Origin of the sequence: Mesorhizobium sp. WSM4884, assembly GCF_029625675.1 — a bacterium.
Lineage (GTDB): Bacteria > Pseudomonadota > Alphaproteobacteria > Rhizobiales > Rhizobiaceae > Mesorhizobium.
The window spans coordinates 1-55892 of sequence record NZ_JARTVO010000016.1 but is presented as its reverse complement, the minus strand read 5'-3'; the positions used below and the strand labels follow the sequence as shown (position 1 = coordinate 55892).

The following is a 55892-nucleotide window of genomic DNA, read 5'->3' as shown; positions in this document are numbered from 1 at the left end:
CGGACCTTCTCGCGCGTCCAGGCCTTGTTGGCGTAGTCGCCGAAGCGGCGCGGGTCGAGATCGGACGTGTCGAGGCTGTTGCCGCCCTCGACGATCCGCTCCGACAGATAATAGCCGATCGTGCCGCCCCACAGGATGCCGCCCGGCACGCCTTCGGCCAGCCAGACATTGGGCAGGCCCCAGGCCGGTCCCATCAGCGGCAGCTCGTCCGCCGTCATCTGGAAGGGGCCACGCACATTGGCTTTGATGCCGACGCGTCCCAGCGCCGGCACCAACTGCAGCGCCTGCTCCCAGTTCCACGATACCGCCTCGAAATCTTCTTCGACGAGATCGGCGCCGAACCAGGCCGGAACGCCGTCCTCGGCGAAGAGTTTGAGGTTCGCGGTGCGCTCATAGGGCCCGAACATCAGGCCGTCGCCTTCTTCGCGCAGATAGCCCTCGAAACCTTCGTCGCGCAGGATAGGCATTTCGGGACGTCCCTGCCGTTTCCGCTCCACGATCTCCGGCACGGCCTCGGTGACCCAGTACTGGTGCAGGATCGGGATCGCCGGGATGTCGAGGCCGAGCAGGGCGCCGGTCTGGCGCGCGTAATTGCCGGTGGCGCAGATCACATGCTCGCAGGTAATGTCGCCCTGGCTCGTCTGGACGAGCCATTCGCCGCCGGGCGTTCGGCTGAAGCCGGTCACCTCGGTATTCAAGTAGACCTTGGCACCCAGATCCCGCGCGCCTTTGGCCATGGCATGCGTCACGTCGGCCGGGGCGATGTGGCCGTCATCGGGGTGATAGAGCGCGCCGAGCATATGGTCGTTGTGGAGCAGCTGGCAGAGCTCCCTGGCCTCGGCCGGCGTCAGCAAGTGCGCCCGCATGCCCTGGACGTCGGCGACGCTCATATAGCTCTTGAACTCGTCGAGCCGGTCCCTGGAATTGGCGATGCGCAACTGGCCGCATTTGTGCCAGCCGACCGACTGCCCGGTTTCGGCCTCCAGCCCTTCATAGATCTCGATGGTCTTCTTGATCATCCGCCCGACATTGATGTTGCGGGCATAGGAGGGGATCAGGCCTGCGGCGTGCCAGGTCGAGCCGGCCGTCAGCTGGGTGCGCTCGAGCAGCGCCACGTCGGTCCAGCCGCGCTTTGCCAGGCCATAGAGGATGCCGGCGCCGACGCAGCCGCCGCCGACAATCACCACTCTCGCATGTGCTTGCATCGAACCACCGATTCCAGACCGTTTTCAAAAGCGCGCTGCCGAAGCTACAGGCGGCGCAGGGCCGTGTAACGTTCTGAAAAACTAGGGATTGTGATAAATTTGGCTTATGCAGCGGTCCGCCTGGGCAGGCTGGCAATTGGTCCGCATTCTCACTGCGCTTGCCCGTCCTGCGCGGTCTCCTCCTTGAACTCGACCTTCGTGCCTGGCTTAACCATGGCGGCGAGGTCTTCGGCGTCCCAGTTGGTCAGCCGGATGCAGCCATGCGAGTAGGTCGTGCCGATCTTGCCGGGATCGGGCGAGCCGTGGATGCCGTAGCTTTCGATCGAGAGGTCGATCCAGACCGATCCAACCGGGTTGTTCGGCCCCTTGGCGATGGTGAAGGGCCGCTTGGTTCTGACGCCCTTGAAGGCGAATTTCGGATCGTAGCGATAGGTCGGATTGTGCACCACGCGCTTGACTTCCGCGGCGCCGGTCGGCGCCGGCTTCTCCTCGCTGCCGATCGAGGCGGGGTAGACGGCGAGCGGCCTGCCTGATGGATCGAGCACGCGCACCAGCCGGGTGCCCTTGTCGACCTCGACGCTTGCAATGGCCGCGGGAGGACCGCCGCGGCCGACATCGGGCACCACCAGGGTCGTGTCGGCCTTCCTGAAGCCGGTTTTGGGATTGAGTATCCGCAGCAATTGTTCGCTGACGTGGAAACGCTCCGCTAGCCTCTCCCGCGCGTTGCGATAGCCGAGGCGTCTGAGGTGCGCCATTCGCTCCATGCGCGCCGGGATACGCCTGGTGAAGGGGCCGCGCACATCCTTGGCCGTGACCTCGTAACTTGTCAGCACCGGGCCGGCGAAAGTGGCCGTCAGTCTGTCCCATGTCGCCCGCGTGAGCTTGCCGTCGGAGGGCAATCCGTTCGCCGCCTGGAAGGCCGCGACGGCCTTGGCAAAATTGTCGGAAAGCCGGCCGTCGATCAAACCGGGGGAGAAGCGGGCGCGATCGAGAAGGATCTGCGCCTTGACCAGCATAGGGTCGACGTCTTTCGGCTCGCTGTCACTGAATTGCGCTTGATTGACCGCGTCGAGGTTCAGCCTGGCCGCCTGCGTCCCGCCGCATGCAAGGGCAAGCGCTACCGCGACGACTGGAAGGAACCTGACCATCAACGTCACTCCGGGACCGCGCCAAATACCTGTCTCTATGACGCGGGACGGCTGATCCGGTTCCTGTCGGCTCGCGCGAAGATCATCGCGAACGTGCATTCTTGGCCATAGGCGGTTGAATTTTAACTGGAAGCAGTTCCCAAGAACGCAAATTGCTGTCATGCTTATATAAGGGCCTATGCATTTTCTGATTCCATGGCCCCCTGTCCTGGTGACCGACGGCTCCCCAACGCCCCCCGCCCATGCCGTCGGTTGCCCATTCGTAACCCAGGACCTGCAGAGTCAGTCGGCCAACCCGCCAGTTGGACGAGGCGGCGCCGGTCGCCGCCTCAGTCACATCAAGGATGCTTCGACCGGGCTTTTCCTGTTGCGGGAGGAATTGCTCCATCCTCGATAAGGATGTCCTTCCTGCGGGCAAAGGCAGCGAAGACACCTCTGGCCGTTTCTGCATCGATGTCTCCGGCCAGCGCGGCCTTGCAGGCGCGGATCGCCGCCTTCTGCTCGGGGCTGTTGCCACACCAGTCGATGACAAATTGATAGGCGTCCGCGACGGTGTTCAATTGACGCGGGAACCCCAGTCCGACCAAGATGCGGATGGGCTTTTCGAATGGTTCGGCGAACATTGCGAAACCGCCTCGTTCCGCGACGAACCTACGCAACCACTCCGCCGCCGCGACTGCCCCTGCCGGCGGCCATCCAAGGCAAGGTGACGCTCACATCCTCGTGGATTTTGACCGACTTTGCGAAGCCGCAAAACGCGTCTCTGGCGGCTGTCAGCGGATAGCTGCCGTCGAATGCCCGCTGGCAGGCACGCAAGGCCGTCTCATAGATGGTGCCGCGTCTGTTCCTGGGCCATTCGTAGAGAAATTCCAGGGCGTCCTCGAGGCACGCGATTTCCTGGATGAGGCCGTTCCCGCTCTTCACGAAGACAGGGCCGTCAAACATCCGATCGTTCATAGGATCCTCCAAGTCGAACGAACAATTTGAGTTTGGGATGGGCCTGAACCGACAGCGGTCCGCGCCCGTCTGCGATATGGGATTGTGGTTTTGGACGGTCAAGATCGGGGTGCGTGGCAGACCGAGATCAACAGCGAAGTTGGACCGAGAAGCTCCACTTAAAGCGCGTCGCGCTGAAGCGGATTCGGGCGACGCGTTTTAAATTTTTGTTTTATGCATGTCGTTCCGCAAAACCGCTGCACACTTTTGCCCGACATGCATTAGGACCGCGACTTGCTTGAAAGCGCCTTTGCTTCGCGAACGAGCGAACCCCAGTTCAAGCCCAGGAAAGAAATGAGCTCCAAAGCCTGCGCTTCGGTAATGCCGATCTCCCGGACGAGCCGTTGAACAATGGTTTCCTGTGACGGGTTTTCAGATTTGAGCGCCATGGGCAGTCCCCTGTTGGCGCGCAACGTTCAACCAGCGGATTTGTTCCGACAATCCAGCGGCCCGGACCGCAGCCTCGCCAACGGAGGCCTCATCGACTGGAATTGAGCTTCCGGATACGTCCCTTATCCAGACGGAACACCCCATCCGAGCCGCCCTGGCTCTCGAAATCGGTCTGAAGCTCGTCCCATGTGCCGAGATATTTGCCGCACTCGGCGCAATGGATCAGGGTTGTGGGTTGGGCATCGGCCGGAATCTGCAAGCGGATGACCCCGCAAAACGGGCATTCCAATTTGTGGTTCAGGTACTCGCCAGCCATGTGGCGCAGCATCGCGCAATCGGCATATCCCCGCAAGCCTAGGAAACCTTGCCGAGGAAAGCTTTTGATAATGGCGCTCCTGCGATCACCGCTGACAAGGCCTGGCAAGCTTGCGGGGGTCGCGGCTATCGTTGCCTGATCTAAGCCGGGAAGCCGGGCAACCTACCGCCCGCGGTCCTTATCCGAAACCTGTTTGGAAATGATGGGCAGTCCCGGGCGCACCAAACGCTCAGTGCGGCGCAGCAGTTCGTAGGAGCGGTTTATCGCGTCCCTGCTGCCTTGGATGAGTTGATGTTGGAAAATCTCGCGCGCGGGGCGTGGGGGAATCTTGACTTTGAGCACGGCATCCTCCCGTTCACAGACGGGAGCGCGTACGTCGTCTCTCAGCCGCCAATGGTGTCCAGTGGATGGTTACCGGCGATGAACCTAAGCTAGTGCCCTCCAGCTTTCCGTCAAGTTATCGAAGGCCCGTCTATTTGACGGCGCCAGACCTGGCTGACTGCGAATGGCTGCGAGCTGCTGCGAAAGTGCCCTGGATTGGTCGACATAAGCACTCGCTGGCCCCTGATGCGGCTGTTTTCGAACCGCAGGGCTATCGCCTGTTCGATGAAGAGCCTCAGCCAGACCCGATCTCCGAAAACAGCCAGTCGCGAAAGGCCTTGACCTTACGCTGGCGGATCGCCTCCGGCGGGTAGACGAGATAGAAGCTGGAGACGGCCTTCAGCGCATGGTCGAAAGGCCGGACCAGCCTGCCGGTGGCGAGGTCGGCCGAAACGAGCATGGTGCGGCCGAGCACCACGCCTTCGCCCTGCACGGCGGATTCCACCGCGAAGGTGGCTGAATCGAAGGTGAGCCCGCTGTTCGGGTCGATGCCCTCGACGCCGGCGCTGGCCAGCCACGCCGCCCAGTCGATCCGGTAGCCGTCGCGGATCAGCGTGTGGTGCTTGAGGTCCTGCGGAGTCCTCAAGGGATGCGGCCCCTGCAAGAGCTTCGGGCTGCAGACCGGGAACACCTCCTCGCCGGTGAGGAATTCCGACGTCAACCCATGATAGTTCCCAGCGCCGTAGCGGATGGCGACATCGATGCCGTCGCCGCGGAAATTGGTGAGCCTGCCGGTGGTTGAAACCCGCACGTCGATGTCGCCATGCGCGCGGTGGAAACGGTAGAGCCTGGGCACCAGCCATTTTCCGGCAAAGCCGTCGGAGGTGCTGACGTTCAGGGTCGAGTTCGAAAGGCGCGAGGTCGCCGTCTCCGTGGCGACCGAGAGCTGGTCGAGCGCCTCGCGCACCGCCCGCGCATAGGGCTCGCCGACGGCGGTCAGCCGCACCGAGCGCGTCGCGCGCTCGAAGAGCTGCACGCCGAGCTGGTCCTCCAGATGTTTCACCGCGCGGCTGATGGCGCCATGCGTGAGGTTGAGCTCGTCCGCCGCCCTGGAGAAATTCAGGTGGCGGGCGGCGGCCTCGAAGGCCGGCAATGCATTCAGCGGCGGCAGTCCGCGAGCCATGGCGCGAAAATCGATCTGTGAGCGTTGGTAACAAATACTTGCCAAATTTTGGTTTGTCCATCGCACATTTTCCAGCCAGAAATCCTCACATAATTTGTGAATAAAGCTCACCCAACCAGCAAACGTCATGAGGACACCATGGCTACCGTTCACCCCTTCCTCTGGTTCCACCTCAATGCCAAAGAGGCACGCGACTTCTACCTGTCGGTCTTCCGGAACGGCCGGGCGCTGGATGCGATCGAGTTCACCGACTTCGTCGGCGGCACCAACGGGACGGTGCCGCACGCAATCTTCGACTTCGAACTCGAAGGGCAGCGCCTCACCGCGCTCAATGCCGGCGGGGTGCCGCCCTTCAATGAGAGGATCTCGCTCTACATCGAAACCAGCGACCAGGCCGAGACCGACTATTACTGGAACGCGCTGACGGCGGGGGGCGGGTCGGAAAAGCCCTGCGGCTGGCTGCAGGACAAGTTCGGCGTCTACTGGCAGGTCATCCCGGAGCCGGCGCTGCGGCTGATGAGCGACCCGGACCGCGAGAAGGCCGACCGGGCGCGGCAAGCGATGTACAAGATGGGCAGGATCATCCTCGCCGATATCGAAGCGGCCCACGCCGGCCGCGCCTAGTTCAAACCTCATAGCTTAAACACGGAGGCCTCCATGGCTGCGCTCCCCATGACTTCACTCGATGGAAAGAAAATCATTGTCGTCGGAGGCAGCTCCGGCATCGGCTTCGGCGTGGCGGCGGCCGCGCTGGAAAGCGGCGCGGAGGTGGCGATAGTCGGCCGCTCGGCGGAGAAGCTGAAGCCCGCGGAAGAGAGGCTCGCCGGGGCAGGGCGCGTGACGGGCATTGCCGCCGACATGGCCAACGAGGCGGATGTCGCCCGCCTGTTCGACGAAGTTGGCGCCTTCGATCATCTGGTGGCGACCGCCGGCACGCCGCCGCCCAATTATCCGATCGGCGAAGCCGACATGGCGTTCGTGCGCCAGTTCGTCGACGGCAAGCTGATCGGCGCGGTCATGCTCGCCAAGCACGCGGTGCGTACGCTGAGGAAGGGTGGCTCCATGACTTTCACCTCCGGCATCAACAAGGACCGGCCGCCCGTCCCTGGCGGCTCGGTCGTCTCGGCGATCGCCGGCTCCTTCAGCTATTTCGCCCGCGCGCTGGCGCTGGAACTCGCCCCGACGCGCGTCAACATCGTCTCGCCCGGCTGGGTGGATACCGAGATGTGGGACGAGATCGTCGGCGCGGCCAAGGCCGGCTATTTCGACCAGATGGGCGCCCGCATTCCGGCGGGAAGGATCGCGACGCCCGCCGACGTGGCGCCCGCCTATCTCTATCTGATGCAGAACGCGTTCATGACCGGCGAGACGATCCACATCGACGGCGGGCAGCGGCTGGTCTGAGCGGGCGTGCTTGGACCTTGCCGGGCTTTCGGACCAATGGCATTTTCAGCGGAACGCCAATATACATGACGTTCGATAAGCAGCGCCTCCGCATACGAGGAATGCCATGCGAAGGTTCGTCTTCACGGCCATGTGCATTGCCGCCGCCACAGGCGCCAATGCCCATGACTGGTACGAAAACAAGGTTGACCCGGTGACGAAGTTCAAGTGCTGCGGCGGTCATGACTGCCGCGCCATACCACAGTCTTCGGTTCAGTCCAGGGTCGACGGAGGCTACGTCTATCTGCCCGATGGTTTCAACATCCCGCGAGATCGGGTGCAGGAATCGCCGGACGGCCAATACCATATCTGCGAGAATAACTACGTCATAACCAACCAGCCCTATTTACGCTGCTTTTTCGCGCCCCGCGTCGAGATTTCTCGACTGCTCCCGCGTTGAGAGGATACCGCGGCGTCTCAGCAAGATCCGGGATCGGCAAGGCGCGCGCGACCGCGGCGAACCCGCACGCGTGGCTTGCTGCCACGGGTCGCCGAGCAAGACGGCAGCTTGCGCGCAAAGTCCATTTGACCAGTCTTCCCGGCTGACGATCAAGCCACGCGGACCTGGCAGGTGTCCAGCACGGCCCTCATTGCAGATATGGCCCTGTTTCGCCATTATGCCCCGGGGGCGGGCGGTCATGATATCCTTAAATCCATTTGCAAGAGGAGGCTAGCTGCGTTCCGTGTCGCGGCCGATCCGGCGCGAGTTGCCAAACGCCATTCGGCGAAAATTCGAGGCATCGAGAGCGCGCTCCAATCGACGTGGCCACCCGGCGACGTTCATCGGCATCACGGGAAGTTCGGGCAAGACAACCACCGCCAGCCTGCTGGGACACGTGCTCGAGGCATATGCGCCAACCACCACCCAAGCGATCTACAACACCGCGGTTGACATCGCGCCGGCGGTGGCATCCGCATCCCGAAACAGCGAGTTCGTCGTTCTGGAAATCGGCGCTTCGAAAAAGGGATCGGTGGCTCGATCCGCTCGTTTGATAGAACCCGATGTCGCGATCGTCACCATCGTCGATCGGGAACACTATAGTGTGTTTCGCAGCCTCGAAGCGGTGGCCGACGAAAAGGGCTGGCTGGTGAATGCGGTCCGACCCGGAGGCTTTGCGCTTCTCAACGCGGATGACGAACACGTGCTCGCCATGCGTCGCCGCACGCGCGAGCGCATCGTTACCTATGGCCGGGACGAGGGCGCCGACTTCCGCGTCCTGTCAGCCGAGTTCTCCTTCCCAGGTCCGTTGCGCGTTCGCATCGCCTGGAAGGGCAATGAGGAGACCATCGTTTCTCCCCTTCCGGGGAAGCACTTTTGGCTCGCGGTCACGGCTGCTTTTGCGGCGGCCGTCGAACTCGGTGTTTCGCCCGAACGGATCAAGGAACGGATAGCCGGCTTTGGTGGGGTTCCCAATCGCTGCGAGATCATGGAGGTGCCTCACGGCCCCACCTTCATCGTCGATGCAGCCAAGGCGCCCTTTGGGACGATAGACCTCGCCTTCGATGTTATGAGCGACGCCACCGACAGACGCCGCAAAGTCGTCATCGGGCAGATCTCCGACTATGCGGGAAATCCTTATTCCAAATACACGAAGGCCTATCAACGGGCGCGGGCGGTTGCCGACGAGGTCATCGCGGTGGGAGACAATGCACATAAGGTTCGCGCCACGGAAGACGACATCGCGTCGGGACGGTTCCACCGATTCCGCGACGTCCACGAGGTCTACGCCTACTTCAAGAAAACGGCTGTCGAAGGCGACCTCATCCTTTTGAAAAGTTCGAGCAGCCTGCATCTGGAGAGAGTTGCGCTTGCCTGGACCAGCGATGTCAAATGCTGGGAAAAGCGATGTGGTTTCACCATCGGCTGTGTAAGTTGCGGACTCTATACACACCCTTTTCACGAACATGGCCGAATTCGGCGTCGTGAGAAACGCCGTCGGCGCAGGGAAAAGATCAGGCGCCTGGTCGCGGCGCCTTTCAGGCTGTTCCGGGGTATGAACCCGCCATAATCAGGCGTCTTTAAAGGTTGGCCGGGTCGTCCGCGGCCATCTGCGTTTTTACAGTCTCCGGCGCGTTGGCCGCACGCGCTCGGCGATACCAAAGCGACCGCAGGAATTTCCTCGCCTGCAGGAAATTCCCCCATACGGACCGAACCACAATCCTCTTGCTTCTCAGGTCGCTCCGTTCACTTTCCAGAATAGACCCACCGAGCTGGAGGCTTACTTCGTCGACCAGATTGGGAGAAGTCGACCACACGCGGATGGAAAACTCCCACGGATGGGAAAAGTCCTCATCGATAGGCCTGAACAAATGACGGCGACGAAGAAGCGATTGAGCCGCCTGCCTGTTGATCAGATAGGCTACCGCGCCCGAGGCCGGGTACTTGTATCCGACCAGATGCGTGGCCCCGATTTTAATCGACTCGACAACTTTCTTATGATTGAAATCGAAGAACTTTACGATGCTCCAAATGCCTCGGTGAGAAATGGCATCGTTTATCGCCTGGATGAATTGATCGTCATTGCGGATTTTGAAATCGTCCTCAAAAATCAACGCAAAATCCATCTCTTTGCGCATCACTTCTTGCCAGATCTTCCGGTGCCCGAGATAGACGGAAATCTCGCCCCTCGTAAGCGAGCGCTTGTGGAGGGTCCAATTCAGCAGGCGTGAGTATGCGCGATCGATCTCGGCACTGTTTTGATCGACGCCCTGGACGAAATCGAAGGAAAGGCCGACGCGGCCTAGTTCGTTGGCGGCGTGCATCCTGCGGGCTCCGCCCGCCGGCTCCACAGTCAGGACGAACATGCCCAGCTTCGGAAATTCGATTGCTCGAGAGGAAGAGCTATCCATGGTCTTTGGCCGCCGACGCCTTCAGTGCCCTTAGCCTTTTCCTCGCGGAAGAGGCATAGAGCGAGCGGGGAATTTCGCGAATTTTGTCAAGCAGCGATCCGAATTTGTATGCGCCTGTCGTCTCTCCGAATTTCTGATGGGCATAGATTTTTCCCGGCCCGGTATATTTCCGGCCGAGGAAGTGTTCCGGGATAAGGGTGTGAGAAGGCCAGATGACAATCTCGGGGCGGAGTTCTTCTATGAGCTCGGCAACAAAAAGATTGCCTGTTTGACGCCAAGGATGATCAAGCTGCTGCGGCGGTATTTTCGACAGGCGGTCGATGATTTCCTTCAGGAAAGGATGGTTTGGCGCTGACGCCACGATGGGGGCAACCAGTTGCCCCCTTAGAAACTCGTTCTCATAGACGGTGTAGAGTTCGCCTTCATCGTCGAACAGATCATCGATGGGGTTGACGCAAATACTGTCTGCGCCGGCGATATAGCCGCCATGCTTGTACAGTATTTCGTAGCGCAGCAAATCGGCGGCACCGGCATACCATCCCCGCTTCATGTACTCGTTGATCTGAGGCGCGGTCCTGAACTCTCCGCCATTCAGGAAATCATTGTCGTAAAGCGTGTAGTTCCAGCCGGGATGCCTGTCGATCCACGTCCGCATCCACTCTGTCGGAGCGACCTTGGGCCCAATCCAGATGTGACCGAGATTCCTGGGTATATTCATGGGACAATGCTCGCCGTCTGACCTGCGCTTTTGCAGGTGTGAGATGCCCCTATTTTGCCAAGCACGATCCTTTCATTCGCGGCGGTGCGGCTGCGATCGGCAGGTTTGTGCCAAAGGGGCAGCGCCTCCGCCGCTCTGGCGCCGGGTCGCCGGATGATACCCCTGTCATGCAGGCGGAAGACGGAAGTTCGCATCCTGCGTGCCCCACTCGACAAATGTTTCGTCAAAGCCCCAAGCCACACGTGCATCGGCTTTCCAGCTCGCGCGACTGCAACCGTTTATGCGCTGCCAAATGAATGAGCGATAGTCCGACAGTCGATGCGAGGGAAGGCGCACGAAAAACGCCACAACCTTCGCCAAATCGAAAAATTGTATTGCATCGCGCCAAAAAACGGCACGATCCGCCACCACAAGCATTTGCTTTGACACTGCCCGCATTAAATCCCCGGTAGATCAATATTGCCGACAGCGGCTGCAGTCAACCGAGGAGCCGGAACCGGCGCCAAGGCCAGCCTGTTTTGGCTCTCGGCAGCGATGGGGTGTGTGAAACAGTGAACCGCGATAGCCGTCAATCGAGCGATTGCCCGTAAGCTGCTGAAATCCTTAACGCGATTTTCATGCCACTCATTTAGCCACTTGGCATTATGAGCCATCTCGATCAGCCTGTTTCAGGTTCCGCCCTTCAAGGGCAAGGCGATTCCGTGGAAGCAGGGATCCTGCGGGATCAGTTCGCCGATCTCAGGACGGGGCTCTTCATTTCGATGCCCATCGGCACGGTGCTGTCGGCCCTGATCCTGGCCGTGCTGATGCTCTCGGGCGTCGGCCTTGCGGCACTGCTGTGGTTCGCGGCCGTCAGCGTCATAAATGGCGCCCGCATTGGGCTTGCCCTCGCCCAGGCGGACGTTCCCGATGGTAGGCCCGTTGGCGGGTTGAAGCCGGTCGCCGCCCGGCTTTCGCTTTACGGGCTGTTGGCTCTGGCATCCGGCATCGCGTGGTCTTTTCTGGCCGTGCTGTCGGACGGGTACACCACGTCCCAGTCGCCGCTCTATCTGATCGTTCTTGCGGGTCTGTCGGCCGGTTCGGTCACCTATGGAGCATCATACGCGCCGGCTTCGATCAACTTCATGACGCTGCCGCTGCTGGTCAGCGCTGCGTGCGTGCTGGCGAAAGGCAATATCGAGAATTACGTCCTCGGTTTCACCATCCTGCTTTTTCTCGCGGGCATGATCAGAAGCTCGCTACTCGGGCAGGCCCGCTTCCGGGAGACGAGCCGCCTCAAATACGAGGCGAGGGCGTTCGCCGCCCGGATGGAACAAAACTCCAGGCGGGATCCGCTGACAAATTTGCTCAACAGGTATGGGCTGGAGCAGGCTATCTCCCAACTGGGGCGTTCCGACGGTCCGTTCGTGGCCATGCTGATCGACCTCGACGGCTTCAAATCGGTCAACGACACCTATGGTCACAATATCGGGGACGACCTTTTGGTCAGGGTCGCTCGCAGGATCGAGAACCATGCCCCGCCGGAGGCAACGATTGCGCGCATCGGCGGCGACGAGTTCGTGCTGCTCTTTCCCGCCTCGATGTCACGGCATTCGGCCGACGGACTTGCATCAGCGATCATCGCTGCCATCGCGGATCCGGATCCGGTGTTGAATTCGGTGCGCGTCGGCGCATCGATCGGCATCTATGTGTCGGAGAAACCGCAATTGACGGAGATGCTGCTGCGAGCGGATTTCGCGCTTTATGCGGCCAAGCGCGCCGGCAGGAACGAATACTGCCTCTTCGATGTCGAGCTCGACCACGGGCTCGAACGCAAGCAGTGCATCGAGCGCGACCTGCGCGGAGCCATCGAAGCGGGCACGCTTTGCTCATGGTTCCAGCCCATCGTGCGGCTGGATACCCACGCAGTGGTCGGCTTCGAAGCGCTGCTGCGGTGGCAGCACCCGCTTCATGGGGCCATTGCCCCGCCCGAGATCGTCACCGCGGCGCGCGAAACCGGCCTGCTATCCCTGTTGACGGAGACGGTGTTTCTCAATTGCTGCGCCATGATCGAGGAGCTGGCGAGCAAGGGGCGCCGGGATGTGCGCGTCGCGATGAATCTTTCGCCGCGCGAACTCGAGGCAGGCAACGTCGACGATATGATACTCGACGGCCTCCAGGCAAGGAATGTTCCCGCGGCGATGCTCGAGCTGGAGATCACGGAAGAGGCGCCCATGGATCGCGACAGGGTCGACGAAAAGCTGGAGCGCCTGGCGGACGCGGGCATATCGATCGTGCTCGACGATTTCGGCACCGGCTTCTCGACCCTGGTTTCGTTGAAGGACAGCCGGATCCGCAAGATCAAGATCGACAAGGACTTCGTTCGCGATCTGGCCAGGTCCGTGGAAGATCAGGCTCTGGTCAAGGCCGTCATCGATCTCGGGCGAACGCTGGGCATAGAGGTGATGGCGGAGGGGGTCGAAACGGACGCCGATCGCCTGATCCTGCGCTCGCTCGATTGCACAATCGTGCAGGGCTTCCTCTTCTCGGCAGCACTGCCCATGCATGACGCACTTGCCTTCGAACCAAGGCATTTCGACGACTCGGCCAAAGCCTCCTTCGATCCCGCGGGACTCCCGTCGCGCCGAACCGGCAGCGCTGCCTGAGCGGCGAGCGTCGCGATGGCCAACGGCCTTCGATCCGACTGCAACTGCTCAACCACGACGCCGAGGCGGGTCGATGACGGTCCTCATCGCCCGGAAGAGCTGCCGCCGGCTCGGATATCAGGCCGGCAGCCCGAGCTGCTTTCGCAGGCTCTTGTCGAATGCGGACGCGGGCACGAAACGGCGCAGGAGACTGACCTGGCGCGCCGTTTTTCCCGCCGCATAGCGCCGCCTCGGAATGGGATCGGTCGCGGCCGCCAAGACGGTGTTGGCGACCACTTCGGGCGCATCGCCTTTTTCGATCGCTTTCCGCACGGCTGTGGTCATGCCGGCGCGCGCGGCGTCATAGATATCGAGCAACCGGTCCGGCTTGGCGAGATTGTCTTCGAAGGAGGTGCGGGTATAGGCCGGCTCGACCAAAACGACGCGAATTCCGAATGGCCGCAGTTCGTGGTCAAGCGATTCGGAATAGCCTTCAACGGCGTGCTTGGTCGACGAATAGAGGGCGAAATAGGGAGCCGGGATGAACCCCTGCACCGAGCTCAAGTTCACGATTCTGCCCTTTCCTTGCCGTCGCATGGTCGGCAGCACCGCGTTGGTCATCCGGATGACGCCGAAGACATTCACGTCGAACAAAGCCCGAGCCTGCGCGGTCGAGGATTCCTCCGCGCCGCCAAGCAGGCCCATGCCGGCATTGTTGACGAGCAAGTCGATGCGCCCCGCCTCGGCCAGCACCTCGTCGACCAGCTTCGCCACGGACGCGTCGTCGGTCACATCGCAGGTCAGCATGGTGACGCCGTCGGATTTCTTGGAGACTGCGCGACGGCTGGTTCCGAATACACGAAAACCCGCGTTCTGCAGGGCCTTGGCCGTCACGTGCCCGATGCCGGAGGATGCCCCAGTGACGATGGCGACGCCAGGACTGGTCTTGTTCATGGAGGTCACTTTCTTTGGTTTGGTTCGATTGGAGAAGCAGGAAGTCCGGACCGAAAGCGTCAGCCGGAAGCAGCTCGGCCGCTCACGCCGTGTCCGTTCCAGCGGCGAAACAGGGCGCTGGCGTTCACGCCCCCGAAGCCGAAACCGTTGGCGATCGCGTAGTCCATGTCCATCGGTCGGGCGCGGTTGGCCACGAAGTCTATCCCGTCGCCTGCCGGATCGGGGGCGCTCAGATTGAGGGTCGGCGGCGCCACCTGATCCCTGAGCGCCAGGATCGTGAAGATCGCGCCAAGCCCGCCGGCGGCCCCGAGCAGGTGTCCGGTCGCCGACTTCGTTCCGCTGACGGCTATCGAGAAATCCGCGCCGAAGACGCTTTTGATCGCTTCGATTTCGCCCAGGTCGCCCACCGGCGTGGAGGTCGCGTGCGCGTTGAGGTGGCTGATCTCACGTGGTGAGATGCCGGCTTGGGCGATCGCGATTTCCATGGCACGGCGCGCGCCGTCCCCGTCCTCGGGGCCGGACGTGACATGATGCGCATCCGCCGTGGTGCCGTAGCCGACGACCTCGGCGAGCGGTTTGGCGCCGCGCGCCAGCGCATGGTTCAATTCCTCGATGACCAGGATGCCGGCGCCTTCGCCCATGACGAAGCCGTCCCGCGAGACGTCGAACGGACGGGAGGCCTGATCGGGACGGTGATTGTAAGAGGTTGAAAGCGAGCGTGCCGCGGCAAAGCCGCCCAGACTGACGACGTTCATGCATGCTTCGGTGCCGCCGCACACGGCGATATCGGCTTCATCGGCGCGGATGATGCGGGCCGCATCGCCGATCGCCTGGATGCCGGCGGCGCACGCCGTCACCGGTGCGCCGATGTGGCCTTTGAAGCCGTGGCGGATCGAGATGTGGCCCGCCGCGAGGTTCACCAGGAAAGACGGCACCGTGAAGGGCGAAAGACGCCGAACGCCGCGCTGGTCGACTGTCCGCACCGCCTCGGTTATGGCAGGGAACCCGCCGACGCCTGATGCAATGATCGTCGCGGTACGGATCCGTTCATCTTCCGAGGCCGGCTTCCATCTCGCCTGGGCAAGCGCCTCTTCCGCCGCCGCCAGCGCGAAGAGAATGAAGCGGTCGATCTTGCGCTGATCCTTCGGAGCCAGGAAGGCAGTCGCATCGAGGCCCGCTTCGGGGTCTTCCTCCAGGGAGGGAACCACGCCGCCGATCTTGGCGGGCAAATCTGCCACCACATCGTCCGCAAGCCTGCGGATGCCGGAGCGGCCGGCCAGGAGGCGCGACCACGAAGTCTCGACGTCCGCGGCCAGGGGCGTGACCGCGCCCATGCCTGTTACGACTATCCGTCGCATCTATGCTCCTATCAATCTGAAGCGCCGGCCCGGCGCCGTTCAAGCGGCGACGGTGTCGCGCACCTGTTCGGTCGCCGCATCCAGAAAGCCCTGAGCGAGAACGGGTTCGTTGACGACGCGCGACAACATCAGCGCACCGACCATCGTCGAGAGAACGGCCATGGCCTTGCCATTGGACGCCTCGCCGCCGGACGCAGCAATCAAACGGCCGATGATTTCGAGATACCCCTTGATGCCGGCTTCGAACGACGCTTTCACCTCGTTACCTTGCCTCGCGGCATCCGAGCCGAGCGCCACGACCGGGCAACCGTCCATCCTTTCTTCGCGATGCTCCATGCTGAGGTAGAACGCGATCACCGCTCCAAGCGGATCATTTGGATTCGCCGCGCTCGCCGCCGCCCATCGGTCGGCGGCGCTCTCCATCGCCCGTCTGGACGCCTGTGCGGCCAAATCCTCCTTCGACGCGAACTGCTTGTAGAAGGCGCCCTGGGTCAGCCCGGCACCCTTCATCAGATCCTTGAGGCCGATTCCGTCGAAGCCGTGCTCCCGAAAAAGCCGGCTGGCCACGTCGATCACGGTTTGCCGGTTCTGCTCAGCCTGAATGCGGCTCACGCGCATCATCGATCTCCATATTTAGATTGCGTACTAAATCTATATCTCAATTAGAGACCGAACGCAATCTATCAAGAGGGGTGCGAAATGGGCGGCTCGCCATGTGATCGGTGCGGCGGCTCGCCGCGGACTGAAAGCCTCTCCTTTTTTAGATTTCATTCGACATCTATGTGGTATAGAGTTCGTTCGAAATCTAACAAGAGGAGACACGAAAGATGATCCGCAGAACCCTGGGCGCATCGCTTCTGGCCTCGCTGTTGGTGGCAACGCCGGCCCTTGCCGAGGAAACCCACGTCGGACGCCCCATCGAAGCAGGCAGCCTCGACGAGGGACGCCTCGACATGGTGGTCTATTACGCTCCGGTCGAAGGCGACCTCCTGGAGGTCACCGCCACCTTCGCGCCGAAGGGCGGCGGCGATCCGCAGCGCGTCGTCATGGGCCTCGCCGACCGCGACTCCGTGGCCTTCTCCATGCCGGGCTACCGGGGCTCGCTCTACACGTTCTCGAGGTCCGGCGAGAAGGTGACCGTCTCGACCGCGGCCGACACGCATCCGCGCGCCGACGTGCTACCGGACTGACCCTGATCCGTGTCCGGCATCAGCCCCGATGCCGCAGCGCCTGGACGATCGCCGATGGGCGCCGGGCGCATCATCCCCATGAGCCGGCACGACAGCCGGCAGAAACTCGCCCGCGAGTTCGGCGCGACCGACAGCGCGCCGGGAACAAAGCGCGCCGCCGCTGGTTGAGAACGGTCAGCAATCGAGCGGCGGCCGCGCTTTGCGAGTCGACCCGAAGGCGCCGGCTGCCGTGGGCGGGGAAAGCGGCGGAAAGATCACGCCATGCCAGGAGCAGCGAAACTTGCGGAACTTGTCGAGCGGCGCGAACCGCTCACCCTCCGCTTCGAGGACGACGGCCTCGTGCCCAATCATCCGCGCTGGCCGATGATCGTCTACCCTGGGGCCGTGACGCTGCCGGACGATGTCAATCCGGCGGCCGTCTTCGAGGGTCTCTTCAGCACGAATGGCTGGGGCGACGGCTGGCGGAACGGCATCTATGACTACGTCCATTACCATTCTCGCATCCACGAAGTGCTGGGCATCGCGCGCGGCAACGCCAAGGTGCGCTTCGGCGGCGAGAGGGGTGAGGTGCTGACGGTCAAGGCCGGCGACGTGGCGATCCTGCCGGCCGGCACCGGCCACCACCGCCTGTCTTCATCGGCCGATTTGCTCGTCGTCGGCGCCTATCCGCCCTTCGGCACCTATGATCTGTGCACGCGCGCCGAGCAGCATGCCGAGGCGCTGCGCACGATTCCCAATGTCGGCCGTCCGGAGAAGGACCCGGTCTATGGCAGCGAAGGCCCGCTGCTTGCGGCATGGAGCGAAGGCTGACGGGATTGGCACGGATCGTCGCCATCGAGCACCCTGAAATGCACAAGACTCTGAAAATGACCGGCAATGGCCGCTGGCGTATCGCAAGCTCTCTGGTCGATGGAAGATCTTTGCGGGAAGATGGACGCCGTAGCGCCGAAGCCGGGCAAGCGCGGACCATTTAAGAAGCGCGTCACCAAGAGTGGGAACGATAGCTGTCCCTGGGTGTTGGGATAGTGATCCCGACGGTTGTTCGTCGTAAACCCATCGGGAAAGGTCGAGAGCCGAGGGATGCCGCGAGAGGCGCTTCTTCGGCTTTCCCTGTATTGGGGAGAGCGACCGTGAAACGCAAGCCGCCTGTTGTCATCGGCAATCGAAGAGTCCGCCAGCAAGTGGCGAAATATTTCCGTTCGCATCCGTTTTTCCGCGTGCCCACCGATTGGCCGAAGAAGATAACGGTACTCCTGAAGCGCTTGCGCTGACACTACCCAGCCGCGCGCTGACTAAAGCGCGTCGCGAGGTTTCAGATTCGCTCCAAGCGCTTTAGGTTTTTGGATTTTGAGCATGTCCTTGCCCCGAAACCGGTTCCCACTTTCGGGAGACATGCTTTAGAAAACAGTATCGGGCCGTTCCTTCTACGGATACCGCGCCTTCTTCGGTGCGTAGATCGCCGGGTCGAAATCCAGCTCTTTCGGCAGCGGCTGGCTGGAGCATTGCAGGTGCACCTGGCGGGCGAGAAGCCTTCGCTGCTGCTGCTCATGCTCTTTCACCGCCGCCACCATCCCCATGCTGTAGGGCCCGAGCAGCACGCCAAACCCCCAGCCTGGGTGGTCCTTCTCGCGCCGGGCATAGTCCGCGGCCGCCATGCGGGCCTGCTGGCATTCCGGCGACGCCCATTTCGGGTCCTGCCGCGAAAGCTTCGCTTCGTAGTCGACCGGCGAGGTCACGCATCCAGCCACCGCCGCGCTCAACGCGACGACCATTGCAAATCTCATGCTTGAGCCTTTCCTAAAGCAAGGCGGGGAGTACACAGGAACCTTGCCTCCCACAAGTCGATGAGGCGAAATGCGCATTTCAGCAGAATTTCAGAACTCCGTCGGTACGGCGCCGGCGATCTCGGGCATGCTGCGCCAATAGACGGAGGCAGCCATGTTCGACGATCAAGCCCGCACCCTTGCACGCCAGGAACTCTTCGAGATCGTCGCCAGCGGAATGGTCAATCCCGGCTATGCGCCGCCCGGCGCCCTGATCGAAATGCTCGAGATCGCCGCCATGGAACTGAATCGGGACCTGACTCTGCCGCGCTCCCGGCACGCCGACGCAACGGATGTCTTGACCCCGGCGCAGAATGGTAGCCGAATAGGTCATTGGATGTTGCGCAAGGGCAGGGCGCTGTTCCATGGCGGAATCCGTATCGCAGGGAGTTTTGCAACTCGGCACCTGCCAGCTTGACCTGGAGCGCGGCCTGCTGCTGCGGGACGGGGCGGCGGTGCCGTTGCGCTCGAAGGCCTTCAGCCTGCTTTCACATCTCGCCCGAAACGATGGCAAGGTCGTCACCAAGTCCGACCTGATTTCCGCGGTCTGGGGAAACATCACCGTCACCGAGGATTCCCTCACCCAGGCGGTGCGGGACATAAGGAAGGCGCTCGACGACGGCGACCAGACTATCCTGAAGGCCGTGCCCAAGCGCGGCTATGTGCTTTCGGCTCCCTGCCACAAGCCTTCGCCGGCATCGCAACCGGTCGTCGCGGTCGTGCCGTTCGAGGATGGCCAGGCGCACGGCGGGACGTCGGATCCCGTAAGCAGCGCCTTCGCGGAGGATGTGGCGGACAGGCTCGCTCGCTTCCGTACATTGACGATCCTGAACCGGGAAACGGCGCTCGCCGCATTCCGGCAGGCGCAGGGCAACGGACCGCCGGTCATGGTGCGGCCGGACTACTTCGTGCGAGGGTCCGTCGTTCGCGGCGGCGACCAGTTGAAGATCAGCGCCAAGCTGGTCGACGCGCAAGCCGGAACGCTGCTCTGGGGCGAGAGCTACACGGCGGCCGGGCCGGACCTGTTCGCGGTTCAGGATGAGATTGCCTACCGTGTCGTGAACCGGCTGGTTTCAAACCTCGAGGCGGCCGCGTTGCGGCGAGCCGCCGGCAAGCCGACGCAGGACCTCGCGGCGTATGAGCTGGTGACGCGGGCTATCGTGCGCTTCCGCGGCTATCGTCCCGACGACAACAGCGAAGCCTTGAACCTGCTCAAGGCAGCGATTTCACGTGACCCCGATTATGGGCTCGCCCATGCCTACATGGCGCTGGTGGAGCTGGCGATTGCCGACTACGGAAGCGCGCCGGAGGATGTCATCGCAAGCTGTACCGAGCGCGCCTCGCTCGCCGTGGCGCTGGCACCGGACGAGCCCCGCTGCCATCGCATCCTGGCACTGGCGCGGCTTGCGGCGCGCGACCATGAGGCGGCCGAGCACCACATGCGGCGTGCGCTCGACATCAACCCCTACGATGCCGACACGATGATGCAGATGGGGCACCTGCTGTCCTTGCGCGGGCGGCCGCGCGACGGGCTGGAGCTGATGGACAGGGCGGTCGCCGCAAATCCTCTTCATGCCGAATGGTATCATTGCGATCGCGCCCTGACGCTCTACGCCGCCTGCGACTATGCCGGCGCCGCGACGGCGATACGGCGCCTGCCTTACGGGCCTCGGCGTTGGTCGCTGCTCGCCGCCGCGCTGGCGCGCTCCGGCGACACAGCCGGCGCGCGGGAATGCGCCAAGCAGATCAGCAAATCGGACCCTGACTTCTCGCCGGTAAGCCACCTGCGCTCGAGTTACGAATTCGAAAAGCCGGAAGACGCCGAACATCTCGTCGAGGGTTTCGAAATCGCCGCCGCGATTGGCGAATGAGACGTGTCGCGAAACCGGCTCAGAACCTGCGGCTGAGATAGGGTGACCCGCCGAGGCCGAACCGCCACTCCATCTCCACGCCCTTCGTGATGCCGATCCTGCGCCCTGTGACGATCGCGGCCGGATCGGTCTCGGGCCGGGCAAATTCGAAGGGCGGCGCGGTCATGGAGCGCCCGTTATGCGAGGCGCCGATACCGAGCGCCTGGCAGAGCTTGCCCGGACCGGAGCACAGCAGCCGGTCGTCGTCGGTTCCGCGCCTGGCGCGCATGGCGGTGATGCCGGATTGCGGCTGGATCGCGCGGATGAGCACCGCGCTGCCGGGCAGGCACACCGCGTTCAGGCACCAGTGCAGGCCGTAGGAGCGGTAGACATAGGCGCTGCCGGGAGCGCCATACATCGGCGCGTTGCGCGGCGTGCGGCCGCGATAGCTGTGCGAGGCCGGATCGTCGGGCCGATAGGCCTCGGTCTCGACGATGATGCCGCCGACGCCGGCGAGCCCGAGCCGCGCCCCGATCAATGCACGCGCCACCAAAGTTGCATCGCGGGCAAAGAAGTCGCGCAGCGCATCGGAACCGGCTCTAGGCGGCATGGCGATCAACGCTGGGCGGACAGGCCACGATCATCCCGCGGCACCGGTCGATCGCCCGCTCGCCGGAAACACTGAACACGGCCGACAATTATCTCGATCAAGTGGGGTGTCCCGATCGAGTGGGGCTTAGAGGGCGATCGCGGTTGCCTGGATTGCGGCGCGCGGCGGCCCTCTTCGCGGCTGCAAGGATGAGCCTTCCCAGCCCTATCCCAATGAGACCGGCCGCTGCTTTCAGGAGGCCATCTTGCAGTCGGGCATGCCGGCCGGGATCGATCACCTGAAGCAGCTCCAGCACGCCTGCCACGGCGCAGACGAACAGCATCGTCTGCACAAGGCGGGCGGGGAAGCCGAAGGTCAGGGCAAGGCCGAACAGGATATAGGCCAGGGCGCGTTCAACGTTCGCGTCGCCCAGGTGCGGCCGCATCTCGATAGGCGAAAGCGTGGCGAACGTAATCGCCGCGAGCAGGACGAGCGCGGCAAGGCGGGAGATCGAAATCATCCCCGCTCATACAGGCGGTAAGCCGACATAACAATATATGTGCGCGACGGGGCGGCGCGTGACGCGCTGAATCGCAATGCGGAGCCTGCGAATCCCCCGTGCTGTTGCCGCGGGGTTACAGCACTTTTCCCCCGACAGGCGTAGTCTTCATGGCGTAGGAATGCTGGATCATCCATTGGGCGGACCATCCGGCGGAAGCCTGGTACAGGGCGACCTATTCTTGGGGTAGGGGGCAATGCCCGCCGGCTCCGGCCGGCGGGCATTTTCATTGCGCAATTTCTCCCGCGGGGTGAAGCGCAAGCGTGGCTCACACCTCGTTCGGTTATATCCGACCGCCGATTGGCTGACTTGAAGAGTAGATTTGACGTGAGGCATTTTCTGAGGGCCAGCAATGGTCCTCGGCCCGACTGCTCGGCTTTATTTTCTGGCCTCCAGGCAGTCGGGCCTCCCGGTGACTATGCATGTCGCCCAAAAGTGCGCAGCGGTTTTGGGAGAACGACATGCACCAAATAAAACTTGAGCGCAGCGCGTAAATCCGTTTCCGCGCGACGCGCTTTGGCTTGCCAAGACAAGTCTCGCGTCCACGACGGCAGGGTTAGCGATGAAGGTCGGATCCTTTTCCCATCCAATTCACGTGTTTGTCGGGCTTGGCTTCCCATACGAGATATCGTCCGTGATGGAAGCCTGTCAGGTTCTGGACGAGTGGTCGGGCAGCCGCACGTCGATCCATGCAGCCACATCCGACGCCTGCCGGTCCGCCCTGGCTGGCAAGGCCGATGTGGAATCGGCGCGGCTTGCCTTCGAAGCCTTCGCCCAGGCTCAAGGCATCCTTGCGCCGGACGCGCTGGAAACCGCCGACGAACAGCCGGATCGGTTCAGCGCGTCCGTGAACTGACCTCCTTCAAGCCGCTCAGCCCAGCAGATTGCGCGCCGTGCGCATGAAGATCCGCGAGCCGATCGGGATCAGGTCGTCCGGAAAATCGTAGTCGGGATTGTGGAGCGAAGGGTGACGCTCGCCGGCGCCGAGGAAGAACATCGCCGACTTGGCGTTGTGGCCGAAGATGCCGAAATCCTCCGAGGCGCGCATCGGCAGGGCTTCCTCGCCGCGTGAAACACCTTCCTCGTCCAGCGCCCGGTTCAGATGCTCCACCGCCTCCGGCGCGTTGACGCTGGCGACGAAAATCTCGTGGTAGTCATGACGGGCGGAAAGGCCGTGTCGGGCGGCGATCTTCGCCGCCAGCGCCTCCGCGGCGGCGACCAGCTCCGCCATGCGCTCGTCGCGGCGGGTGCGCAGCGTCGCCCACACCTCGGCATGGCCGGGCGCAATGCCGAACACCGCCTCGCCCATAGTGCAATGGGTGACGGTGATCATGCCGAAATCGTCGTCGGCGAAAGTGCCGCGCCCGAGCGCCGGAAGCTGCGGCATCAGCTCGCTCACCGCCAGCATAGGCGACACGCCGGTTTCCGGCATGGAGGAATGCGCGGTCTTGCCCTCGAGCACGATCCGCATGCCGCGCGAGGCGCAGTTCACCACGCCGGGCTTGATGCGCACTTCGCCGAAGGGCACGCCCGGAAGATTGTGCAGCGAGAAGGCGAAGTCAGGCTGGATCTCGGAAAAGCGTGGGTCGGCGACGACGCCGGCCGCACCATTGCCGGTCTCCTCCGCCGGCTGGAACATCAGCACCACGCGGCCCCGCGCCGGCCTCTGGCGCCCAAGCTGGCGGCCGAGCGCGGCAAGGATCGCGGTGTGTCCGTCATGGCCGCACATATGCGACTTGCCCGGCACCTGCGATGAATGCGCCACGCCCGAAAGCTCGTGGATCGGCAACGCGTCGAGCTCCGAGCGGAACAGCACCGTCGGTCCGGCTTCACCGCTGTCATAGACCGCTGCCACGCCGTGGCCGCCCAGCCCGGTCAGCACCTTGTCCGGCCCGGTATCGGCGAGGAAATCGACGACCTCGCGTGCCGTCTTCTCTTCCTCGTTGGAAATCTCCGGCTGCCGGTGCAGCTTGCGCCGCCATTCCGTCAGCTCGACGAGATCTCGATTGGTCAGGGTCATGGGTTTGGCGCTCCGTTTGAATTGCAGCTCACCCCAACACAATAGGGTTTTGCTCGTGCCGTGCCACGCCAATCAATTCAAATAGTCCATCGGCGATTTCCCTGACGTCGCAGCTCGATGATGCGACGCCCCGCTCGCACCGCTTCAGGTTGTGTGTGAGTTCGCCGAGCTTGGTTCCTCGACGCGATGACGTTGTCAGCCGCTAACCCTTGAAGCTGAACAACCGGAACAGGTTCGAAGGACTTCTGTAGTGCTCCCGCACCTCGCGGAAGCCGGCCCGCTGGCCAACATTCCGCCAGGAAGACGCCGTCTCAGGGTGGTCCATGCTATGCACGTGGGTGGCGAGCAGCAGCCATTCGAGGCTGCTGAGCGCTGAAAAATCTCTGCGCTGCCGTTCCCATCGTCTCATCCAGCCGGCCCGGCTCTCCCACATTTTGCATGTATTCTCGTAGATCAGGAGCGCCCCTGATGGGCCGACAAGGCGCCGCAACTGATGCATCACCTCGATTTTCTTGTCGAAAGGTAAATGGTGCAAGGACAGGCCGACCCAGGCGACATCGACAGCCTCCTCAGAGGCGGTCAGCCACTCTACGAAATCACCGCGCCGCAGTTCGGCCGCACATGACAGACCGGCGATATTGACAGTCGCCTCGTTGAGCGCTGTCGGCGACAGGTCGATGCCGACATAGCGACCGACGGGCAAGCCCTCCAAGGCAGCCGCGCTGAACGAGGCGTCTCCGCACGCAATGTCCAGGAAAGTGAAGCCGGGGCGTTGGCTTTGCAGCAACTGGCGAAGCACCGCATAGGCTTCACGGTGAAACAGGTAGTTGTTGTCCAAAACCTTGCGATAGATGCCCCACATCTCTTGGAACAGGGCGGAGGGGGTCACGGCAACTTCGATTTTTGTGGCGGCGGTCATGGGATCGCTCCTCTCGGTCTGGAGCAATCAAGGTGAAATGCGGGCCGCTAAATGTAGCGGACCGAGGTGCTAAAACTTCCGAAAACTTCCAAAAAAAGCCTTGTTGCATTAGCGTGAGCTCATGGAGGCGCGACGCTACAGTTTTGGTCCCTTCTTGCTCGATGCGGGAGCGGGAATGCTTTACCGACGCGGAGTGCCGATTTCGGTAGGCTATCGGGCCATGCTGCTTCTGGAGCGCCTGTTGCGCTCGGCCGGAGCCGTGGTCGGCAAGGATGAACTGCTCGATGCAGCCTGGAACGGGCTGGCGGTCGAGGAAGGCAACCTGTCGGTGCAGATTGCCGCCTTGCGCAAGGTCCTGGGCGAGGGGCCCGACGCCTCGCATTCGATCCTGTCGGTCGCGCGCGTGGGCTACCGGCTGAGCGGCGAGGTGCGGCTTGAGGCAAGCGATACGCGAAACGATGCGACCGAAGCGGACGAGGGGCCGTCGATCGCGGTGACCCGCTTTCGCCTGATCGGCGACGATCCCGAAAAGTCCTACTTCGCCGACGGTCTGTCGGAGGACATCATCACCGGCCTGTCGCGGTTGCGGGGTCTGCATGTGCGTGACCGGAGCTCTTCCTTCGCCTATGACCCGCAACACATCGAGCTCGATCGCCTGCGCCGCGAACTGAAAGTCCGCTACGTCCTGCAGGGCAGCGTGCGCCAGTCCGGTCAGGCTCTGAGGATCACGGCGACGCTGAGCGATGCCAGCGCGGGTACGCAGGTGTGGGCGGAACGCTTCGATGTCGAGAGCGGCGATTTCCTGGCGTTGCAGGACCAGATCACGCACAAGGTGATGGCTTCGATCGAGCCCCAGCTTTACGAAGCCGAGCGTCTGCGCCTGCATAGCCGTCCCGCCGAGAGGCTCGACGCCTGGGGCTTTGTAATGAAGGCCATGCCCCATGTCTGGACGTGGGGATCCGAGAAAGACCTCGACATGGCCGAGGGTCTGCTCGTCAAGGCGCTTGAAATCGATCCCGATTACGCCCGCGCCAACAGCCTTCTTGCCTGGACGACCGGCGCGCGGGCAGCACTTGGCTTGACGCCGAAACCCCGTGAGCTGTTGGCCGCCGCGTTGGCGAGGGCACAAGCGGCGGTCGTGAGGGATCAGGACGATCCCTGGGCGCATCTTTCGGCCGGCTATGTTCACATGGTGTCGCGAAATTTTCGCTCGGCGGTAGACGAATTGCTGGAGGCGATCGAACGCAATCCGGGTCTCTCGCTCGCGCACTGCATTCTGGGTTCCACCTATGGCTATGGCGACATGGCGGAGGATGGCTTGCATCACTTGGCGATTGCCGCGCGGCTCAGCCCGCGGGATTTCATTCAGGCGGCGATCTTTTCCACCATGGGCATCTGCCACTTTACCGCGGGACGGTTCGATGTGGCGGCCGATCTGGAGCGCCGGGCTGTGCAGCTTCGGCCGGCTTTCGGCACCGCTTGGCGAACTTATGCGGCGACTGCTGCCCTTGCCGGCGATGTCGCCACCGCCGCCACCGCTTTGAAGGAGGCCCTGCGGCTACAGCCGAACCTCTCGGTGGGCTGGGTCGAAGAGCACCACCCTATCGTCAAACCCGAGAAGCGCGCGCTCTATATCAGCGGCCTTCGCATGGCGGGGTTATCGTAGCCTTGGCATCAATTGGGTACTCCGCACCAGCGCCGCTGTGGTCGCGTTGCATGCTCCGCCTGGCCGATTGCACACAACGCCAACGAAGCCATACGATCGAGCCATGCCGCACTATCCAGACGACATGCCTATATCGAAGAGCCTGTTCGAGCGCGCCAAAAAGGTGATGCCGGGCGGCAATACGCGCACCACTGTCTTCGTCGATCCTTTTCCGATCTATGCCGCGAGAGGCGAGGGCTGCAGGGTCTGGGACGTGGACGGCAACGTCTACTACGACTGCATCAACAATTTCACGGCCATGATCCATGGCTACACGCAGCCGGATGTCGCGGCGGCGGTGGTTGATCAGCTGCCGTTCGGCACGGCCTTCGGCGCGCCGACGGTCAGCGAGATCGAGCTTGCCGAACTCTTGGTCGGGCGGCTGCCCTCGGTCGACCAGATCCGCTTTGCCAACTCGGGAACCGAGGGCGTGATGATGGCCATCAAGGCCGCGCGCGCCTTCACCGGGCGACCCAGGATCGTCAAGATCGAGGGCGCCTATCACGGCTCCTACGACTTCGCCGAAGTCAGCCTGGACAGTTCTCCCACCAACTGGGGCGACCTGCCGAATTCGACGCCCTATGCGAGGGGCACGCCGCGCGGGGTGCTGGACGACGTGATCGCCGTGCCCTTCAACGACGTCGAGGCCTTGCGCGCGGTCTTCGCCGCTCAGGGCGAAACGATCGCCGGCGTGCTGATCGATCCCATGCCGAACCGCGCCGGGCTGATCCCGGCGCGTCAGGACTACCTGCGCGCCATGGTCGAGATCGCCCACGCGGCGGGCGCCCTTGTCATCTTCGACGAGGTGATCTCGTTCCGCCTCGGCTGGTCGGGCGCGCAAGGCTTGTGGGACATCACGCCCGACCTGACCGCGCTCGGCAAGATCATCGGCGGGGGATTCCCGGTAGGCGCCGTCGGCGGCCGGGCCGACATCATGGCGGTGTTCGACCCGACCCGGGGCAAGCCCGCTCTTCCGCATGGCGGCACATTTACCGCCAACCCCGTGACGATGCGCGCCGGGCTTGCCGCGATGCGGGCGCTGACCACGGAAAGCTTTGCCCAGCTCGATCGTCTCGGGACGCTGCTGCGCGACGGGGTCGCCGCCTCATTCGACAAGCATGGTCTTGCCGGCCAATGCGTCGGCCTGGGGTCGCTGTTCAAGGTCCATTTCACGGGCCATCCCGTCACGGATTACAGGTCCGTCTATCCCGGCCAGTCCGAGCGCCGGAAGCTCGATGCCTTTCACAAGGGCCTGCTCGGCCGCGGCGTCCTGTCCGCCAGCTATGGCCTGTTCGCGCTGTCGACGCCCATGACCGAGGAGGACGCTCGAGCCATTCTGCAGGCGATCGACGAGACGCTGGGCGACATCGCCCGGCAGTTCTGAGACGAACCGCCAGGAGGACCGTGGATGACAGCTTCTCCTCATGTCGTGGTGATCGGCGCGGGCACGTTGGGTTTGTGCTCGGCGCTCCACCTGGTCGAACAGGGCGCGCGCGTGACGGTGCTTGAAGGCCAGTCGATCGCTTCCGGGTCGAGCGGCAGGGCGGTCGGCGTGGTCGGATCGCAATTCACCGATCCGTTCGAGATCATGCTTCGCGTTCATTCGCTGCGCCGTTTCCGCCAATGGGAGAGCCAGGGGCTCGGCTTTAACCATATCGGCTATCTGCGGTTGGCAAGGACGCAGAAGCAGATGGAGCTGTTTGCGAAGTCGGCGGAAATCCAGGCAGAGGCCGGCCTGCGGTCGCGCCTCTATCGTGCGAACGAACTCAAGCAACTGGTTCCTCATATCAGCCCGGATGGGCTGGAGGGCGGGCTGTTCGGACCCGACAATGGCTTCCTCGATCCTCACGAGATGTGCGATTTCCTGGCGCGGATGGTCCGCGACCAGGGCGGCGAAATCCGCCAGTATCGCAAGCTGATCGGAGTAAAGCGGCGGCCGGGCGGCTACACGCTGGAGACCGGCGGCGATCCGGTCGAGTGCGATGTCGTGGTCAATGCGGGCGGAGCCTGGGCGCCCCAGGTTGCCGAGCTCTTCGGCCAGCGCCTGCACATTTGGCCCGAGCGTCATGAAGCGGTCGTCGTCCATCTCGACGAGCCGCTCGATTACACGATGCCGATGGTCATGGATCTCGTGAACGGCGAGGGAAGCGGGCTCAATTTCCGCCACGAGAAGCGCACCGAACTGATTGCCGAGATCCACAAGGTGGACTCGTCCGCGCCGGAGGACCCCGACGATTACAACGACCAATGCGAGGAACAGTCGAAGGTCAGGCTGGCGGAACTCCTGCTCGAGCGGCTGCCCGAATTGCCCAGCGCGCGGCTTGGCCGCGGCTGGGCGGGGCTTTACCCGGTGACCGCCGACCATCGCCCTTTCGTCGGCCCGATCGATGCGTCCGAGCCAAGCCTGGTGACCGCCGCGGGCGCCGGCGGCTATGGCATCCAACTGGCCCCGGTGATCGGGCAGATCGCGGCCGACTGGGTTCTTCACGGCGGGCCGGTTTCCGCGCCCGGCACGGAGAGCCTGCTGCCGTCGGCAGGACGCAACATCGCTGTCAATTGAGGGATGTGTCAGGCGCGTCGGGGCGCCGGCATCCCGTGCCGACGCTTAAGATGCGAGCCTTCGTGTTAACCATCAGTTAACTATCCGGTGGCCTTCAATAGGGTTCTGGAGGATAGTGAGCGTGGCCGCGAGTCGTCAGCGCGACTCACGTTAAAAAGAAGCGACGGACCACCGTCGTCTCCCCGGGGAGGTGCCGTCATCGGCTTTGATGAGGAGCGCCAAATGCAGATCGAAGAAGCAGTCACTCAAGCCACGTCCGAGGCCGGCAAGCTTGTGTCTTGCCTCGGCCAGCCCGTCGTTGCCTACCACGTCACCGCGATCATGAGAGAAACCGACGCGGCGCACGCCAGGGCGATGCAGCTCGCCTTGATGGAACGAAGCATCGAGGCTCTCGTCGATGATGGCCTGGAGAACGTCGAGGCCAAACAATTCGCATCGCGGTTCCGCGGTCGCGTCAACTTGACCTGGGAGCTTCTGCACCTGTCCGACGGCACGCCGCACTGATCCGGACCAGACCCGCTCAATCAAATCGCGGCATCGCGCAACGCGGACAATTGTCGTTGTTGCTTCCGGCCACAAGCTCATGTCGGCTGATCCACAATTGAACAACGTGTGCGGGAAAGCATCCGGAGATCGGAGACGTATTAAGCCGTCACGCCTGATGTTATACTTCGGCCGCGTCCTTGGCTGACATTCATCGACGGGGGGTGACATGCAGGCAGTGCCGATAGCTCATCCGGCGGAGCAGCCCGCGATCGCGTCGATACCTTCGCTCTCCGGCTATCCGGCCGCCGTGCTGTGCTGGCTTCTGTCGGCCGGCGTCTATATCGCGGCCAAATGGGTGGCGCCGGAAATGCCGCCCTGGGGGCTCTGCTTCTGGCGGCTTGCGCTCGCCTGCGCCATTCTGCTGCCGATCGTGCACCGCCACCACGGCGAGATGCTGGCGCTGCTAAAATCGCGGCCGCTGGAGATCGTCGTCGTCGGCGCGATCGGGCTCACGCTCTGCCAGGGCATGATCTACCGCGGCCTGGCCGACACCGGCGCGACCACGGCAGGCATCATCATGGCGCTGTCTCCGGTCATGACGATGGTGCTCGCGCGTTTCGTGCTCGGCGAGCCGCTGGGGTTGTGGCAGGCGTTCGGCGCGCTGGCGGCGCTGGCCGGCATGCTGGTCATCGTCGCGCGTGGCGACCTGACGGCGCTGGTGCAGCTCAAGTTCAACCTCGGCGAATTGTGGATCGTCGGCAGCGCCTTCTGCTGGGCGCTCTACACCGTGCTCGTGCGCCGGTCCAAATTCGGCATCGAATTGTTACCGCTGGTCGTGCTCCTGCTCGGCGCCGGCGCGCTGGTCGCCCTGCCTCTCCATCTGTGGGAACTGTTCAACGACGAACGCTCCGCCTTGAACCTTCATGGCTGGTTTGCGCTCGCCTATCTGGCCGGCCCCGGCGGCGCCCTGATGTACTATCTCTACAACCGCAGCGTGGAAACGCTCGGCGCCAGCCGGGCGAGCATGCTGCTCTATCTGCAGACGCTGTTCGTCGCCATCCTCGCCTATCTGCTGCTCGGCGAGAGCTTGCACGACTACGATCTGCTCGGCGCCGCCTTCATTGTCGTGGGCATCGTGCTTGCCACGGTAATCAAGCCCAAGCCGAGCCCGGATCACGTCGCATAGGCCGCGGTTCTCCGATAGCGGCGCGGTGGGCTCATGCCGAGGATCGTTCAATCCCCGATGCTTCCGTCCGATGTCCATCTTGGCTTGAACGCCACCGCCCGCAGCCCAGCGTTCCGAACCCGATCGACGAACGCATCATTGACGAACACCGGCGACGCCCGCATCGGCAGCTTGAACACCTCGGCGGTACCGATCTTGTCCGCGGCGAACGCGTAGCGCTCGATCGCGAGGATGTCGCCGTCGTCGAAATAGATGATCTTTGACCGCTCTCGGTCCAGCGCATCGATCACGTTGGTGACGTTGAAGAGCCAGACCTTCTCGCCGCGCAACGGGATCAACTCGCCGTAGGGACGCAGCGACGCCGCCAGTACATCGACGGCCGGCTCGCGCAGAAGCGGCGCGTGCTCGCCGAGCCAGGGGAAGTCGGAATAGACGGGGTCGCCGCCCGACACGCGCCGCATGAGGGGCGGCTCCCAGTCGCCCAACGATCTGCCATCCAGACCGAAGAAAAAGTCGAAATAGCCTTCATCGACCGGGAGCACCCATTCCTGACCCTCCATGACAGCGAACTCATAGATGGTCGTCATTGTTCGTTGTTCTCCCATTTTGGCGCCCGGGCGCTGCCGCCCGACCTTGATTCTGCGGCAGGTCGGGGTCAAGGGCCGAAAGTCGCCCGAATACATGTTGCGGGCCCTCGGCATGCGCCGGCAAGATTTCATCCAGTCGTCACGTGGATGCCGCACATTAGGCGCGCCGAGCGAACGATCCTCCGGTGTCGCCATGACGGATTGGCACTTGGTGGGTGCGCGCTTCCGAAATTCCAGGAGAAAAAGGCCGTCCCAGGTAGTACAGTTGGACGGCCTTTCATTACACAGCACACAGCGGAGCTTAATAGGCTTTCTTGGGCGCAGCAGTCTTCGCGGCGTGCTTCTTGTGCTTCACCGGGCACTTGTGCGTCTTGGTCGGCTTGCAGGCCTTCTTGGTGGAGACCTTCTTCGGAGCGGTCTTCGCCGGAGCGGCGGTCGTGGTCGAAGCGGCCGGAGCGGTCGTCGTGGCGGCGGCGTTGCCGATTGCCGGCACGGAGAAGGCGAGCGCAACGGCGAGGCCGAGGGCGGAGAGGAGGGACTTTCTCATGGCTTTTTCTCCTTGGCATGCAGGTCGGTTTTAGCGGGCACCGCATCGGGATCGACCGGTGTCACGCCAAGCAGCTTCAGAGCGTTTGCGAACATCCGGATTCCCTGTGCCTGCTTCTTGTTGGCGCAGAACCGGTTTCCCTTTCTTTGAAGTGCTTTCGCCGCGGCGACCTGCGTTGACGCGGCATGGGTTTCGAGGGCCTCGTCAACTTGGCGGCTGAGATTGGTGCAGCGCTCGGTCCGGGTCGTGGCGACCTTTGCCGCGCCGGCTTCCACCGGGCCGGTAACGAGCGAAATGCCGAGCAACGCGCCCATCAAGCGGATCGAGAACCATTGCATCGCTTGCCGCCAATCCGAACAAGTGCTGCAGTGCTGCAGCCGACGAACGACCCTCTCCAGTCAATTCTACGCCTGAACGATTTCTGGAGTTTTTCTGGTGTGTTTCTGAATTGTGTCTGGGGCCTCCGCCGGAGTGCCCTTAGCGGCGCCATTTGGCCGCTGGCCGATGGGCCATTCACCTAAATTTGCCAAGGAATTGGCTAACGTACATGTCCACCAAGCTGCTGACGCGCCAGCGGTATAATCGCGCGGCCACTCTTTGCCGCCCCACAATCGTCTCTGCATGTTCCGTTGCAAGCTTGAGCAGCGTTTCCGCGACTTCCTGCGTCGACCAACCTTTAAGAACGCAGGCCTTCACCAACGCCTGAAACGCGGGCTCGAGGGCGACCTCGCAGTTGACGGCGCGATCGGGGCTATCTTCTGAAAGCAAGGGAGGTTCGATCGGCGGTATCGCAGCCATGCACCCAGAAAGCGCAAACGTCGGAAATCGTTCCGCCAGTCATTGGCTTTGGTGGCGGTAACCAACAGGTATTCCGTCGTCCGAACCCGCCTCGGCATTGAAGGCATAACCATGCGCGGCAACGATTGTTTGCGCCTGTAGATCCGCCGATTGCACCGTCAGCAGCAGGTCGACGCCGGCCGCGACGTCGTCGTACCAGTGCGCCAGGCCTTGCATCAGCCTGAGTTCGGTAGGACCAAGAGTTTCCATGCGCGCACCCTGGCAGGAGCGAACTGTCCTGTCGAGGGAGTGCCTTGGAATCGCGAGGCAGGCAACGACGATCAAAATATTCGGAGAAATCCAGTGCCGCTTTTGATAAACGCGTCAACCAGCGCTCCAGGATAGTGTCCTCGCGGAATGAGCGCCGGATAACACGTGTGACGGTCACGGAAACCAATGGCCAAGAAGTTTGCGTTTCTCCTGGTGCGCGACTTCACCTTGTCGCCGCTGTCGCTTTTCATCGACACGCTGCGCCTGGCTGGCGACGAAGGCGATCGCAGCCGCAGGGTGGAGTTCGACTGGCAGATCGTCGGTGAGCGCGGCCTGCCGATCAGGGCGAGCTGCGGCGTCGAATTGCTGCCGACCAAGGCGGTCGGCAATCCGGAGGATTTCGACAACGTCGTCGTGGTCGGCGGCCTGCTCGACACCAACCGCAATCTGAGCGCCGAAAAGGAGGCCTTCCTTTTGCGGGCCGCCGAAAAGGGCGTACCCATAACCGCGCTGTGCACGGGAAGCTTCGTGCTGGCCCGCTACGGCTTGCTGGACGGCTACAGCGCCGCCGTCAGCTGGTTCCACATCAAGGATTTTCGCGCCCAGTTCCCCGACGTGAACGCGCATGCGGACAGTTTGTTTTCCGTCGACCGCGGTCGCGCGACATGCGCCGGCGGCACCGGCGCGGCGGACCTCGCCGGTTATTTCGTGTCGCAGTTCATCGGCCAGAAGGCGGCGGAGAAGGCCGCCAAGATCCTGGTGCTGGATCGCATCCGCAACATCACGGACGTGCAGCCCGTGGGCGACCTGTTTCCTGAAGCCGCGAGCCGTTCGGTCAAGCGGGCCTTGCTCTTGATGGAAAGCAACCTTCAGGAGAAGGTGTCGGTCACCGAGATCGCCAGCCGTCTGAATTGCTCGCGGCGCCAGCTCGAGCGTCTTTTCGCGACCGAGCTGGGCACCAGCCCGATGGCCGCCTATCTGGCGCTGCGGGTGCATTACGCCAAGTCGCTGCTGGAAGGCAGCGACTTGGCGGTCGGGGACATCGCCTACAGATGCGGCTTCGAAAACGCCGGGCATTTCAGCCGGGTGTTCCGCCAGCACACGGGCATCACGCCGACCCATCTCAGGCATCCCAGCCGCTTGGCTGCTCAAGCGGCGAAATGATGCTTCTGCAAGCGGCGCGACGCGCGGCGTCCCAGGGTGTGTTGAGGGTCAGGTCAGGCCGGCGTCACCTGAACATCATCATACTCTACGAAATCCGCCGCCCGCTCTCGTCGAGCAGAACGCAGCCGCCCGGATCGAAGCCGATCTCGATCGGCTCGCCTTCCCGGACAATGCGGCCATTGATCGACGTGTTCGCACGGACGTTCGTACCGCCGATATCGATCTCGTAGATGGCGCTGCCGCCGAGATAGGAGGTCGAGACGACGCGGCCGGACAGCCGGTTTGCGCCTGCGCCGACCGACAGCTTTTGCGGCCGCACCACGACGGTGACCTTGCTGCCGGGCGCCAGCGGCCGTGGCGACGTCACATCGACCGTCTGGCCGGCGGCAAGCGTGACAGTCGTCGTGCGATCGGACTTTCTGACGGTGCCGGCAAGCATGTTGGCCTTGCCGAGGAAATCGGCGACGAAGGCGGTGGCGGGCCGCTCATAGACCTCCTCCGGCGTGCCGATCTGCTCGACCGCGCCGGCGTTCATCACCACGATGCGATCCGACATGGAGAGCGCTTCCTCCTGGTCGTGCGTGACGAAGATGGCGGTGATGCCGGTCGCCTTCTGGATCTTCTTGATCTCGACGCGCATCTCCTCGCGCATGTTGGCGTCGAGCGCCGACAGCGGCTCGTCGAGCAAAAGCACCTGCGGCTCGAAGACGATGGCCCGCGCCAGCGCGATGCGCTGCTGCTGGCCGCCCGACAATTGCGACGGCAATTTCTTCTCGCTGCCCGGCAGCCGCACCATGTCGAGCGCCTGGCCCACCTTGCGCACGATCTGCGGCTTCGGCACGTTGCGGTATTTCAGGCCGAAGGCGACATTGTCGAACACGGTCTTGTGCGGGAACAGCGCGTAGCTCTGGAACACCAGCCCGATATTGCGCTGGTAGATCGGCACGTCGTCGACGCGCCGCCCGTCGATCATGATCTGGCCGCCCGAAATGTCGACCAGCCCGGCGATGGAGCGCAGGATCGTCGTCTTGCCGCAGCCCGACGGCCCGAGCAGCGTGACGAAGCTGCCCTTGCGGATCGACAGCGAGAAGTCGCGCACCGCGACGAACTTGCCATAGGCGATGTCGATGTCGCGGAACTCGACCGCCGGCTTCTCGGTGCTCGTGCCGGAGGCCGCGCCGGAGGAGGGTGCCCCGGCCGAGGCCGGCCGGGGGCTGAGTGAGGCTTCGCTTCGGTCAGGCACCTTTCGCGATCCTGTCCCACTGCTTGGTCCAGGCATCCTCGTTGGTCGCCCAGTAGACCGGATCGGCGAAGGTCAGCGCCTTCATCGAGCCGGTCTTGTCGAAGGCCGGCAGCTTCTCGATCTTCTCGGTGAGCTTGACCTTGGTCGGGTCGAGCGAGGGCGGATAACTCTGGCCCTCGGCAACCGCGATCGAGGTCGCCGGATCGAGCATGAAATTGATCAGTTCCTCGCACTCGGCCATCGGCGAGCCTTTCAGGATCAGCATGTCCTCCATCCAGGCGTAGGAGCCGGCCGGATCGAGATAGCCGATCGGATGGCCCTGATCCTGCAGCGCGGCGACGCGGCCCGACCAGGCATCGGTCACCACGATCTCGCCCTTGGAGAGCAGGTCCATCAGCTCGGCGCCGGAGCTCCAGAACTTCTTGGCGAGGTCGCGCGTCTCGCGCACCTTGGCCCAGATCGTGTCCATGTCCTTGATGTTGTTCGGGTCCTGCCCGGTGGCCAGGGCCGCGTACCAGACGCGCGTCGTCATGTCGGCATAGCCGCCGACCTTGCCGGCATATTTCTTGTCGAGCAGCAGGGCAGCACCCTTCTCCTTCGCTTCCTCGGGCGAGATCACCTTGGTGTTGTAGGCGATGCCGGTGGTGCCGTAGTCGTAGGGCACGGCCGAGAGTTTCGGCGTCAGCTTGCGGAACGGCTCGATCATCGGCTGCAGCACATTCGCCATGTTGGGAATGTTGGCCTCGTTGATCTCCGAGTTCATGCCGGCGTTGATGTATTTGATGTAGTAGTTGACGCCGGACGAATGCACGATCTGGAAGTCGCCGGGCTTCGCCGTCTTGATCTTGGTGATGATCTCGTTCTCGTCGCCGAACGTGCCCTGGACCACCTTGATCTTGGTCTTGGCCGTGTAGGGCTGGAAGGCGTATTTGTCGATCGCGTCCTGCACCGTTCCGCCCCAGCCATCGAAGCGGACCTGCTCGACCGCGGCGAGCGCACGGCTCATCCACGGCATGGAAAGGCCGGCCGAGGCCGCGGCGGCCGCGGTCAGGCTCAGGAAAGTGCGGCGGCTGAGATCGCCGTTGACATATCTATCGTGCAGCCGTTCCAGCCGCTTGGTGGTGGATAGTTTCATCGTGCTTCCTCCTTTGGTTCGCCTCGTCTTTTCAATCTGGTCAGGCTCTGCATGAGCACGCCGCCGATCAGCGGAATGCCGACGGTCACCAGGATCATGACCGTGCCCAGCGCATTGATCTCCGGGCTGATCGAGATTTTCAGCATCGACAGGATCTGCGTCGGCATGGTCTCGATGCCGGCCGGCCGCCAGAACAGGCTGGCCGAGGTGTTGTCGAATGAGATGGTGAAGGCCAGCAGCGCGCCCGCTACGACCGCCGGGATGAGCAGCGGTAGCGTGATCTCGCGGAAGGACGAGAAGCGCGAGGCGCCGAGCGAGAGCGCCGCCTCCTCATAGACGCGCCGGATGCCGACCATGCGCGCCTGGGTGATCAGCACCACATAGGGCACGGCAAGCAGGATATGGCCGAGCACCAGCAGAAGCAGCGTCCGCGGCTGGTCGACCGCCTTGATCAGCACCAGCAGCCCGACGCCCAGAATGGTTTCAGGCACCAGCGCCGGCAGGATCACCAGTGTGCTCAGCGTCTGCTTGCCGGGGAACTCGAAGCGCACCAGCGCGAAGGAGGTGACGACGCCGATCGCCGTAGTGGCGACCGCCGTCACCAGGGCGATCCACAGCGACGTGCGGAACGCGGCCAGCACCGCCTCGTTGGCCATCAGCTTGCCGTACCATTGCAAGGAAAAACCCGTCATCGGAAAGCCACCGAACATCGAGGCGTTGAACGACAGGATCACGGTCGCCGCGATCGGCGCGAACATGAAGATGTAGACGCACAAGGTGACGAAGCCGGTCAGCCGCCAGGCCCATTTGCCTTCCTGGTTCGGCCGTGCCGCTTTCATCCGCCCAATCCTTTCACGATCTGCGACATGCCCATGTAGCGGGTGTAGATGGCGGCGAAGAAGCCGAGCACGACGAACAGCACGATGGAAAGCGTGGCGCCCATCGGCCAGTTCAGCTCGCCCATGATGGTGTCGTAGATCAGATTGCCGAACAGCGCGTCGCGGCCCGAGCCCAGAAGCTGCGGCGTCACATAGCTGCCGGCGGCCAGCACGAAGCAGAGCAGCAGGCCTGCCCCGAGGCCTGGCAGGGAGAGCGGCAGCGTGACCTCGCGGAACGCCTGCGCGCTGGTGCAGCCCATCGAACGGGCCGCCGAAATCAGCGTGCGGTCGATGCTTTCCAGGCTGACATAGACGTTGAGGATCATGTAGGGCAGCAGGAAGTGCAGCAGCCCCATGATCACCGCGCCCTCGGTGTAGAGCATCGGCAGCGGCTCGCTGATGATGCCCAGTTTCAAGAGCGCGACGTTGATGACGCCCTGTTCGCCCAGGATGTTGATCCAGGAAAAGGTGCGGATGGTGAAGCTGATCCAGAACGGCACGATCAGCAGAAGCAAAAGCAGCCACTTGTGCTTGAAGCTGGTGGCCCAGATGAAATAGGCCGGAAAATAACCGAGCACGCCGCAGAGCAGGGCGGTGATGGCGCCGACCCTCAGCGTCTTCAAGAGGAAGCCGTGATAGTAGCTGTCGGTGAGGAATTCGTGCCAGTTGGCGCTCGTGAGCTGGCTGGTTTCCACGCCGGCGGTGACGAAGGTGAAGAAGGTGTAGGCAGCCATCACGGCGATTGGCAACACCAGGAAGAAGATCAGCAGCAACAGCACCGGCGCGATCAGCATCCAGGCCAGCCGTGGATCATACAAGGTCCATCTATTTTTCATGCGCACCCGAAGGTCCGCGCTTTCTTCGAAGCGCTTCTTGTTCCCGCGGGCCAGATTGGGTGATTGATGGCGCGATGTCTACAGGCGGTGATTGAGCCAGAGATCGATCAGGCTGTTGCGATTGCGTCGTGAGTGCCATGCAAGCAGAGGCGGGAGCCGACAGGTCCTCATGAGTGCTGGCGGAACCGTTCTTGGTGAAGGGCGGGGGGCAACCATCCAGCCGCCCCCGCCGCTTGGAAAATCACCGCCAGGTCACCCGGCACCGGCCACCAGCAATTCATCGCCAATCACTTGTTCGTTGGGATCGATCGGGCCGAGGTTCTTCACGACCCGGAAGCGGCCGCCTTGCGCTTGAGCGATATACATGTTCATCCGCACATGATGCTGGCCGGGGATCATTTCGGCCGGCCCGCCCGGTCCTTCACTGATGCAGGCGTGGTCGAGCGCTCGGATGACGGCGTCGCGCTCGACCGTGCCCGCCTCGTTCACCGCCGCTTCCCACATCTTGATCGCCCGGTAGTGGCCGGTGCACCCACTGCCCGCGGTGAGCATGGCGCTGCCGGGGAAGCGTTCGCTGTAGCGGCGCAGCAGCGCGCGACCGAACGGGTCCTCGAGTTCCTGATAGTAGTCGAGGCAACTGTAGAGGCCCTCGATCTGCTCGGGCGGCACCAGGTTGAAGAAGTTCTCGTCGAAATAGGTGCAGACGATCTTGCCGCCGCGTTTGCCGAAGCCGGCCTTGTGCAGTTCTTCGAGGAAGGGCGTCAGGCCCGGCGGAACGATGGTGTTGAAAACCACGTCTGTGCCGCTCGCCATGATCTGCCGCACCGTCCGCCGGAAGTCGACGGTGTCGAGCGGAAAATACTCCTCGCCGACGATCTCGCCGCCATTGGCGCGCACCATCCGGCTCGCGGCCCTGTTCAGCAGGTGCGGCCAGATGTAGTCGGCCGACGGCAGATAGAACCTCTTCGCCCCGGTGCCTTGGATGAGCCACGGGATCAGCGGCTCGACCTGCTGCGCGGGCACCGGGCCCGTGCAGAAGATCAGGGGATCGTTTTCCTGCCCCTCATACTGCTCGGGATAGATGTAGAGCGTGCGGCCTCGCGTGACCGCCTCGCTCTTGATGGCCTGGCGGGTCGAGCTGTAGATGCCGCCGATGACGACGTCGACCTTGTCCGCGTCGATCAGCTTGGCGGCCTTTGCCTTGGCGACGCTTTCGACGGTTTCGCCGTCCTCGATGACGAGCGCCACCGGCCGGCCGAGCAGGCCGCCTTTGGCGTTGATGTCGTCGACAAGCATGGTTGTCAGGTTCGCATTGGCGATGCCCGCGAAAGACAATGGGCCGGTGAGTTCGGCGATCAGGCCGATCTTGATTGGTTTCGGATCCATCTTTTTTCTCCCGTTTCGGTGCGTTTGAGTTTGTGGCGCCCCGGCTTCCGAGGCGCTTTCGGCGTGCCGCCAACCGGGCCGGCAGGCGCCGCGCGGACGTCAGGCCTCGAAATGCCCGAGCAGCAGCGCCGCCTGCGGCTTGCCGACATGGCCGGCTTCCTGCAGGATCGCCGGCACCTCCGGATCCGACACGAAGTTCTTCCAGCCCTCGGCGTCCCAGTCGAAGATCGCCCAGACTCGGTCGGCTTCGCTCGGGTCGCGGAACACGGTTGCGTCGTTCGAGCCGTGCAGCCGGCGCTTGTCGGCGCCCTTGGTCGAAAAGATGCGGATGAAGCGGTCGACGTCGGCCACCTTGGTCGTTGCGAGAAGCATCTTGAGTTCCTCCTGTCGGTCGCGGCCACCATTGGTCCGTCGACAGGATCACGATGCGCGTCCCGGAAGCCGCGCGCATGGGGTGGATTCCCTATGTCTCACCCGGCCGGACAAGGCCATGCTCGACCGCGTAGAGCGCCGCGGCGGCGCGGGTGGTCACGCCGATCTTGGCATAGACGCCCTGGATATGGTGGTCGGCGGTCTTGGGCGAGATATCCAACGTCCTGGCCGCTTCCTTCGCCGTAAGTCCGGCGGCGATCAGGCGTAGCACCTCGATCTCGCGCGGCGTCATGCCGGCCAGCGCCCGTGGCAGCGCCCGGCGCGATGGCTGCCCCGCGACGGACAACACGGCTTCGGCGGCCTCGGGGCAGATGCAGCCGTCACGAACCGCCGCGCGCAACCGTGCCGCCGCCGCCTCGCTGGACAGCGCCTTGCGGTGCGGACGTTCCTCGCGCGACGTCTGGAAGGCTTCGGCGGCGGCCAGGATCCGGGCTGCCGGAGAGAGGTCGGAGCCGCCGACCTTGCGGTGATATCCCGAGCCGTCCAGGCGCTCGTGATGGCGCAGCACCATGGCGCCCATCGCCTCGCCGTCGCGGCCGAAGGAAGCCAGCGCCCGCTCGCCGTAATAGGCGTGCAGCTGCGCCGCGTCGCGCTCGCGCACCGACAGCGGGCCGTTGCGCATCCAGGTCGCCACCGGCACCACGAGCTCGCCGATGTCGTGGATGCACCCCGACCAGCGCAGCCAGCGCACGTCGGGATCGGGCAGCCCGATCCGTTTGCCCGCGCCCGCGGCCAGCTCCGAAACCATCCGCGAATGGCCCTGCGTGAAGGGCATGCGCATGTCGATCATGTCGGCGATGGCGAGGAAGGCCTCGTCGCAGGCCGCCTCGTCCAGCGTCACCGGCGGATCGGGCTCCAGCGCCAGGATCGTCTCGCGGTCGACGCTCGCGCCGATGCCTTCCATCAGCACTGCCGCGTTGGCTGCGACGAGCCGGGCCAGATCCGCTTCGTACGGGCCATCGGCGCGGCCGGCGATGGTCTCGGCCATCCCGTCGATGCCGGCTGCTTCGCTGAGCGCGATCGCATCCTGTGCCAGCGTGATCAGGCGCACGGCCGGCAGGACGTCCTCGCCGCTCAAGCCGCGCGGCAGGCCCTTGCCGTCCCAGCGCTCGTAGATCTGCCCGAGATTGCGCCGGATGTCCTCGGACATGCCGAGCCGCTCGCCGATCCGCTGCGCGACCTCGCAGTGCGCGATAAGCACCGGGCGGGCCACCGGGAACGCCTGCGCCATCGCGGCCTCGATCGCCTTGGCCTGCGCGTCAGGCTCGAGGTCGTAATAGTATCGCTTGAAGGCCTGCGCGAACACTCTGCCCAGCTCCGCGCGGTTGCCCATGTCGAGGCCGACGAGATCCCGGCGAAGCGCGATCTCGTCGCCGAAGGTGGCCGACAAAAGATCGGTATCGGCATTGCAGCCGACATAGCGCAGCATGGACAGATGATAGGCATTGCGCCGAACCGGTTCCGAAACGCCGGCAAGCTCGGCGATCCGCATCGCGACCACACAGGATCTCAGCGCGAAATCGCGTGAATGGCCGGTGGCGAGGTCCGAGGCATAGGCAAGGACCATCATGAAGTCCGCGCGGCGTATCGAGACCCCAGTCATCGCGCATCCACAACGGGCCCATGCTAGCCCTGCGCGCCGCCGATACCTAGAGCAATTTCAGGAAAAACGCGAATTCTGCATGCGGGTTCGCGAGCCGACGCCTACGCCTACGCTCGGATAGAGGGCGATGTGCGGTTCTTCCAAACCGCATTCCGTGGGGGCGCTTTCCTGGAAGGGCGCAATCGCCGAATTCAGCAAATCGCGCCCATCCGGAGACCTGCGAGCATCGGAGCCCTATTTCTTCAGCCCTATGCTCATGCCGCTGAGATCCGCGTTGACCTGCAGGCCGACCTGCCGGCCCGTGAGCTCGAGTTGGGCGCCCTTGTCATTGGTCATGACGATGACCTGGGCCCCTCTGCCGAGCGCGCCGCCGCCGCCCGCCGCGCCGTACACTCCCGTCACGTCCCGGGCGCGGCGAATATGGCGCACGGTGCCGCGGAAATAAGTCTTGGAGGCGCCGAAGGCGAGGCCGCCCGAGATGCCGCCGATCGAGATCGGATAGTTGCGACCATGGAAGGTCAGCGTGCCTTCGCCGCCGGCGCCGCCGATGAAGAAGGCCGCCTTGTAGACGGAGAAGCGGATCGAACCGGTGTCGGCGTGCGCGGCACTGGCAAAGCCAATTCCCGCGGCCGCGATGACCGCAACCGCGATTGAACGAAATCTGGACATGATGAAACTCCTCAAGATCGCCGCTTGCCCAGCCGGGCCGGGCAAGTCGGCGTCGTTCAAAGCAATAGCTGAACAGTCTCGCACGTTTTTGGTTCCCAGGCTCGCGAGCCTTGGGGTGTGCTTGCCGCTCACCGCTCCGCAAACGCCCTGGCGAACGAATCCATCATCGGCCGGGCGAGATATTGGAAGAAGGTCCGGTCGCCGGTGCTGATGAAGGCTTCGACCGGCGTTCCCGGATAAAGCTGCTCGGGCTTGACGCCGGGGGGCAGGGCGTCGGCGATCTTCAGCTTGGCGCGGAAATAGGGTTCGTGCGTGACCTGGTCGATCAGGCGGTCGGCGGAGATCTCGGCCACCGTGGCCGACACTTCGGGCGTCAGGCGCATGTTGAGCGCCGACAGTCTGAGTTTCGCCGGCTGGCCGACGCGCACCTGGTCGACGTCCTTCGGCCGCAGCTTGGCATCGACGTTGAGGCCAGATGCGGTGGGCAGGATCTCCATGATCTTCTCGCCGGGGGCGATCACGCTGCCTTTCGAATTGTAGGTCGACGACACCACGATGCCCGCCGCGGGCGCCTTGATGGTCGTGCGCTGAAGCACCGCCTCGGCCGCCCTGATCTGTTCCCCGATGTCGGCGAGGTTGGTGCGGACCTCATCGAGCTTGCTCAGCGCCTCCTCCACGCGTTGCGTGGTCAGGCGCTCGACCTGCACCTGGGCTTCGACGATCTGGCTGTTGGCCGCGGCGAGGTTTGCCTCCAGCGCGCCGGCCTGCCCGACGAGGTCGGCCTCCGAGCGCAAAAGCTGCGAGTATTCGGTGCGGTTGGTGAGCCCCTTGTCCAGGAGGCCGGTCTTGATGCCGAGCTCCTTCTTCACCACTTCCGACTGCTGCTCGATGGCGAGCTTCTGGGCGTTCAAGCCGACGACCGATTCGCGATGCATGGCGACCCGCTGCGCCATGATCGACTGTTCGGAGCGGAAGCGGGCAAGCCTGGCGTCGAACTCCTTCTGCTGTTCGCGGATGAGGTTCTGAAAATCCTGCTGGAACGGCGCCGGCGCCGCGTCGGTGATCGGCGCCAGCCTGTCCAGCCCGTCGCGTTCGGCCTCCAGCCGCGCCGCGCTCGCCTTGAGCGCGATCGACTGCCTGGTCAGCCGGTTGAGGTCCGCTTGCGCCGCTGTCCGGTCGAGGAGGATCAGGTCCTGCCCTTGCTCCACGCGGTCGCCTTCATGGACGAGCAGTTGCTGGATGATGCCGCCCTCGGGCTGCTGGATGAGGATATTGCCGCCTGTCGCCGAGATCGTGCCTTGCGTGATCACCGCGCCGGACAGCGGCGCGCTTGCTCCCCAATAGCCGAAGCAGCCGACGAAGAGTGCGACTGCGGCATATCCGGCGAAGGCCACGCGCCGGAAGTCGGTGCGTGGCCGGCTGTCCCAGGCGAGGCTCTCAATCATCATCGTCTACGATCCCAGCCGGACGCCATGCGCGCGGATCGTCGGGGCGAACGAGCCCGTCACCACCGTGCCCTGCTGCGCGGCGGCGGTCTTGCCGGCGCCCTTGTCGGCAGTTGGCTGCCGCAGCACCTCGGCGCTCGGGCCGAAGGCTTCGATGACACCGCCGCGCAAAAGCATCACGCGGTTGCAGGCGGCGGCGATCGAAGGGCGATGCGTGATGACGATGGTCGTGACGCCCGCCGCCCGCGCGGCGGCAAGCACCGTTTCGAGCGCCGCTTCGCCGCTGCCGTCGAGATGGGTGCTGGGCTCGTCGAGCACCAGGATGCGCGGATTGCCGTAGAAGGCGCGCGCCAGCCCGATCCGCTGGCGCTCGCCGCCCGACAGCGTCCTGTCCAATGGACCGACCTTGGTCTGGTAGCCGTCGCGCAGCGCCAGGATCACCTCATGCGTCTGGGCACGCCGTGCCGCCTCGATGATCGCGGCGTCCGCGGCGTTCGCGTCGAAGCGAGCGACATTTTCGCCGATCGATCCGGGGAAAAGCTCCACCTCCTGCGCGAGATAGCCGATGTGTTTTCCGAGCTGGTCTTCGTCCCAGGTCCGGAGATCGGCGCCGTCGATCCTGACCGCGCCGCCGGTCGGCTGGGCAGCGCCGACAAGCAGCCGCGCCAAAGTGGATTTGCCGGCGCCGCTCGGGCCGACGATCGCCACCGCCTCGCCGGCGCCGATCTGGAAGTTCAGCCGCTTGAGGATCGGCTCGGTGCCGGGACGAGCATTCGGCGCCATGAAGAAGACGTCCTGCACGGAGATCGCGCCGGACGGATCGGGCAGGGTCAGTTTCCGCACTCCAGCCGGATGCGCCGCAAGCGCCGTATCCAGCCGCTTCCAGGCTCGCCTGGCCTCGACGATCTGCCGCCAGGCGCCGATCAGCTGGTCGAGCGGCTGCATCGCGCGCGACGACACCAGCGAGGAGGCGAAGATCATTCCGGCCGTCATCTGCCCTTCGAGCACCAGCCACGCGCCGGCGCCGAGGATCGCGAGCTGCAGCATCATGCGCAGCGCCCTGGAAGTGCCGCTGAAGATCGCATTGGCGCTGGCGGAGCGGTCGTGCAGGACGAGCGCATCGCCGACATGCCGTCCCCAGACCCGCGCGGCGTTCCCGACCATGCCCATGGCGCGCAGCGTTTCGGCATTGCGGGCAAAGACTTGTTCCGCTTGGGCAGCCAAAGCCGAACGTTCCGCGGACAGGGCATCGTTCCTGCCGATGGCAAGCTGGTTTGCTACGACCAGCGCGACGAGCAGCATCGTGCCGGCGAGCGTCACCCAGAACAGGACCGGATGGATGAGGTAGAGCAGAGCGAGGAAGACGGGCGCGAAGGGCAGGTCGAACAGCACCGCCACGCCGCGCGACCGGATGAAGGCGCAAACCGAGGCGAGGTCGTGCAGCGGCGACAGGCCGCCGGCTTGTTTGGCGGCAAGCGAAAGGGCGAACGTTTTGGCGCCCAGCTTACGGTCGACGGTCGCGGCGACGCGCTGCGTGTAGACGGCGCGCACCGCGTCGAGGAAGCCGAGGAAGGCGAGCGCCAGAACCGCGATCACCGAAAGGTAAAGCAACGTCTCGAGGCTGGAGGACGGCAGCACCCGGTCATAGACCTGCAGCAGGTAGAGCGGGATCACCAGCAACAGGATGTTGATCAGCACCGAGAAGACGCCGACATCGGCGATGGCGCGCAGGAAAACCGGCCGCAGGCTCGACGGTCCAGTCATTCGCCCATTCCCCGCCGCTGCATGACCCCGGACCTTACGAGTGGCCCCCGAATTCTGAACCGCCGTGCAGCGCGCTGTCGGCGATACTGTGCGTGGCTACGCTCTGCGTGGTGGTGCTGCTGGTAGCGACGCTCAGCGCGGTCGCCGGCGCGCTGTCCAGCGTGTAGGCGTGGATGTAGTCGATCTTCATCTGAGCCGGGGTCGCCAGATGATCCGGCGGTGCGCCGGCTTGACCGCCGACCGCGAGATCGACCAGCATGTACATCGGCTTGTTCATGTCGGACGGCGTAGCCGCCTCCGCGACCTGCACGCCGTCATAAGTCCACACCAGCTTGTCCGGCGTCCACAGGAGGCCATAGGTGTGGAAGCCTGCGGTATCCATGACATTGACCGTGGACCCGACCGTGGTGTGCGTCCCGGTCTGAAGCGTATGCGCGGTCATCAGCAGCGAATTCGGGCTCTGGCCGTACATCTCCACCACGTCCAGCTCCGGCGGCCACGAGCCGTCCTCGGGCAGCAGCCAGAAGGCCGGCCAGGCGCCGGCGTTCTCGGGCATGTCGGCCCGCATTTCGAAATAGCCGTAGGTCTGCGAGAAGGTGTCGTGGGTGGTCAGGATGCCGGAGGTGTATTCGTAATTGTTGATCAGCGGCTTGATGTCCGCCGGCGCCTGCGCCGCGGTGATGGTGAGCACGCCGTTGTTGATGCTGAACGGATGGACCGAGCTCGTCGGCGCGTAATTGGCGTCGATATACCACTGCAGCTCGTTGTTCTGGGTGAGCGTGCTGCCGTTCGGCGCGCCCCACCAGAAGTTGGTGTCCCAGGTGCCGCCTTGGCTGTTGTGAAGGTTCAGCGTGTTGAACTCGTCGCTGAAGGACAGCGTCATTCCGGACTTGTCGATCGGCAGCTCGAACTGGCTGGGCAGGAATTTGTCGACGGTCGTGTCCTTGAACTCGAGGATCTCGCCCGATCCGAGGTTCAGGATCACGTTCGATCCTGCCTGGATCATGTTCGAGTGAATGGCATCGAAGGAAGTGAACCCGTAGCCATCGAGGCGGACAGTGTCGGTCGCGGCAAAATTGGCGATCAGATCGCTTCCGTTGCCTTTTGCGATGATGAAGGTGTCGTAACCGCCGCCGCCGTCGATCAGAACGTCATTGCCCTTGCCGCCGTCCAGCGTCTGATGGCCGGCCTTGGCGGTGATGATGTTGTCCAGGTCGTTTCCGAAGGCGAAGTTCTTGGCGTTGGTGACGATGAGGTTCTCGACGTTGTCGGGGAGCTTGTAGCTCATCCATGTGCTGATCGTATCGATGCCTTGGCTGCCAGCCTCGGCCACCTTGTTTCCCGCCGCGTAGAGATAATAGATGTCGTCGCCGTAGCCGCCGTGCATGGTGACGTTGACACCGGATGCTCCGTAGAAGGTGTCGTTTCCGGAGGTGCCGTACAAGTCCGGCCCCGACCCTGATGCCGAGAACCAATGGGTGGAGGTGCCGCTATAGGCAAGAGGAACGCCTACCGCGTTGACGATGCTGGTCATAACCCGAACCCTCCATGGAGCGTGATCTCACCTGAACCGGCCGATGCGCGTTTCGACCGATCGCTGCGGATCAACTTGTAATTCAGACTATCGTTCCAAGGATTCGTCCTATAGTACAGACAAAAAATACATTTCAGCGATCAATTCTTTAAGCAGGATGGAATAAGGGAGTTCTAATGCAATTTAAACGCGAAGCTTGGTAAATTTTATTCAATATTGCAAGAAACCCCTGCCGAAAGATTGAGCAGGTCGGCGCGGATGAATGCATTTATTGCGATTCGGCGGTCTCACCCGAGCGACGGTTCGAATGAGCTGAGGAAGTCGGTGGCACCACCCTTGGCAAGAGGTGCCAGCTGGCGCATTGCCGGTTTCGAATCGTGATGACCAAGGCTCACGCCTTGCCTATCTCGATCGACTTCAGGAACGCCGCCGCCAGCCCCTTCGCCACTGCTTCGTCGAAACCCGCTTCGCGCATCGTCTGGATCGCGGCCGCCGTCGTGCCGCGATAGTCGAGGAAGGCCGCCACCGTGTCGGCCGGTAAAGCGTTGTCGAGCTCGATCAGCCTGCCGGTTCCGGCAACCACGGTGTTGACGGCGCGGCGCGCGACCGCCGGCGCGAGGCCGAAGGCGACGGCGTCGCGCATCATCGCGTCCGCCAGGAGGGCAGGGAAGGCGGGGCCGGATCCCGTCAGCCCGGTGAGATAGTCGATGTCGCGCTCGCTCGCCACTTCGTCCTGCACGCCGCAGGCGGAGAAGATCGCGCGCACGGCTGCGCGGTCCGCCTCGGTGGCGTCGCTGCTCGCGATCCACGGCGTGTAGGATTTTGCGACCTCGGCCGCCGCGTTGGGCAGCGTGCGCGCGATGCGGCGCGTGCAGTGCTTCTCGCCGATCTCGGAGAGCCTGATGCCGGCCATCACCGAAATCACCAGCTTGCCCTTCGCGTCCAGCACGAGCGACGGCCAGTCCTGCGGCCGCACCGAGAGCATGACGACGTCGGAGCGGTCGGCGAGCGCCTGGTTGTCGTCCGTCCAGAACGCGCCCGGAAAACGATCCGGCTTGGCGCTTCGATAGGAGAGCGCAAGGTCTTGCGCCCGCACGACGCCGGCCGTGAGCGCCGCCGGCGATGGCGCCGCCCAGCCAGCCCGCGCCGCCGACGATGCCGAGCCTGATCGATGCGCTCATGTTTCTGTTTCCTTTGGTGAGAGATCGCGAAGGATCACGGTGTCTCAGGACTTGGTTCTCCAGTTCCGCCAACGCGTCGTCATCCTAGGGTCTGCGCGCGTCGCTTCGCTCCTTGCTCCGTCCTAGGATGACGAAACCACGGGGCGAGATCGGACGTGCAACGGCGGCCTTCAAGCGCTCAGTAGCCCCGCATCAATCCGCCGTCGACGCGGATGTTCTCGCCGGTGATATAGGCCGCGCCGTCGGAAGCGAGGAAGGAAATCGTCGCGGCCACTTCCTCCGACGTGCCGTAGCGCTTCATCGGCACGCTCTGGCGGCGCTCTTCCACGGCGGGCAGGCTGTCGATCCAGCCGGGCAGCACGTTGTTTATGCGGATGTTATCGGGCGCATAGGTGTCGGCGAAGATCTTGGTGAAGGCGGCGAGCCCGGCGCGCGCCACCGCCGAGGTCGGGAAGGCGACGCTCGGCTCGAACGCCCAGGCGGTCGAGATGTTGATGATGGCGCCCGACTTCTGTTTTTGCATCACCGGCGTCACCAGCCGGGTCGGGCGCACGACATTGAGGAAATAGGTGTCGATGCCCTTGTGCCAGTCCTCGTCGCTGATCTCGATGATCTGCGCGCGCGGCCCGTGCCCGGCGCTGTTGACCAGGACGTCGATGCGGCCCCAGCGTTCGAGCGCGCCGTCGGTGAGACGCTTCAAATCCTCGTTCGACTGGTTGGAGCCGGTGACGCCGAAGCCGCCGAGTTCGTTGCCCAGCGCCTCGCCCTTGCCGGAGGAGGACAGCACGCCGACCTTGAAGCCGTCCGCCGCCAGCCGCTTCGCCGCCGCCGCCCCCATGCCGCTGCCGCCCGCCGTCACCAGTGCTACTTTTTCTATCGCCATGTCGCTGTCCATCCTGGCTGTTGGGGCGGAACCCGCCCGGGGTTCAAAGCGTCCCTGTTAGCACAGGCGGATGCCAGCACGAACCGGTTTGGATTGCGCCAAGGGTATCAAGGCCGGGGTTCCTCGCCCCGCCAGAGGCGGGGGAGAGGAATCCAAGCCCTGCAACACCCCTCACACCTTGAAAGCACTCATCAGTGCCTTCGACACCACCGCGCGCCGGCCGGGCTTTACCGCGCCTGCTTCCAGCGGCACGCCCTTGCCGGCGACCACCGCCGGCTCGTACCAGGCGCGCAGGGCCTGGTCGCTGGCGCAATAGCCCCAGTTGACGAGGTCGACCGTTTCCTTGGCCCCGAGGAAATGCAGCGAGGTGCCGATGTCGGCGGGCGCGGTGGCCGCGCTCCGCACGAAGGTCGGTTCGGTCGCGTCCGGCTTGCTGGCGATAGACCAGTAGACGCCGCGGGTGGCCGCGTTCTCGAGCCTTGTGCGATCGTTGGGGGGAGCCTTTTCATCGGCGTCCTTCGCCGCCTGGAAACGGGCGCTGAGATCGCGCCGCCTGAGCGAGCGGACCTGGTTGTCGGTGGTGTCGAGCACGCGCTTCAACTGCGAGAACCAGTTCCAGTAGCCGCGTCTCGATTCGCTCCACGGCGCGCCGGCGTCGCTGACCAAAAGCCAGCGGCAGCGTTTCAGCGCCGGCTCGATGCCGTGATTGTCGTAGACGCCGCCATCGGTGAGCACGGCGCGGCGCACCTTGCCGATCCGCGGTCCTACCGTGGGGTCCAGCTTCTTGTCTTCCCATTGGGATGGAACGAGGCCCAGTCTCAGCGGCGACAGGAACGGCGGAAAGGCCGAGGACGCCGCGATCGCCGTCGCGACCGGAAGATCGGCATCCTCGGCCATGCCGATCCGGTAGTCGGCGATGTATCGGTTCGACATGCGAAACAACGAGCCGGTGCCGAGATTGCTGGAGCAGAACACGAACCATGGACGATCGACCAGGCTCTTCAGCATCGGCCTCGAGCCGTCGAACAGATGCCGCTCATAGCAGGCGGCAACTTCGTGTGCTGCGCTGGAAAACGGGTTGAGGATGCCCTTGAGGGTCGAGGGGAAATCGAGGAAGACTTCCGAGAAGGCGAGGATCTTGTTGAGATAGATATCGAAATTGGCCGCAACACCGTCGTCGCCGACGCCCAGCCTCGGCCACATGACGGCGAGCAGGCCGGCGGCGATCGATCCTCCGGAGACCGAGCTCACCATGTCGAGCTTGCCGAGCAGCCCCGCCTCGTTGAGCCGCGCAAGCACGCCGGCATGGAAGAGCATGGCGCGGTAGCCGCCGCCCGAGAGGCAGAGGCCGAGGCCCTGGCGGGTTGTCGACTCCCCGTTCGCGGATAAGACCTCGACCGTATCCGGGCCCATTGTAGTCCCCCTGCCTCCCCGCCGTCCGGCGAGCTTATGCGAACCAGTCGACGGTCACCTTGGTGCCCGAGCGCCGGCGCCCGTCCGGCGTGTCGTAGGCGACGAGCATACCCGGCCGGCCATCGAGCGCAAACGGGCAGAGGCCGAAAGTGCCGAAATTTCATTAGGGAACTGTGAAATAGATCACATGTTGTTGTCTTGAAAATCTGCGAGCATAATAAACCAAAGTATTACATACCGACATGAGGTTGAATTAGGTGCTTCGGCTGTTTGCCGGCGAAATAGTGGTGTGTTCGAAAAAGGGCGCAAGGTAAGTAGAGAAGTATCGTTTGCTTGCCACCAGAGGGGGTGAGGCATGGGGAAGCTGATCAAGGCGCGTGCTTGGTGCAATGGCGAGGTCGCCTATCTGTCGTGGCAGGCCGACGGGCCGATCGCCGATTGCGTTGGTTTCATGATCACGCGTGTGCATGAGACAGGCCCGGACGCGGGACAGCGCCGAATACTGCCCACCTGGATCGGTTTCACCGACCAATCCAATCCGGATTGGCTGGACCAGGACAGCTCGGTCTGGCCGATCCAACAGTATGAATGGCGCGACCTGACGCTGCGGCGTTCTCGCGACACGGCCAAGGTGCGCCCCATCGACTTCAGGGTCCACTACGAGATCACGCCCGTGGGGCTGGCGGGCCCGGGGCGCCCTGCGCTTCCGGCGTCGCCGACCGCGCCCTTTCTCGACGACAAGGGCAAACCTCGTTATCAGGGGCCGCAGCATCCACTCGCCAAGGTCGGTGATCCCATCGAGACGCTGTCAATCGATGTCACGCATGACTACGCCGGCGTGCGTGCCACTTACACGAACGGCATACTGTCCACCCAGAATCTCCTGCAGCAGCTGGAGGCGGTCCAGGGAAGCAGGCCCAAGAACGTTGCCGCCGGCCCGACCACCAAGATCACGCCCGGCCTGTTGAAGACGCTGCTGAAGCACATCCCGATCAAGGACGACGAGATCAGAACCTTCCTCACCGCCGATGTGCTGGGGTTCCTCCTGTCGATGATCGATCGCGCCGAAAAGAAAAAGGGCGCCGAACTCTACATGGCTCTTTATGAGTTGCATGACCCGGAACTCATCGAGCGCCTGACGAAGCTGACCAAGGCAGGCAAGGCACATGTTGTCCTGTCGACGGCGGGCTCCACTGACCCGAACCCGCCGAAGACGCCGCCCGAGCAGAAGCAGCCTGTCGTGTGGGATACCGAGAACCATGCGGCGCGCGCCGGCCTGCATGGGGCCTCGGCCGCCAATGTGCAGGACAGGCTCTTCAACAACACGGCGCATATCGGTCACAACAAATTCGCCGTCTATGTCGAGAACGGCGTTGCGAAATCCGTCCTGACCGGCAGCACGAACTGGACCGAAACCGGCCTGTGCACGCAGTCCAATAACGCGATCATCATCGACGACAAGCAGGTAGCCGCACAATATCTGGCCTATTGGAAGCGCCTGCGCGATGATCCGCAGCCGGCCGGCCAGGAGCTCACTGTCACCTACAAGAAAAAGCCGCTGACGGGCTTCGAAAAGAACAACGGCGTGCAGGGAGCCGTGCTCCGCGCTGCGAATGCAACGCCGGCCAAACCAGATACTCTCGCCGGCGGCACCAGCGTGGAAGTCCTGTTCTCGCCGAACACCAAGGCGAAGACGAAGAACGCCGATTCACCGACGCCCATCGATCTCAGCCGGGTCTATTCGCTGATGGAGCACGCCAACCACGCGATCCTGTTCCTGGCTTTCCTGCCCGGCTACAACGGCGTCCAGAACATCATCGGCGAGGCGGCGAAGCTTGCCGCAGAGCGCCCGGACCTCCTGGTCCAGGGGGCGGTGAGCGACCCGAAGGCCCTGCCGCCGCGGGCCAAGGCTGGCGAGCCCACAACCTACACAGCGCCCGATGGAACGACGAAGAAACTGCCGCAGCCGGCCGTCTGGTGGCCGGGAGGCGATGCCAGCCGCATCGCGGTCGTTCGCGCCGCGGCTGTCACCATGCAGACCGGGGACTTGCGGCCGGAACTCCTCTCGGCTGGCCATGCCATCATCCACGACAAGATCATCGTCATCGATCCGCTGGACCCCCAGGGCTGCACGGTGATCACCGGCAGCCACAACTTCGGCTACAAGGCTTCCTACCAGAACGACGAGAACCTTCTCATCATTCGTGGCAACCAGCCGCTTGCGATCGCCTATGCGGTCCACGTCCTGGATGTCTACGATCACTATCTGATGCGGGCGAAACTCTCGGACAGCCTGCGCAAATCGTTGATCGAAACGCGCAAGCCGCCGGTCGCCAATTCGGGCGGGTTCCTGAGGACCACGGCCGACTGGCAGGCGCGCTGGTTCAAGCCGAATCCGATCCCGACCAGCCGCGACTATTTTCTGTCGTAACCGCCGGCGACAAAACAAGGTCTATTCGAAGAGCCATGCCGGGCCGGCATCGGCAATCGCCGCCTTCTGCGCCACGAAACTGATCCGCGGTGGCGATCGACAGCCACAAGGCTGAAACCCGATCCGTTCCTCCGGGCTTGCTCTGGCCGTATTCAAACGGCAGTATCAGCCATGCCTTTGGGGCGACGACCGCTTCGAAACCCAAAAAGATGAAGGCAAGACCATTCCGTCGGGGCCGGCCGCAACTTCCGGACTGACCTCTCACGCGACTTGCCACCGACCGCGGCACGCCCGCGGCGACTGATCCTCGAAGGTATCGCGGCCGCTCAGCTGAAGTCGCAAACGCAACCCGCCTCCTGGGGCAAGCACAGGCTTGGCACCGGGAGCTCGCGGGCTTGAGGGAGCTGATCCTGCGGGTTCGGCCGAAACCAAAGATGCGAGGTCAAGCGCGATGCATCCCATGCCAGGCCGGATTCCGGTGTCCATCATCATTCCGAACTACAATTACGCTCACTTCCTGGAACGCAGCGTCGACAGCGCGCTCGGCCAGGACCATGCCGATGTCGAGGTCATTGTCGTCGACGACAAGTCGAGCGACGGTTCGGCGGCAATCATAAGGTCCTACGGCGACAGCATCCGTGCGTGCCTCAGGCCGAGAAACGGCGGCCATGCCGCCGCCTTCAACACCGGCTTCGCCGCAAGCTCCGGCCGGATCGTCATGTTCCTCGACGCCGACGACTATCTCTATCCAGACGCCGTCACCAGGATCGTCGACGCCTGGGATACGACAACAGCCCAAGTGCAATCGAGGCTGCACATCGTCGATGAAAGGCAGCGCGTCAAGGATGTCTTCCCGCCGCCGGAATTGCCCTTCGACGACGGCGACGTCATGCCGAAACTCCTGCACAAGGGGCGCTACCAGACGACCGTGACTAGCGGGTTGGCCTTCGACCGTTCCACGCTGGAAACGATCATGCCGATCCCCGAAGCCGATTTCCGCCAGGGCGCCGACGGCTATCTGGCGACGCTGGCGCCCATCTACGGCCAGGTGCAATCGATCGACGAATGCATCGGCGCCTACCGCATCCACGGCGCCAACCATTCCGCCTTCGGCGAGAAGCTCGCCGAGCGGGCGCGCTGGCGGGTGACACATGATTTCCACCGCTTGGCGGCGCTGTCCGACCAGGTCTCCGGCGAAGGCCTGACGATGGAGCCGGGCCAAACCATCTTGCACGATCCGCTTCATCTGGAAGAGCGGCTCGCCTCGCTCTGCGCGGACAGGAGCCGGCACCCGGTGGCCAACGATTCCAGGCTGGCGCTTGCGGCGCACGGCGCCATCGCCAGCCTGGAAATGACGGCCTCGCTCAGGCGCCGCGCCATCCTTGCCGCCTGGTTCCTGTCCGTCGGCATGCTGCCGCGCAAGATGGCGATGGCGGTGCTGTCGTGGAAGCTCGACGCCGCGTCAAGGCCGGCCTTCCTCTCGCGCTTCTCGAAACCCATCCGCCGGGCGATGGGGTGACGGCATCGCCGGTGTTCTTGACGCACTCAAAACCGGCTCGACTTATCCAGGCGATCCGCTGCCCAGTGAGGCCGCCATGATGCGCCAGCTGAACGACTCGCGCACCGTCGCGCGCGATGCCTTCGCTCGCTGTCGGCGATGCGCCTCATCGGGCGCGGTGGGGCTGATGCCGTGACGATAAGCCGGCGTGCCGACCGCGACACTTCAATGCCGCGGTCGGCCGCATGGAATGTTGCGATCCTCTATTGATTGATCTCGGGCTCGACGAGCCTTGCTAGGTTCTTGAGCGATTCCTGCCAGCCGAGATAGCAGGCCTCGGCCGGAATGGCGTCCGGAATGCCGGCCTGGGTGATCTCGATCTCCGTGCCGACGGAGACCTTCTTCAGGCTCACGGTCACCTGCATTTCGCCGGGCAGGTTGGGATCGTCGAACTTGTCCGTGTAGCGCACGAGCTCGCCCGGGACGAGCTCGACATAGTCGCCGCCGAAGGAATGGCTCTCGCCTGTGGTGAAGTTGCGGAAGGACATTTTGAAGGTGCCGCCGACCTTCCCCTCGAAATGATGGACGGTGCAGGTGAAGCCGTTCGGCGGCAGCCATTTCGCCAGCGCGTCCGCCTCGATGAAGGCGCGGTAGACTTTCTCGGGCTTGGTGGCAAGGACGCGGTGCAGGCGGATAGTGCTGGGCATATCGTTTCTCCTGTTGATTGCCGGTCTATGCTCCTATGACGAACGAGGCTTGGCCAGCCCGACATCGATGGAGAAGATTTTTGAAAGCGGTCGTGGACTTTGCATCTCTTCTTCCGGCATTTCGCATAAAGAAGAGCGGCGACATCGCCATCGAGGAGGACCTGCATGGTGGAGCTTGATGACGGCCGCGCCCGGCTGGTCTTGGCGCCGGAAAACGGCGCGGCGATCGCCCGCTATGACGCGCTGATCATCGGCAGCGCGCCGGTCGCGCTGCTTAAGCCCGGGGACGGCACCGGCGCGTCCGGCTGCCAGCTCCTGCTGCCGTGGTCGAACCGCATTTCCGGCGGCGGCTTCACCTTCGACGGCCGCTTCCATGCCGTCCCGCCGAACGTGCCGGGCGAAGCCTTTCCGATCCACGGCGACGGTTTTCAGAAACCGTGGCGGCTTGCCCGCCGCACCGACACCGAGGCGGAGCTGGTGCTCGAAGACGGCGCGATCGGCCCTTATCGTTATGCCGCATCGGTCGGCTATGCGCTGCGCGATGGGTCACTCGAGGCCAAGCTCACGGTGGAGAACCGGGCCGGCATGCGTTTGCCTTACGGTCTCGGCTTCCATCCCTGGTTCCCGCGCGGCGACACGACGCTGCTGCAGGCAACGGCCAGGCGCGTCTGGCTTGAGGACGAGCGCCATTTGCCTGTCGGCGTCGTGCCGGTGAGCGAGCGTCCGGACTGGGATTTCGAGCGTCCCATCCCGCTGCCGCTGGAGTGGGTGAACAACGCCTTCGACGGCTGGAACCGCCGCGCCTCGATCACGCAGCTCGAGGACGGGATCAAGGTTACGCTGAGCGCCTCGCCGGAGCTTGCCGTCTACATCCTCTATTCGCCGTCGCCCGATGCCGGCTTCTTCTGCTTCGAGCCGGTCTCGCACCTGGTCGACGCGCATCACGGCGAAGGGCTGAGGGCGCTGGAACATGGGGAGACGATGAGCGCGGAGATGCGGCTGGACTGGGCGGAGGGGGGATGAGGCGCGAGCGTTATCTCCCCCTTGCGGGCATATGCGCTAAGATAGGTGTTGCGGCGCGGAATCGGTTGTGATTCTACGCTGAGGATGACACAC

The 55892-nt window shown here is 63.7% G+C and carries 58 protein-coding genes and 1 pseudogene (1 of these 59 running past the window's edge); 21 read left to right on the top strand and 38 right to left on the bottom strand.

Going from position 1 to position 55892, the window contains the following annotated elements:
- From P9236_RS22670 to P9236_RS22635, 8 genes are all read right to left on the bottom strand, one after another.
- Positions 1-1205, bottom strand: partial view of an FAD-dependent oxidoreductase gene (locus tag P9236_RS22670; protein WP_278076796.1) — the 5' end (the start) only. 1234 nt of this gene lie to the left of the window's left edge; the window shows 1205 of its 2439 coding nt (coding positions 1-1205); the start codon lies at positions 1203-1205; its stop codon lies beyond the left edge, outside the window.
- A gap of 149 nt (positions 1206-1354) precedes the next feature.
- Positions 1355-2353: a L,D-transpeptidase gene (locus P9236_RS22665; RefSeq protein ID WP_278076794.1), complete on the bottom strand. Its 999-nt coding sequence runs from the start codon at positions 2351-2353 to the stop codon at positions 1355-1357.
- A 338-nt stretch (positions 2354-2691) separates the two neighbouring features.
- On the bottom strand, positions 2692-2976 hold the full coding sequence (locus tag P9236_RS22660; RefSeq protein ID WP_278076793.1) for a DUF982 domain-containing protein: 285 nt from the start codon (positions 2974-2976) through the stop codon (positions 2692-2694).
- A gap of 28 nt (positions 2977-3004) precedes the next feature.
- Complete coding sequence (locus tag P9236_RS22655; RefSeq protein WP_278076792.1) at positions 3005-3310, bottom strand: DUF982 domain-containing protein; 306 nt, start codon at positions 3308-3310, stop codon at positions 3005-3007.
- Positions 3311-3570: 260 nt separating this feature from the next.
- Complete coding sequence (locus tag P9236_RS22650; RefSeq protein ID WP_278076791.1) at positions 3571-3738, bottom strand: hypothetical protein; 168 nt, start codon at positions 3736-3738, stop codon at positions 3571-3573.
- Positions 3739-3827: 89 nt separating this feature from the next.
- Entirely contained in the window at positions 3828-4067 is a 240-nt protein-coding gene (locus tag P9236_RS22645; RefSeq protein WP_278076789.1) for a hypothetical protein, read from the bottom strand.
- 150 nt (positions 4068-4217) lie between these two features.
- Positions 4218-4397, bottom strand: coding sequence for a hypothetical protein (locus P9236_RS22640; RefSeq protein ID WP_278076788.1), 180 nt, complete (start codon positions 4395-4397; stop codon positions 4218-4220).
- A gap of 274 nt (positions 4398-4671) precedes the next feature.
- Entirely contained in the window at positions 4672-5559 is an 888-nt protein-coding gene (locus tag P9236_RS22635) for a transcriptional regulator GcvA (protein WP_278076787.1), read from the bottom strand.
- A gap of 138 nt (positions 5560-5697) precedes the next feature.
- On the opposite strand from P9236_RS22635, the gene P9236_RS22630 reads away from it, so the two are divergent.
- The 4 genes from P9236_RS22630 (at position 5698) to P9236_RS22615 (ending at position 9011) form a co-directional block, all read left to right on the top strand.
- Positions 5698-6183, top strand: coding sequence for a VOC family protein (locus P9236_RS22630; RefSeq protein WP_278076785.1), 486 nt, complete (start codon positions 5698-5700; stop codon positions 6181-6183).
- Positions 6184-6216: 33 nt separating this feature from the next.
- Entirely contained in the window at positions 6217-6963 is a 747-nt protein-coding gene (locus P9236_RS22625; RefSeq protein ID WP_278076784.1) for an SDR family oxidoreductase, read from the top strand.
- A gap of 106 nt (positions 6964-7069) precedes the next feature.
- Entirely contained in the window at positions 7070-7402 is a 333-nt protein-coding gene (locus P9236_RS22620) for a hypothetical protein (RefSeq protein WP_278076783.1), read from the top strand.
- 283 nt (positions 7403-7685) lie between these two features.
- Positions 7686-9011 carry a Mur ligase family protein gene (locus P9236_RS22615; RefSeq protein ID WP_278076781.1) on the top strand — a complete coding sequence of 442 codons (1326 nt, stop codon included), beginning with the start codon at positions 7686-7688 and terminating at the stop codon, positions 9009-9011.
- Between the two features lie 10 nt (positions 9012-9021).
- Here P9236_RS22615 and P9236_RS22610 read toward each other — a convergent pair whose 3' ends face one another.
- A complete protein-coding gene (locus P9236_RS22610; RefSeq protein ID WP_278076780.1) occupies positions 9022-9807 on the bottom strand; it encodes a glycosyltransferase family 25 protein in 786 nt (261 codons plus the stop codon).
- Between the two features lie 37 nt (positions 9808-9844).
- Complete coding sequence (locus tag P9236_RS22605) at positions 9845-10507, bottom strand: glycosyltransferase (RefSeq protein ID WP_278076779.1); 663 nt, start codon at positions 10505-10507, stop codon at positions 9845-9847.
- 764 nt (positions 10508-11271) lie between these two features.
- On the opposite strand from P9236_RS22605, the gene P9236_RS22600 reads away from it, so the two are divergent.
- A complete protein-coding gene (locus tag P9236_RS22600) occupies positions 11272-13215 on the top strand; it encodes a GGDEF domain-containing phosphodiesterase (protein ID WP_278076778.1) in 1944 nt (647 codons plus the stop codon).
- Positions 13216-13332: 117 nt separating this feature from the next.
- Here P9236_RS22600 and P9236_RS22595 read toward each other — a convergent pair whose 3' ends face one another.
- Genes P9236_RS22595 through P9236_RS22585 form a run of 3 tightly spaced genes read right to left on the bottom strand, consistent with a single transcriptional unit; the run spans position 13333 to position 16124 of the window.
- Positions 13333-14148, bottom strand: coding sequence for an oxidoreductase (locus P9236_RS22595; RefSeq protein ID WP_278076777.1), 816 nt, complete (start codon positions 14146-14148; stop codon positions 13333-13335).
- A 59-nt stretch (positions 14149-14207) separates the two neighbouring features.
- Positions 14208-15506 carry a beta-ketoacyl-ACP synthase II gene (fabF, locus tag P9236_RS22590; protein ID WP_278076775.1) on the bottom strand — a complete coding sequence of 433 codons (1299 nt, stop codon included), beginning with the start codon at positions 15504-15506 and terminating at the stop codon, positions 14208-14210.
- 39 nt (positions 15507-15545) lie between these two features.
- Complete coding sequence (locus P9236_RS22585) at positions 15546-16124, bottom strand: TetR/AcrR family transcriptional regulator (protein WP_278076883.1); 579 nt, start codon at positions 16122-16124, stop codon at positions 15546-15548.
- A 209-nt stretch (positions 16125-16333) separates the two neighbouring features.
- Between P9236_RS22585 and P9236_RS22580 the strand changes: the two genes are divergently transcribed.
- The 4 genes from P9236_RS22580 to P9236_RS22565 all read left to right on the top strand — a co-directional run bounded on the left by P9236_RS22580 (position 16334) and on the right by P9236_RS22565 (position 17967).
- Entirely contained in the window at positions 16334-16696 is a 363-nt protein-coding gene (locus P9236_RS22580) for a hypothetical protein (protein WP_278076774.1), read from the top strand.
- A 9-nt stretch (positions 16697-16705) separates the two neighbouring features.
- Positions 16706-16864 (top strand): hypothetical protein, encoded by a 159-nt coding sequence (locus P9236_RS22575; RefSeq protein ID WP_278076773.1) that lies wholly within the window; start codon positions 16706-16708, stop codon positions 16862-16864.
- A gap of 93 nt (positions 16865-16957) precedes the next feature.
- Positions 16958-17506, top strand: coding sequence for a cupin (locus P9236_RS22570; RefSeq protein WP_278076772.1), 549 nt, complete (start codon positions 16958-16960; stop codon positions 17504-17506).
- Positions 17507-17826: 320 nt separating this feature from the next.
- Complete coding sequence (locus P9236_RS22565) at positions 17827-17967, top strand: hypothetical protein (RefSeq protein ID WP_278076771.1); 141 nt, start codon at positions 17827-17829, stop codon at positions 17965-17967.
- Positions 17968-18120: 153 nt separating this feature from the next.
- On the opposite strand, the gene P9236_RS22560 is transcribed toward P9236_RS22565, so the two are convergent.
- Entirely contained in the window at positions 18121-18480 is a 360-nt protein-coding gene (locus P9236_RS22560) for a hypothetical protein (protein ID WP_278076770.1), read from the bottom strand.
- A 154-nt stretch (positions 18481-18634) separates the two neighbouring features.
- Between P9236_RS22560 and P9236_RS22555 the strand changes: the two genes are divergently transcribed.
- Both P9236_RS22555 and P9236_RS22550 read left to right on the top strand, forming a co-directional pair.
- Positions 18635-18937 (top strand): hypothetical protein, encoded by a 303-nt coding sequence (locus P9236_RS22555; RefSeq protein WP_278076769.1) that lies wholly within the window; start codon positions 18635-18637, stop codon positions 18935-18937.
- Positions 18885-20390: a winged helix-turn-helix domain-containing protein gene (locus P9236_RS22550; RefSeq protein WP_278076768.1), complete on the top strand. Its 1506-nt coding sequence runs from the start codon at positions 18885-18887 to the stop codon at positions 20388-20390. The genes P9236_RS22555 and P9236_RS22550 overlap by 53 nt, the downstream gene beginning before the upstream one ends.
- Positions 20391-20409: 19 nt before the next feature.
- Here P9236_RS22550 and P9236_RS22545 read toward each other — a convergent pair whose 3' ends face one another.
- Positions 20410-20979, bottom strand: a complete 570-nt coding sequence (locus P9236_RS22545; RefSeq protein WP_278076767.1) for a DNA-3-methyladenine glycosylase — start codon at positions 20977-20979, stop codon at positions 20410-20412.
- 97 nt (positions 20980-21076) lie between these two features.
- Positions 21077-21478, bottom strand: a complete 402-nt coding sequence (locus P9236_RS22540) for a VanZ family protein (RefSeq protein ID WP_278076766.1) — start codon at positions 21476-21478, stop codon at positions 21077-21079.
- Positions 21479-22079: 601 nt separating this feature from the next.
- Between P9236_RS22540 and P9236_RS22535 the strand changes: the two genes are divergently transcribed.
- Positions 22080-22373 (top strand): DUF982 domain-containing protein, encoded by a 294-nt coding sequence (locus P9236_RS22535; protein WP_278076764.1) that lies wholly within the window; start codon positions 22080-22082, stop codon positions 22371-22373.
- Positions 22374-22388: 15 nt separating this feature from the next.
- Here P9236_RS22535 and P9236_RS22530 read toward each other — a convergent pair whose 3' ends face one another.
- The gene (locus tag P9236_RS22530) at positions 22389-23537 is read right to left on the bottom strand and encodes an amidohydrolase (protein WP_278076763.1); all 1149 of its coding nucleotides are present in this window, start codon (positions 23535-23537) and stop codon (positions 22389-22391) included.
- 202 nt (positions 23538-23739) lie between these two features.
- Positions 23740-24456, bottom strand: a complete 717-nt coding sequence (locus tag P9236_RS22525) for a class I SAM-dependent methyltransferase (RefSeq protein ID WP_278076762.1) — start codon at positions 24454-24456, stop codon at positions 23740-23742.
- Between the two features lie 175 nt (positions 24457-24631).
- On the opposite strand from P9236_RS22525, the gene P9236_RS22520 reads away from it, so the two are divergent.
- The 5 genes from P9236_RS22520 (at position 24632) to P9236_RS22500 (ending at position 30393) form a co-directional block, all read left to right on the top strand.
- Entirely contained in the window at positions 24632-26122 is a 1491-nt protein-coding gene (locus P9236_RS22520) for a winged helix-turn-helix domain-containing protein (RefSeq protein WP_278076761.1), read from the top strand.
- Between the two features lie 103 nt (positions 26123-26225).
- A complete protein-coding gene (locus P9236_RS22515; protein WP_278076760.1) occupies positions 26226-27545 on the top strand; it encodes an aspartate aminotransferase family protein in 1320 nt (439 codons plus the stop codon).
- A gap of 24 nt (positions 27546-27569) precedes the next feature.
- On the top strand, positions 27570-28721 hold the full coding sequence (locus P9236_RS22510; RefSeq protein ID WP_278076759.1) for an FAD-dependent oxidoreductase: 1152 nt from the start codon (positions 27570-27572) through the stop codon (positions 28719-28721).
- 222 nt (positions 28722-28943) lie between these two features.
- On the top strand, positions 28944-29225 hold the full coding sequence (locus P9236_RS22505; protein WP_278076758.1) for a hypothetical protein: 282 nt from the start codon (positions 28944-28946) through the stop codon (positions 29223-29225).
- A 208-nt stretch (positions 29226-29433) separates the two neighbouring features.
- On the top strand, positions 29434-30393 hold the full coding sequence (locus tag P9236_RS22500) for a DMT family transporter (protein ID WP_278076757.1): 960 nt from the start codon (positions 29434-29436) through the stop codon (positions 30391-30393).
- Positions 30394-30440: 47 nt separating this feature from the next.
- On the opposite strand, the gene P9236_RS22495 is transcribed toward P9236_RS22500, so the two are convergent.
- From P9236_RS22495 to P9236_RS22475, 5 genes are all read right to left on the bottom strand, one after another.
- Positions 30441-30980, bottom strand: a complete 540-nt coding sequence (locus tag P9236_RS22495; RefSeq protein WP_278076756.1) for a DUF1629 domain-containing protein — start codon at positions 30978-30980, stop codon at positions 30441-30443.
- Between the two features lie 301 nt (positions 30981-31281).
- Positions 31282-31527 (bottom strand): hypothetical protein, encoded by a 246-nt coding sequence (locus P9236_RS22490; protein WP_278076755.1) that lies wholly within the window; start codon positions 31525-31527, stop codon positions 31282-31284.
- Positions 31524-31865, bottom strand: a complete 342-nt coding sequence (locus P9236_RS22485) for a hypothetical protein (protein ID WP_278076754.1) — start codon at positions 31863-31865, stop codon at positions 31524-31526. Before P9236_RS22485 ends, P9236_RS22490 begins: the two co-directional genes overlap by 4 nt.
- A gap of 175 nt (positions 31866-32040) precedes the next feature.
- Positions 32041-32325: a hypothetical protein gene (locus tag P9236_RS22480; protein WP_278076753.1), complete on the bottom strand. Its 285-nt coding sequence runs from the start codon at positions 32323-32325 to the stop codon at positions 32041-32043.
- A 39-nt stretch (positions 32326-32364) separates the two neighbouring features.
- A complete protein-coding gene (locus tag P9236_RS22475; RefSeq protein WP_278076752.1) occupies positions 32365-32574 on the bottom strand; it encodes a hypothetical protein in 210 nt (69 codons plus the stop codon).
- A 186-nt stretch (positions 32575-32760) separates the two neighbouring features.
- On the opposite strand from P9236_RS22475, the gene P9236_RS22470 reads away from it, so the two are divergent.
- Positions 32761-33738 (top strand): GlxA family transcriptional regulator, encoded by a 978-nt coding sequence (locus P9236_RS22470; RefSeq protein ID WP_278076751.1) that lies wholly within the window; start codon positions 32761-32763, stop codon positions 33736-33738.
- Positions 33739-33823: 85 nt separating this feature from the next.
- Here P9236_RS22470 and P9236_RS22465 read toward each other — a convergent pair whose 3' ends face one another.
- The 14 genes and pseudogenes from P9236_RS22465 to P9236_RS22400 all read right to left on the bottom strand — a co-directional run bounded on the left by P9236_RS22465 (position 33824) and on the right by P9236_RS22400 (position 50140).
- On the bottom strand, positions 33824-34981 hold the full coding sequence (locus tag P9236_RS22465; protein WP_278076750.1) for an ABC transporter ATP-binding protein: 1158 nt from the start codon (positions 34979-34981) through the stop codon (positions 33824-33826).
- Positions 34974-36116 (bottom strand): extracellular solute-binding protein, encoded by a 1143-nt coding sequence (locus P9236_RS22460; RefSeq protein ID WP_278076749.1) that lies wholly within the window; start codon positions 36114-36116, stop codon positions 34974-34976. Before P9236_RS22460 ends, P9236_RS22465 begins: the two co-directional genes overlap by 8 nt.
- Positions 36113-36955 (bottom strand): ABC transporter permease, encoded by an 843-nt coding sequence (locus P9236_RS22455; RefSeq protein WP_278076748.1) that lies wholly within the window; start codon positions 36953-36955, stop codon positions 36113-36115. Before P9236_RS22455 ends, P9236_RS22460 begins: the two co-directional genes overlap by 4 nt.
- Entirely contained in the window at positions 36952-37830 is an 879-nt protein-coding gene (locus P9236_RS22450) for an ABC transporter permease (RefSeq protein ID WP_278076747.1), read from the bottom strand. The genes P9236_RS22455 and P9236_RS22450 overlap by 4 nt, the downstream gene beginning before the upstream one ends.
- Before the next feature lie 252 nt (positions 37831-38082).
- Complete coding sequence (locus P9236_RS22445; RefSeq protein ID WP_278076746.1) at positions 38083-39216, bottom strand: substrate-binding protein; 1134 nt, start codon at positions 39214-39216, stop codon at positions 38083-38085.
- Positions 39217-39315: 99 nt separating this feature from the next.
- Positions 39316-39588 (bottom strand): hypothetical protein, encoded by a 273-nt coding sequence (locus P9236_RS22440; RefSeq protein ID WP_278076745.1) that lies wholly within the window; start codon positions 39586-39588, stop codon positions 39316-39318.
- 91 nt (positions 39589-39679) lie between these two features.
- A complete protein-coding gene (locus P9236_RS22435) occupies positions 39680-41251 on the bottom strand; it encodes an HD domain-containing phosphohydrolase (RefSeq protein ID WP_278076744.1) in 1572 nt (523 codons plus the stop codon).
- A gap of 234 nt (positions 41252-41485) precedes the next feature.
- Entirely contained in the window at positions 41486-41920 is a 435-nt protein-coding gene (locus P9236_RS22430; RefSeq protein WP_278076743.1) for a hypothetical protein, read from the bottom strand.
- Between the two features lie 128 nt (positions 41921-42048).
- On the bottom strand, positions 42049-43368 hold the full coding sequence (locus tag P9236_RS22425) for an HlyD family type I secretion periplasmic adaptor subunit (RefSeq protein WP_278076742.1): 1320 nt from the start codon (positions 43366-43368) through the stop codon (positions 42049-42051).
- 3 nt (positions 43369-43371) lie between these two features.
- Positions 43372-45129: a type I secretion system permease/ATPase gene (locus tag P9236_RS22420; RefSeq protein WP_278076741.1), complete on the bottom strand. Its 1758-nt coding sequence runs from the start codon at positions 45127-45129 to the stop codon at positions 43372-43374.
- A 34-nt stretch (positions 45130-45163) separates the two neighbouring features.
- Positions 45164-46663: a family 16 glycosylhydrolase gene (locus P9236_RS22415; protein ID WP_278076740.1), complete on the bottom strand. Its 1500-nt coding sequence runs from the start codon at positions 46661-46663 to the stop codon at positions 45164-45166.
- A gap of 391 nt (positions 46664-47054) precedes the next feature.
- Positions 47055-47844, bottom strand: a pseudogene (locus P9236_RS22410) (pyrroline-5-carboxylate reductase dimerization domain-containing protein).
- 178 nt (positions 47845-48022) lie between these two features.
- Positions 48023-48727 (bottom strand): SDR family oxidoreductase, encoded by a 705-nt coding sequence (locus P9236_RS22405; RefSeq protein ID WP_278076739.1) that lies wholly within the window; start codon positions 48725-48727, stop codon positions 48023-48025.
- Positions 48728-48898: 171 nt separating this feature from the next.
- Positions 48899-50140 carry a patatin-like phospholipase family protein gene (locus P9236_RS22400; RefSeq protein WP_278076738.1) on the bottom strand — a complete coding sequence of 414 codons (1242 nt, stop codon included), beginning with the start codon at positions 50138-50140 and terminating at the stop codon, positions 48899-48901.
- 355 nt (positions 50141-50495) lie between these two features.
- Between P9236_RS22400 and P9236_RS22395 the strand changes: the two genes are divergently transcribed.
- Together P9236_RS22395 and P9236_RS22390 are read left to right on the top strand one after the other, a co-directional pair.
- On the top strand, positions 50496-52571 hold the full coding sequence (locus tag P9236_RS22395; protein WP_278076737.1) for a phospholipase D-like domain-containing protein: 2076 nt from the start codon (positions 50496-50498) through the stop codon (positions 52569-52571).
- Positions 52572-53022: 451 nt separating this feature from the next.
- Positions 53023-54090, top strand: coding sequence for a glycosyltransferase (locus tag P9236_RS22390; protein WP_278076736.1), 1068 nt, complete (start codon positions 53023-53025; stop codon positions 54088-54090).
- A 242-nt stretch (positions 54091-54332) separates the two neighbouring features.
- On the opposite strand, the gene P9236_RS22385 is transcribed toward P9236_RS22390, so the two are convergent.
- On the bottom strand, positions 54333-54776 hold the full coding sequence (locus P9236_RS22385) for an SRPBCC family protein (protein ID WP_278076735.1): 444 nt from the start codon (positions 54774-54776) through the stop codon (positions 54333-54335).
- Positions 54777-54941: 165 nt separating this feature from the next.
- On the opposite strand from P9236_RS22385, the gene P9236_RS22380 reads away from it, so the two are divergent.
- Entirely contained in the window at positions 54942-55799 is an 858-nt protein-coding gene (locus P9236_RS22380; protein ID WP_278076734.1) for an aldose 1-epimerase, read from the top strand.
- Positions 55800-55892: the final 93 nt, after the last annotated feature.

Coding starts and splice junctions, on each gene's coding strand:
- P9236_RS22605 (WP_278076779.1), bottom strand. CDS start 10,507: ATGCGGACGTGGATCGACAGGCATCCCGGCTGGAACTACACGCTTTAC.
- P9236_RS22390 (WP_278076736.1), top strand. CDS start 53,023: ATGCATCCCATGCCAGGCCGGATTCCGGTGTCCATCATCATTCCGAAC.
- P9236_RS22455 (WP_278076748.1), bottom strand. CDS start 36,955: ATGAAAGCGGCACGGCCGAACCAGGAAGGCAAATGGGCCTGGCGGCTG.
- P9236_RS22535 (WP_278076764.1), top strand. CDS start 22,080: ATGAAGGTCGGATCCTTTTCCCATCCAATTCACGTGTTTGTCGGGCTT.
- P9236_RS22430 (WP_278076743.1), bottom strand. CDS start 41,920: ATGTCCAGATTTCGTTCAATCGCGGTTGCGGTCATCGCGGCCGCGGGA.
- P9236_RS22555 (WP_278076769.1), top strand. CDS start 18,635: ATGTTCGACGATCAAGCCCGCACCCTTGCACGCCAGGAACTCTTCGAG.
- P9236_RS22380 (WP_278076734.1), top strand. CDS start 54,942: ATGGTGGAGCTTGATGACGGCCGCGCCCGGCTGGTCTTGGCGCCGGAA.
- P9236_RS22660 (WP_278076793.1), bottom strand. CDS start 2,976: ATGTTCGCCGAACCATTCGAAAAGCCCATCCGCATCTTGGTCGGACTG.
- P9236_RS22485 (WP_278076754.1), bottom strand. CDS start 31,865: ATGCAATGGTTCTCGATCCGCTTGATGGGCGCGTTGCTCGGCATTTCG.
- P9236_RS22490 (WP_278076755.1), bottom strand. CDS start 31,527: ATGAGAAAGTCCCTCCTCTCCGCCCTCGGCCTCGCCGTTGCGCTCGCC.
- P9236_RS22595 (WP_278076777.1), bottom strand. CDS start 14,148: ATGAACAAGACCAGTCCTGGCGTCGCCATCGTCACTGGGGCATCCTCC.
- P9236_RS22625 (WP_278076784.1), top strand. CDS start 6,217: ATGGCTGCGCTCCCCATGACTTCACTCGATGGAAAGAAAATCATTGTC.
- P9236_RS22395 (WP_278076737.1), top strand. CDS start 50,496: ATGGGGAAGCTGATCAAGGCGCGTGCTTGGTGCAATGGCGAGGTCGCC.
- P9236_RS22460 (WP_278076749.1), bottom strand. CDS start 36,116: ATGAAACTATCCACCACCAAGCGGCTGGAACGGCTGCACGATAGATAT.
- P9236_RS22630 (WP_278076785.1), top strand. CDS start 5,698: ATGGCTACCGTTCACCCCTTCCTCTGGTTCCACCTCAATGCCAAAGAG.
- P9236_RS22500 (WP_278076757.1), top strand. CDS start 29,434: ATGCAGGCAGTGCCGATAGCTCATCCGGCGGAGCAGCCCGCGATCGCG.
- P9236_RS22435 (WP_278076744.1), bottom strand. CDS start 41,251: ATGACTGGGGTCTCGATACGCCGCGCGGACTTCATGATGGTCCTTGCC.
- P9236_RS22530 (WP_278076763.1), bottom strand. CDS start 23,537: ATGACCCTGACCAATCGAGATCTCGTCGAGCTGACGGAATGGCGGCGC.
- P9236_RS22610 (WP_278076780.1), bottom strand. CDS start 9,807: ATGTTCGTCCTGACTGTGGAGCCGGCGGGCGGAGCCCGCAGGATGCAC.
- P9236_RS22475 (WP_278076752.1), bottom strand. CDS start 32,574: ATGGAAACTCTTGGTCCTACCGAACTCAGGCTGATGCAAGGCCTGGCG.
- P9236_RS22585 (WP_278076883.1), bottom strand. CDS start 16,124: ATGCGCGTGAGCCGCATTCAGGCTGAGCAGAACCGGCAAACCGTGATC.
- P9236_RS22425 (WP_278076742.1), bottom strand. CDS start 43,368: ATGATGATTGAGAGCCTCGCCTGGGACAGCCGGCCACGCACCGACTTC.
- fabF (WP_278076775.1), bottom strand. CDS start 15,506: ATGCGACGGATAGTCGTAACAGGCATGGGCGCGGTCACGCCCCTGGCC.
- P9236_RS22665 (WP_278076794.1), bottom strand. CDS start 2,353: ATGGTCAGGTTCCTTCCAGTCGTCGCGGTAGCGCTTGCCCTTGCATGC.
- P9236_RS22400 (WP_278076738.1), bottom strand. CDS start 50,140: ATGGGCCCGGATACGGTCGAGGTCTTATCCGCGAACGGGGAGTCGACA.
- P9236_RS22505 (WP_278076758.1), top strand. CDS start 28,944: ATGCAGATCGAAGAAGCAGTCACTCAAGCCACGTCCGAGGCCGGCAAG.
- P9236_RS22570 (WP_278076772.1), top strand. CDS start 16,958: ATGCCAGGAGCAGCGAAACTTGCGGAACTTGTCGAGCGGCGCGAACCG.
- P9236_RS22510 (WP_278076759.1), top strand. CDS start 27,570: ATGACAGCTTCTCCTCATGTCGTGGTGATCGGCGCGGGCACGTTGGGT.
- P9236_RS22450 (WP_278076747.1), bottom strand. CDS start 37,830: ATGAAAAATAGATGGACCTTGTATGATCCACGGCTGGCCTGGATGCTG.
- P9236_RS22645 (WP_278076789.1), bottom strand. CDS start 4,067: ATGCTGCGCCACATGGCTGGCGAGTACCTGAACCACAAATTGGAATGC.
- P9236_RS22650 (WP_278076791.1), bottom strand. CDS start 3,738: ATGGCGCTCAAATCTGAAAACCCGTCACAGGAAACCATTGTTCAACGG.
- P9236_RS22550 (WP_278076768.1), top strand. CDS start 18,885: ATGGCGGAATCCGTATCGCAGGGAGTTTTGCAACTCGGCACCTGCCAG.
- P9236_RS22520 (WP_278076761.1), top strand. CDS start 24,632: ATGCTTTACCGACGCGGAGTGCCGATTTCGGTAGGCTATCGGGCCATG.
- P9236_RS22440 (WP_278076745.1), bottom strand. CDS start 39,588: ATGCTTCTCGCAACGACCAAGGTGGCCGACGTCGACCGCTTCATCCGC.
- P9236_RS22445 (WP_278076746.1), bottom strand. CDS start 39,216: ATGGATCCGAAACCAATCAAGATCGGCCTGATCGCCGAACTCACCGGC.
- P9236_RS22540 (WP_278076766.1), bottom strand. CDS start 21,478: ATGATTTCGATCTCCCGCCTTGCCGCGCTCGTCCTGCTCGCGGCGATT.
- P9236_RS22525 (WP_278076762.1), bottom strand. CDS start 24,456: ATGACCGCCGCCACAAAAATCGAAGTTGCCGTGACCCCCTCCGCCCTG.
- P9236_RS22470 (WP_278076751.1), top strand. CDS start 32,761: ATGGCCAAGAAGTTTGCGTTTCTCCTGGTGCGCGACTTCACCTTGTCG.
- P9236_RS22655 (WP_278076792.1), bottom strand. CDS start 3,310: ATGAACGATCGGATGTTTGACGGCCCTGTCTTCGTGAAGAGCGGGAAC.
- P9236_RS22405 (WP_278076739.1), bottom strand. CDS start 48,727: ATGGCGATAGAAAAAGTAGCACTGGTGACGGCGGGCGGCAGCGGCATG.
- P9236_RS22480 (WP_278076753.1), bottom strand. CDS start 32,325: ATGGCTGCGATACCGCCGATCGAACCTCCCTTGCTTTCAGAAGATAGC.
- P9236_RS22580 (WP_278076774.1), top strand. CDS start 16,334: ATGATCCGCAGAACCCTGGGCGCATCGCTTCTGGCCTCGCTGTTGGTG.
- P9236_RS22620 (WP_278076783.1), top strand. CDS start 7,070: ATGCGAAGGTTCGTCTTCACGGCCATGTGCATTGCCGCCGCCACAGGC.
- P9236_RS22420 (WP_278076741.1), bottom strand. CDS start 45,129: ATGACTGGACCGTCGAGCCTGCGGCCGGTTTTCCTGCGCGCCATCGCC.
- P9236_RS22415 (WP_278076740.1), bottom strand. CDS start 46,663: ATGACCAGCATCGTCAACGCGGTAGGCGTTCCTCTTGCCTATAGCGGC.
- P9236_RS22635 (WP_278076787.1), bottom strand. CDS start 5,559: ATGGCTCGCGGACTGCCGCCGCTGAATGCATTGCCGGCCTTCGAGGCC.
- P9236_RS22495 (WP_278076756.1), bottom strand. CDS start 30,980: ATGACGACCATCTATGAGTTCGCTGTCATGGAGGGTCAGGAATGGGTG.
- P9236_RS22515 (WP_278076760.1), top strand. CDS start 26,226: ATGCCGCACTATCCAGACGACATGCCTATATCGAAGAGCCTGTTCGAG.
- P9236_RS22385 (WP_278076735.1), bottom strand. CDS start 54,776: ATGCCCAGCACTATCCGCCTGCACCGCGTCCTTGCCACCAAGCCCGAG.
- P9236_RS22545 (WP_278076767.1), bottom strand. CDS start 20,979: ATGCCGCCTAGAGCCGGTTCCGATGCGCTGCGCGACTTCTTTGCCCGC.
- P9236_RS22560 (WP_278076770.1), bottom strand. CDS start 18,480: ATGAGATTTGCAATGGTCGTCGCGTTGAGCGCGGCGGTGGCTGGATGC.